Annotated in this window: 41 protein-coding genes (1 of these 41 running past the window's edge); 11 read left to right on the top strand and 30 right to left on the bottom strand. The window is 65.7% G+C overall.

Annotated features, from left to right (window positions below; genetic code table 11):
• From H3H36_RS21340 to H3H36_RS21310, 7 genes are all read left to right on the top strand, one after another.
• Positions 1-592: LytR C-terminal domain-containing protein (locus H3H36_RS21340; protein ID WP_182220093.1), on the top strand; the 592-nt coding region annotated here is incomplete at its 5' end.
• Between the two features lie 40 nt (positions 593-632).
• The gene (locus H3H36_RS21335) at positions 633-2,723 is read left to right on the top strand and encodes a hypothetical protein (RefSeq protein ID WP_182220092.1); all 2,091 of its coding nucleotides are present in this window, start codon (positions 633-635) and stop codon (positions 2,721-2,723) included.
• Between the two features lie 267 nt (positions 2,724-2,990).
• The gene (locus tag H3H36_RS21330; protein ID WP_182220091.1) at positions 2,991-3,254 is read left to right on the top strand and encodes a heavy-metal-associated domain-containing protein; all 264 of its coding nucleotides are present in this window, start codon (positions 2,991-2,993) and stop codon (positions 3,252-3,254) included.
• A gap of 62 nt (positions 3,255-3,316) precedes the next feature.
• The gene (locus tag H3H36_RS21325; protein ID WP_182220090.1) at positions 3,317-3,760 is read left to right on the top strand and encodes a CBS domain-containing protein; all 444 of its coding nucleotides are present in this window, start codon (positions 3,317-3,319) and stop codon (positions 3,758-3,760) included.
• 46 nt (positions 3,761-3,806) lie between these two features.
• Positions 3,807-5,633 carry an FAD-dependent oxidoreductase gene (locus H3H36_RS21320; RefSeq protein WP_182220089.1) on the top strand — a complete coding sequence of 609 codons (1,827 nt, stop codon included), beginning with the start codon at positions 3,807-3,809 and terminating at the stop codon, positions 5,631-5,633.
• 18 nt (positions 5,634-5,651) lie between these two features.
• Positions 5,652-7,496 (top strand): 2-oxoacid:acceptor oxidoreductase subunit alpha, encoded by a 1,845-nt coding sequence (locus H3H36_RS21315; protein ID WP_182220088.1) that lies wholly within the window; start codon positions 5,652-5,654, stop codon positions 7,494-7,496.
• A complete protein-coding gene (locus H3H36_RS21310) occupies positions 7,493-8,548 on the top strand; it encodes a 2-oxoacid:ferredoxin oxidoreductase subunit beta (protein WP_182220087.1) in 1,056 nt (351 codons plus the stop codon). Before H3H36_RS21315 ends, H3H36_RS21310 begins: the two co-directional genes overlap by 4 nt.
• A gap of 13 nt (positions 8,549-8,561) precedes the next feature.
• On the opposite strand, the gene H3H36_RS21305 is transcribed toward H3H36_RS21310, so the two are convergent.
• The 8 genes from H3H36_RS21305 to rpsF form a co-directional block, all read right to left on the bottom strand.
• Positions 8,562-9,161, bottom strand: a complete 600-nt coding sequence (locus H3H36_RS21305) for a hypothetical protein (protein ID WP_182220086.1) — start codon at positions 9,159-9,161, stop codon at positions 8,562-8,564.
• Positions 9,162-9,554: 393 nt separating this feature from the next.
• Positions 9,555-10,565 carry an inorganic phosphate transporter gene (locus H3H36_RS21300; RefSeq protein WP_311196670.1) on the bottom strand — a complete coding sequence of 337 codons (1,011 nt, stop codon included), beginning with the start codon at positions 10,563-10,565 and terminating at the stop codon, positions 9,555-9,557.
• Between the two features lie 57 nt (positions 10,566-10,622).
• Positions 10,623-11,249, bottom strand: coding sequence for a DUF47 domain-containing protein (locus H3H36_RS21295; RefSeq protein WP_182166854.1), 627 nt, complete (start codon positions 11,247-11,249; stop codon positions 10,623-10,625).
• 60 nt (positions 11,250-11,309) lie between these two features.
• A complete protein-coding gene (locus H3H36_RS21290; RefSeq protein ID WP_182166852.1) occupies positions 11,310-12,695 on the bottom strand; it encodes a replicative DNA helicase in 1,386 nt (461 codons plus the stop codon).
• A gap of 223 nt (positions 12,696-12,918) precedes the next feature.
• Positions 12,919-13,371: a 50S ribosomal protein L9 gene (gene rplI, locus H3H36_RS21285; protein WP_182166850.1), complete on the bottom strand. Its 453-nt coding sequence runs from the start codon at positions 13,369-13,371 to the stop codon at positions 12,919-12,921.
• A 33-nt stretch (positions 13,372-13,404) separates the two neighbouring features.
• Positions 13,405-13,695, bottom strand: coding sequence for a 30S ribosomal protein S18 (gene rpsR, locus H3H36_RS21280; protein ID WP_182152052.1), 291 nt, complete (start codon positions 13,693-13,695; stop codon positions 13,405-13,407).
• A 15-nt stretch (positions 13,696-13,710) separates the two neighbouring features.
• Positions 13,711-14,019, bottom strand: a complete 309-nt coding sequence (gene priB, locus H3H36_RS21275; RefSeq protein ID WP_182220101.1) for a primosomal replication protein N — start codon at positions 14,017-14,019, stop codon at positions 13,711-13,713.
• 18 nt (positions 14,020-14,037) lie between these two features.
• Positions 14,038-14,424 carry a 30S ribosomal protein S6 gene (rpsF, locus tag H3H36_RS21270; RefSeq protein WP_182152053.1) on the bottom strand — a complete coding sequence of 129 codons (387 nt, stop codon included), beginning with the start codon at positions 14,422-14,424 and terminating at the stop codon, positions 14,038-14,040.
• A 255-nt stretch (positions 14,425-14,679) separates the two neighbouring features.
• Between rpsF and lexA the strand changes: the two genes are divergently transcribed.
• Positions 14,680-15,318 carry a transcriptional repressor LexA gene (gene lexA, locus H3H36_RS21265; RefSeq protein WP_182220085.1) on the top strand — a complete coding sequence of 213 codons (639 nt, stop codon included), beginning with the start codon at positions 14,680-14,682 and terminating at the stop codon, positions 15,316-15,318.
• Between the two features lie 81 nt (positions 15,319-15,399).
• Here the strand turns inward: lexA and H3H36_RS21260 are convergent, their stop codons facing one another.
• The 18 genes from H3H36_RS21260 to H3H36_RS21175 form a co-directional block, all read right to left on the bottom strand.
• Entirely contained in the window at positions 15,400-16,644 is a 1,245-nt protein-coding gene (locus H3H36_RS21260) for a cystathionine gamma-synthase family protein (RefSeq protein ID WP_182220084.1), read from the bottom strand.
• A 58-nt stretch (positions 16,645-16,702) separates the two neighbouring features.
• Complete coding sequence (gene purF / locus H3H36_RS21255; protein WP_182220083.1) at positions 16,703-18,226, bottom strand: amidophosphoribosyltransferase; 1,524 nt, start codon at positions 18,224-18,226, stop codon at positions 16,703-16,705.
• A 37-nt stretch (positions 18,227-18,263) separates the two neighbouring features.
• Positions 18,264-18,752: a CvpA family protein gene (locus H3H36_RS21250; RefSeq protein WP_182220082.1), complete on the bottom strand. Its 489-nt coding sequence runs from the start codon at positions 18,750-18,752 to the stop codon at positions 18,264-18,266.
• Between the two features lie 19 nt (positions 18,753-18,771).
• Positions 18,772-19,788 (bottom strand): SPOR domain-containing protein, encoded by a 1,017-nt coding sequence (locus tag H3H36_RS21245; RefSeq protein WP_182220081.1) that lies wholly within the window; start codon positions 19,786-19,788, stop codon positions 18,772-18,774.
• Between the two features lie 31 nt (positions 19,789-19,819).
• Positions 19,820-21,109, bottom strand: coding sequence for a bifunctional tetrahydrofolate synthase/dihydrofolate synthase (gene folC / locus H3H36_RS21240; RefSeq protein ID WP_182220080.1), 1,290 nt, complete (start codon positions 21,107-21,109; stop codon positions 19,820-19,822).
• Between the two features lie 76 nt (positions 21,110-21,185).
• The gene (gene accD / locus H3H36_RS21235; RefSeq protein WP_182166931.1) at positions 21,186-22,058 is read right to left on the bottom strand and encodes an acetyl-CoA carboxylase, carboxyltransferase subunit beta; all 873 of its coding nucleotides are present in this window, start codon (positions 22,056-22,058) and stop codon (positions 21,186-21,188) included.
• 227 nt (positions 22,059-22,285) lie between these two features.
• Positions 22,286-23,083: a tryptophan synthase subunit alpha gene (gene trpA, locus H3H36_RS21230; protein ID WP_182220079.1), complete on the bottom strand. Its 798-nt coding sequence runs from the start codon at positions 23,081-23,083 to the stop codon at positions 22,286-22,288.
• Between the two features lie 57 nt (positions 23,084-23,140).
• Positions 23,141-24,388: a tryptophan synthase subunit beta gene (trpB, locus tag H3H36_RS21225; protein ID WP_182220078.1), complete on the bottom strand. Its 1,248-nt coding sequence runs from the start codon at positions 24,386-24,388 to the stop codon at positions 23,141-23,143.
• Entirely contained in the window at positions 24,372-25,064 is a 693-nt protein-coding gene (locus H3H36_RS21220) for a phosphoribosylanthranilate isomerase (RefSeq protein ID WP_182220077.1), read from the bottom strand. The genes trpB and H3H36_RS21220 overlap by 17 nt, the downstream gene beginning before the upstream one ends.
• A 10-nt stretch (positions 25,065-25,074) precedes the next feature.
• On the bottom strand, positions 25,075-25,875 hold the full coding sequence (gene truA / locus H3H36_RS21215; RefSeq protein ID WP_182220076.1) for a tRNA pseudouridine(38-40) synthase TruA: 801 nt from the start codon (positions 25,873-25,875) through the stop codon (positions 25,075-25,077).
• 97 nt (positions 25,876-25,972) lie between these two features.
• Positions 25,973-28,750: a motility hub landmark protein FimV gene (locus H3H36_RS21210; protein WP_182220075.1), complete on the bottom strand. Its 2,778-nt coding sequence runs from the start codon at positions 28,748-28,750 to the stop codon at positions 25,973-25,975.
• Between the two features lie 253 nt (positions 28,751-29,003).
• Entirely contained in the window at positions 29,004-30,131 is a 1,128-nt protein-coding gene (gene asd / locus H3H36_RS21205) for an aspartate-semialdehyde dehydrogenase (protein WP_182220100.1), read from the bottom strand.
• 44 nt (positions 30,132-30,175) lie between these two features.
• Positions 30,176-31,249: a 3-isopropylmalate dehydrogenase gene (gene leuB / locus H3H36_RS21200; RefSeq protein WP_182220074.1), complete on the bottom strand. Its 1,074-nt coding sequence runs from the start codon at positions 31,247-31,249 to the stop codon at positions 30,176-30,178.
• A gap of 13 nt (positions 31,250-31,262) precedes the next feature.
• Complete coding sequence (gene leuD / locus H3H36_RS21195; protein ID WP_182220073.1) at positions 31,263-31,910, bottom strand: 3-isopropylmalate dehydratase small subunit; 648 nt, start codon at positions 31,908-31,910, stop codon at positions 31,263-31,265.
• 54 nt (positions 31,911-31,964) lie between these two features.
• On the bottom strand, positions 31,965-32,087 hold the full coding sequence (locus H3H36_RS21190) for an entericidin A/B family lipoprotein (protein ID WP_182166818.1): 123 nt from the start codon (positions 32,085-32,087) through the stop codon (positions 31,965-31,967).
• Between the two features lie 112 nt (positions 32,088-32,199).
• On the bottom strand, positions 32,200-33,603 hold the full coding sequence (gene leuC, locus H3H36_RS21185) for a 3-isopropylmalate dehydratase large subunit (RefSeq protein WP_182220072.1): 1,404 nt from the start codon (positions 33,601-33,603) through the stop codon (positions 32,200-32,202).
• A gap of 238 nt (positions 33,604-33,841) precedes the next feature.
• Positions 33,842-35,728 (bottom strand): chemotaxis protein CheA, encoded by a 1,887-nt coding sequence (locus H3H36_RS21180; protein WP_182220071.1) that lies wholly within the window; start codon positions 35,726-35,728, stop codon positions 33,842-33,844.
• Entirely contained in the window at positions 35,728-36,561 is an 834-nt protein-coding gene (locus H3H36_RS21175) for a protein phosphatase CheZ (RefSeq protein ID WP_182220070.1), read from the bottom strand. The genes H3H36_RS21180 and H3H36_RS21175 overlap by 1 nt, the downstream gene beginning before the upstream one ends.
• Positions 36,562-37,023: 462 nt before the next feature.
• On the opposite strand from H3H36_RS21175, the gene H3H36_RS21170 reads away from it, so the two are divergent.
• The 3 genes from H3H36_RS21170 to H3H36_RS21160 all read left to right on the top strand — a co-directional run bounded on the left by H3H36_RS21170 (position 37,024) and on the right by H3H36_RS21160 (position 39,465).
• Positions 37,024-37,497: a universal stress protein gene (locus H3H36_RS21170; protein ID WP_182220069.1), complete on the top strand. Its 474-nt coding sequence runs from the start codon at positions 37,024-37,026 to the stop codon at positions 37,495-37,497.
• Positions 37,498-37,639: 142 nt separating this feature from the next.
• On the top strand, positions 37,640-38,284 hold the full coding sequence (locus tag H3H36_RS21165; protein ID WP_182167271.1) for a response regulator: 645 nt from the start codon (positions 37,640-37,642) through the stop codon (positions 38,282-38,284).
• 380 nt (positions 38,285-38,664) lie between these two features.
• Positions 38,665-39,465, top strand: coding sequence for a Crp/Fnr family transcriptional regulator (locus H3H36_RS21160; RefSeq protein WP_182220099.1), 801 nt, complete (start codon positions 38,665-38,667; stop codon positions 39,463-39,465).
• Between the two features lie 107 nt (positions 39,466-39,572).
• Here the strand turns inward: H3H36_RS21160 and H3H36_RS26740 are convergent, their stop codons facing one another.
• The 4 genes from H3H36_RS26740 to H3H36_RS21140 form a co-directional block, all read right to left on the bottom strand.
• A complete protein-coding gene (locus tag H3H36_RS26740) occupies positions 39,573-42,815 on the bottom strand; it encodes a patatin-like phospholipase family protein (RefSeq protein WP_311196669.1) in 3,243 nt (1,080 codons plus the stop codon).
• 160 nt (positions 42,816-42,975) lie between these two features.
• Complete coding sequence (locus H3H36_RS21150; protein ID WP_182220068.1) at positions 42,976-43,338, bottom strand: KGG domain-containing protein; 363 nt, start codon at positions 43,336-43,338, stop codon at positions 42,976-42,978.
• A gap of 212 nt (positions 43,339-43,550) precedes the next feature.
• The gene (locus tag H3H36_RS21145) at positions 43,551-44,240 is read right to left on the bottom strand and encodes a helicase-related protein (protein ID WP_182220067.1); all 690 of its coding nucleotides are present in this window, start codon (positions 44,238-44,240) and stop codon (positions 43,551-43,553) included.
• A gap of 242 nt (positions 44,241-44,482) precedes the next feature.
• Positions 44,483-45,229: the 3' portion of an aldo/keto reductase gene (locus tag H3H36_RS21140; protein ID WP_182220066.1), read on the bottom strand. It continues 231 nt past the right edge of the window; 747 of the gene's 978 nt are visible here — the last part of the coding sequence; its start codon lies off the right edge, out of view; the stop codon is at positions 44,483-44,485.

Genomic DNA, 45,229 nt, shown 5'->3' with positions numbered 1-45,229 from the left:
GGTGCTGGCCGCCGCCGCGCCGGTGGCGGCCACCGCGCCTATGATGGGCGCCGCGCCGGTGCCGGCCCCCAAGCCAGCCGTCGTGGCGGACGCCGCCGAAGCGGCCGCAGCGGCCCGGCCATTGGCGGTGGCGGCCGGCACGGCGCCGGCCCCGGCCAAGGCGGCGCCCGCGCCGCTGCCGTCCACGCCAGCCGTGGTGGCCAAGGCCGCCACGGCGGCGCCGGCCGCCGTCCCGGCCACGGTCCCGCCCCGGCTCGAAATCAGCAACGGCAACGGCGTGACGGGCCTGGCCGCCCGCTACCGTTCGGTGCTGGGCAAGATCGGCATCCTGGCCTCGCGGCTGAGCAACGCACGCCCGTTCCGCCAGCAAGAGAGCGTGATCGAATACCGGCCCGGCTTCGCCGCCCAGGCCGCCAGTTTGCAGCGGGCCCTGCCCGGCCGCACGGCCCTGCAACAGTCGGCCGCGCTGACCCGGTCCGACGTGCGCCTGTTGCTGGGCAAGGATGCGCCGGCGCAACTGGCGCAGGCTGAACAACTGCACCATGGCGCCCGCTTCGCGGCCATCGTCGCGGCTGCCGATACCACGCGCTGAGCGCGCTGGCACACATTTTTCAAAACAAACGAGGTGGCTCATGCTCATCACACTGAAACGTAGTTCCTCCGGGCTGGTGGCCGGCTTGCTGGCCCTGCTGCTGGCCGGTTGCGGCGGCTCGAACGGCGGCCCCGGCGGCGGCTGCACCAACCTGGACCCCACGCGTGACCCCAACCTGCCCGCGTGCGGCAGCAGCAGCGGCGGCGGCACCACGACGGCCGCCGCCACGCTGGCGCTGACGCTGACGGACGCCAGCGGCGCGGCCACCAACAGCATCACGCCCGAGCGCGGCGGCACGCTGCAGGCCAAGGTCAGGGACAGCAAGGGCGTGGCGCAAGCGAACGTGGCCGTCACCTTCGTCAGCACCGACAAGACGGCCGTGTTCTCGCCCGCCTCCGGCACGGCGCTGACGGACGCCAACGGCGTGGCCAGCGTGGGCCTGGCGGCCGGCAGCGTGGCCGGCGCCTACACGGCCAGCGCCAACGCCACCGTGGGCAGCGTCGTGACGGGCTCGGTCAGCTACGCCGTCGCCTTCAAGACGCTCAGCCTGAGCGCCCTGACGTTCTCGCCCACCACGCTGTCGGCCGGCGGCAACGCCAGCGTCAGCGTGACCGTGCTCAGCGACGGCGCGCCGTACACCCCGCCGCTGCCCGTCACCTTCAGTTCGCCCTGCGTGACGGCCGGCAAGGCCAGCATCGGCAGCCCCGTGCTGACCCAGGCCGGGCTGGCTGTGGCCAGCTACACGGACAAGGGTTGCGGCGTGGCCGACACGGTGACGGCCAGCGTCACGCTGGGCAGCACCACGGCCACCAAGACGGGCACGCTGAACGTGCTGCCGGCCTCGGCCGGCTCGATCAAGTTCGTCAGCGCCCAGACCACCAACATCGCGCTCAAGGGCACGGGCGGCTTTGGCCGGCCGGAGTTCTCGACCCTGACGTTCCAGGTGTTCGACACCACCGGCGCGCCCGTGTCGGGCAAGCAGATCGACTTCGTGTTCGCCGACTCGATGAGCACCAGCACCACGGGCGGGCTGTCGCTGAACCCGGCCTCGGCCACCTCGGCCGCCGACGGCACGGTGACCACGCTGGTGTCGGCCGGCACCATCCCGACCTCGGTGCGGGTGGTGGCCTCGGTGCATGGCGCCGCGCCTGCGATCACCACGCTGTCGAACATCCTGGTCATCTCGACCGGGGTGCCGGACCAGGCCCACTTCTCGCTGTCGACCTCGATCGGCAATTGCGAGGGCCGCGACTTCGACCAGCAATGCTCGGTCGTGACAGCCACCCTGGGCGACCACTTCGGCAATCCCGTGCCCGACGGCACGGCCGTCAATTTCTCGACTGAATCGGGCATCATCGACGCCTCCTGCGTCACCGGCGCGCTGCCCGCGGGCGGCGCCACGCCCGGCGACAGCACGGCCGGCGCGCAGACCACCACCGCCAAGATCGGCCCCGGCTCGGGCACCTGCAGCGTGATCCTGCGCTCGAGCGCGCCGCGCAAGGCAGACGGCCGGGTGACCGTGCTGGCCTACGCGCTGGGCGAGGAAACCCTGAACGACAGCAATGGCAACAATGTGTACGACAGCGGCGACACCTTCATCGACAAGAGCCCGGACATCTTCCGTGACGACGACGAGAATGGCAGCTGGACGGCCGGCGAACCGTGCATCGGCCCCAACACCAACGGCAGTTGCAGCACGCCCGGCGACGGCGTCTACAACGGCGTGCTGCGCTCGCCGCAAACGCCGAGTGCGCAGACGCTGCGGGTATCGGCCCAGCTGGTGCAGATCTTCTCGGGCAGTAACGCCTCGATCACGTTCACGCCGGCCGCCGCCACCTGCGACGCCAACCTGACGGCGCAGATCGGGGTCACCGTGAAGGATGCGGTCGGCAACATCATGCCGGCCAACACCCAGATGACCTTTGGCGCCGTGTTCGGCCTGACCACGGCGCCGGTGCTGCCGGCCAGCATCAAGGTGCCCAACGTGGTGATCGGCGTGGGCCAGCCGGTGATCCCGCCCACCTTCGTCATCACGGTCGGCTGCCCGTCGGCGACGGCGCCAGGCGCGATGAATGTGACGGTGACCACGCCCAACGGCGTGACCACCACCGGCACCGTGAAGATCAACTAGGCGCCACGGCATCCACCGGCGGGGCCGGTCCATGCCGTCACGCGGCGCGCGTGACGGCGCGGGCCGGCCCCGCCTTTTTTCTCCGTCCCAAGGATTGCTCCGCGCCGCGTTTTGGAGTACCTTGAGCTTCATCAAAGATTAAGGAATGTGCATGGGCTTACAGTGCACCGTGGGCCAAGGTGGCCAGTCCGGCGGGCGTTTTTTGCTTACCACACGGCAACCTCATGCACGGCGTCCTGCAGTGATCTCAACCAACTGGAGCAGAGCATGGAAACCGTGGCCCTGGACATCAAAGGCATGACTTGCGGCGGTTGCGCCGCCAGTATCGAAAAAATGTTGTACGGCGTGGCGGGCGTGCAGACGGCCGCCGTGACGCTGGACGGCGGGCGCGCCGAGATCACGTTCGACCCGGCCCAGACCAGCGCCGCGGCGCTGACGGCCGTGGTGACGGAGGCCGGCTACGGCGCCCACGTGGCCGACAGCGCCACGGCTGGCCAGCGCCCGGTGGCCGAACCGGCCCGCGCCGCATGAAGCGGGGGCGGGACGCCGCCTGATGGCGGCGCGCCGCTCCAGCGCAACCGAGGGGGGATGTGATGACTGAACGCACCGTGTTGCAATCGATCGGCCAGCGCCACCTGCTGACCGTCAAGCCTGACGCCAGCAGCTACCACGCCGCCTGCGCCATGACCAAGGCCCATTGCGGCAGCATCCTGATCGTCGACGACGGCGGCGCCATGCTGGGCATCCTCACCGAGCGCGACCTGATGACCAAGATCGTGGCCCAGCGCCGCGACCCGGAAGCGACGCCCGTGTCGGCCATCATGACCCACAACCCGCACTTCATCGCCCCGCAGACCACCGTGTCGGACGCGGTGTTGATCATGAAGCGCCATAACTTCCGCCACCTGCCCGTCGTCTCGTCCACCTCGCAATTGCTGGGGGTGTTCTCGATCCGCGACGCCATGCCGCGCGAACTGGCCGAAGCGGAAACCATGGCCGACCAGATCGACGAGGAATTCACCAACGTATTGAGTTAATCCGGCCAGACTTGGATGCGGCCCCGCGGCCGCCAGGAGGAGCACTTTGCGACCTACCGATATCGTCAGTCCCGACTACTTCCACAAGGTGGTCGATTGCCAATGGGCCTGCCCGGCCCACACGCCCGTTCCCGAATACATCCGCCTGATCGCCGCCGGCCGCTACTCGGACGCCTACCTCGTCAACTGGGAATCGAATGTATTCCCCGGCATACTGGGGCGCACCTGCGACCGGCCCTGCGAGCCGGCCTGCCGCCGCAGCCGGGTGGAAGATGAAGCAGGCAAGCAGCCGGTGGCCATCTGCCGCCTGAAGCGGGTGGCGGCCGACTACAAGGACGACATCCGCCCCCGCCTGCCGCAGCCGCCGGCGCTGCGCAACGGCCGCCGCATCGCCTGCGTGGGCGCCGGTCCGGCCTCGCTGACGGTGGCGCGCGACCTGGCCGTGCAAGGCTACCTGGTCACCGTGTACGACAGCGAAGCGAAGGCCGGTGGCTTCATCCGCAGCCAGATCCCCAAGTTCCGCCTGCCCGAGGAAGTGATCGACGAGGAGAGCGGCTACATCCTCGACCTGGGCGTGGAGCTGCGCGCCGGCCAGCGCATCGACAGCCTGCAAGCGCTGCTGACCCAGGGCTACGAGGCCGTGTTCATCGGCTGCGGCGCGCCGCGCGGGCGCGACCTGCCGCTGCCGGGCCGCGCCGAGGCGGCGCCCAACATCCACATCGGCATCGACTGGCTGTCGTCCGTCTCGTTCGGCCACGTGCAGGCGATCGGCCAGCGCGTGATCGTGCTCGGCGGCGGCAACACGGCCATGGATTGCTGCCGCTCGGCCAAGCGCCTGGGTGGCGAACAGGTGACGGTGATCGTGCGTTCGGGCTTCGACGAAATGAAGGCCAGCCCGTGGGAGAAGGAGGACGCCCAGCATGAAGGCGTCACCATCCTCAACTACCTGGCGCCGAAAGCGTTCGTGCTCGATAACGGCAAATTGTGCGGCATGACCTTCGAAGCGATGGCGGCATCGACCGACGCGGCGGGCCGGCGCACGCTGGCGCCCACGGGCGAAGCGGAGCGCTTCGTGCCGTGCGACGACGTCCTGATCGCTGTCGGCCAGGAGAACGCCTTCCCGTGGATAGAACGCGACATCGGCCTGACCTTCGATGAACGGGGCATGCCGGTGGTCGATCCCCTCACCTTCCAGTCCAGCGCGGCGCGCGTGTTCTTCGGCGGCGACGCCGCGTTCGGGCCCAAGAACATCATCACGGCCGTGGCCCACGGCCACGCGGCGGCCGTCTCGATCGACAAGTTCTGCAACGGCGAGGACTTGCGCCAGCGCCCGCCGCCCACGGTCCACCTGCTGAGCCAGAAGATGGGCATCCACGAGTGGAGCTACGATAACGCCGTCACGCCCGACCACCGCTTCAAGGTGCCGCTGCGCGACGTGAGCGCGGCGCTGAAAAATATCCGGGTCGAGGTGGAACTGGGCTACGACCAGCAGCTGGCCCTGAAGGAAGCGCGGCGCTGCCTGAACTGCGACGTGCAGACCGTGTTCTCGGACAGCCTGTGCATCGAGTGCGACGCCTGCGTCGACATCTGCCCCATGGATTGCATCAGCTTCGTCGAGAACGGCGAGGAAGGCGAATTGCGCGAGCGGCTCAAGGCGCCCGCGCTGAACCTGGCGCAGTCGCTGTTCGTGTCGGGTAATTTGAAAACGGGCCGCATCATGGTCAAGGACGAGGATGTGTGCCTGCACTGCAGCCTGTGCGCCGAGCGCTGTCCCACGGGCGCGTGGGACATGCAGAAGTTCTTCTTCTCGCCGGGCCGCGCCGGCCCGGCCTGCCGCCCGCAACCGAGCGCGCCGCTGCGCCAGGTCGGATAGCACCACCAGGAGATCGCGATGCCGCCTACCCTGCAAGCTGTGAACGATTTCGTCGTCAAATTCGCCAACGTCAACGGCTCCGGCTCCGCCTCGGCCAATGAACTGTTCGCGCGTGCCATCCTGCGCATGGGGGTGCCTGTCAGCCCCCGCAACATCTTCCCGTCCAACATACAGGGCATGCCCACCTGGTACGAAGTGCGCGTGAGCGAGGCCGGCTACCTGGGCCGGCGTGGCGGCTGCGACTTGATGGTGGCCATGAACCCGCAAACCTGGGCCGCCGACCTCAAGGAAATCACGCCCGGCGGCTACCTGTTCTACGACGACACGCGCCCCATCCCGCCCGGCCAGTTCCGCGCCGACGTGCACGCGATCGGCATGCCGCTGACCATGATCTGCAACGACGCCTACACCGACGTGCGGCTGCGCCAGCTGTTCAAGAACATCGTCTACGTGGGCGCGCTGTCGGCCATGCTGGGCATCGAACCGGCCGTGCTGGAACAGCTGTTCTCCGAGCAGTACAAGGGCAAGGAAAAACTGTACGACTCCAACGTGAAGGCGCTGCACCTGGGGCGCGACTACGCGCTGGCCCACATCGATTGCGCCGCTGTGGGCCTGAAGGTACGGCGCGCCGACAATGTGGGCGAGCGCATTTTCATGGACGGCAACAGCGCCGCCGCGCTGGGCTGCGTGTACGGCGGCGCCACCGTGTGCGCGTGGTATCCGATCACGCCCTCGTCGTCGCTGGCCGAAGCGTTCCAGAAGTACTGCCACAAGTTCCGCGAGGACGCCGACACGGGCCGCCACAACTACGCCATCATCCAGGCCGAGGACGAACTGGCCTCGATCGGCATGGTGATCGGCGCCGGCTGGAACGGCGCGCGCGCGTTCACGGCCACGTCCGGCCCCGGCATCTCGCTGATGACGGAGTTCATCGGGCTGGCCTACTTCGCCGAGATCCCCGCCACCATCATCAACGTGCAGCGCGGCGGGCCATCGACCGGCATGCCCACGCGCACCCAGCAGGCCGACATCCTGTCCTGCGCCTACGCCTCCAACGGCGACACCAAACACGTGCTGCTGTTCCCGGAAGACCCCAAGGAATGCTTCGACTTCACCGCCACCGCGCTCGATCTGGCGGACCGGCTGCAAACGCCGATCTTCGTCATGTCTGACCTCGACATCGGCATGAACACCCGCCTGTGCGCGCCGCTGGCGTGGGACGACACGCGCCGCATGGACCGGGGCAAGGTGATGCACTACGACGACCTGGAGGCCGGCCGCGATTTCGGCCGCTACCTGGACGTGGACGACGACGGCATCCCCTACCGCACCCTGCCCGGCACCCATCCCAAGCGGGGCGCCTATTTCACGCGCGGCACCACCAAGGACAGCTACGCGCGCTACAGCGAGGAAGGCGCCATCTACGTGGCCAACATGGAGCGCCTGCACAAGAAATTCGACACGGCCAAGACGCTGGTGCCGGCGCCCATCGAACGGCGCGCGGCGCACGCCACGCGCTACGGCGTGCTGTACTTCGGCTCGACCAGTCCCGCCATGAGCGAGGCACTGGACCTGCTGGCGCGCGAGGACCAGCACGTGGACGCGCTGCGCATCCGCGCCTACCCGTTCAGCGCGGCCGTGATGGACTTCATCGCCACCCATGAGCAGGTGTTCGTCGTCGAGCAGAACGCGGACGCGCAACTGCGCGGCATGCTTATCCTCGAAGGCAATCTGAACGCGGCCAAGCTGCTGCCCGTGCTGCACTACGACGGCACACCGATCACGGCGCGCTTCATCGCCGACGCCATCGGCGCCCGGCTCGACTCCCACAAGGTCACTCCCATCAAGAAGGTGGCGCAATGAGCTATCTGGCCAAACCCAAGCTGCACCATCCGGAACTGAAGACCAACCGGCTCGGCTACACGCGGCGCGATTACGAAGGCGCCATGTCCACGCTATGCGCCGGCTGCGGGCACGATTCGATTTCAGCCGCCATCGTCCAGGCTTGCTACAACCTGGCGATCGAACCGCACCGCGTCGCCAAGCTGTCGGGCATCGGTTGCTCGTCCAAATCGCCCACCTACTTCCTGGGCGGCTCGCACGGCTTTAACACCGTGCACGGGCGCATGCCGTCCGTGCTCACCGGCGCCAACCTGGCCAACCACGATTTGATCTACCTGGGCGTGTCCGGCGACGGTGACTCGGCCTCCATCGGCCTGGGCCAGTTCGTGCACAGCATGCGGCGCGCCGTCAACATGGTCTACATCGTCATGAACAACGGCGTGTACGGGCTGACCAAGGGCCAGTTCTCGGCCACGGCCGACCAGGGCTCGCGTTCCAAGCGCGGCGTGATCAACAGCGACGCGCCGGTCGATCTGGCGGCGCTGGCCTTGCAGCTGGGCGTGAGCTACGTGGCGCGCGGCTTCTCGGGCAACAAGGAGCAGCTGGTGCCCATGATCGAGGGCGCGTTCATGCACCAGGGGGCGGCCTTCATTGACGTGATCTCGCCCTGCGTGGCCTTCAACAACCACCCCGGTTCGACCAAGAGCTACGACTACGTGCGCGAGCATAACGAGGCCGTCAACCGGGTGGACTTCGTGCCCCACATGGAGGAACTGACGGGCCAGTTCACGCCGGGCACGGTGCAGGAAGTGCTGCAGCACGACGGCAGCGTGCTGCGCCTGCGCACGCTGCAAGCGGAATTCGACGTGCACGACCGCATCGCCGCCATCAACTACCTGTACCAGCGCCAGGCCGAGGGCGAAGTGGTGACGGGGCTGCTGCACATCGACCCGACGCCAGAGGATATGCACAGCCACTTGAATACGTCGCTGCGGCCCCTCAATACGCTGGATGAATCCGTGCTGTGCCCCGGCGCCGACGCGCTGGCCCGCATCAACGCGGCGCTGCGCTAAAAAGCTACCAGCGTTAGTCGCGTTTGCAGTCATCAATCATAAAATCTTCTACCCGCCGGTGCTTGGGTAGACGCCGTTCGACCTGATTCTCGGCGTGCAAGCTCACGTGATTCACCAACGTCAAGGCCGTCTTAAGTGCGTCGCTCATGCTGCCGGCGGCCGCCCGCATCGCTTCCATGGGTGAAGCGGGCGGTATGATCGCCTGCTGCTCCATGCGCCGCCGCAGCAGGTACGCCGCTGTCCAATCCCTTTCGCCGGGACGGCGTATCCATAAATCACGCCAGGCATTGCGACCATCGCCGGCAATGGCCATCGTCAACTGGCGCGGCGAAACAACGCGGCTCCGGTACATGATTTCGTCACCCATCACCTCGGCGTAATGCCACGTGTCGCCGAAGCGCATGCGCACCTGACTGCCCTCCGGCAGGAACAGGCATTTCCATTGATATCCCTGTAGCGGCACCCTTGTTTCACGCTGCGCGGCCATCCAATGCTGCAATGCGCGCACGATCGCTTCGGTCGTGGTCAGCGTGCTGCCGGACTGGCGCAGATAGTCGCTTAGCTCTCGGTAGGCGGCGGGTGGTACGGCGGTTTCACTCCTTCTGGCATCCATGCTCGTTCCTCCTGCTAGAGTTGTCTGGTTTTGTCTCGTTCTGTCTATTTAGATAAGGAAATTCGGGCAGAGTTCAAACCAGACAAAAGGAGACAAAACGAGACAAGCAAACGAGACACGTTGCCAGAAGGAGCCGCCACCTTATACCACCCTGTCCATTCCGGCAATTTCCGCGCGAATATGCACGCATATGGCTGCGCGCGCGCGTCGCGGAAGATCCCTTCGTCGCGGCCGGCGTGGTGAAGACGGCATTCATGGAAATCACGCCATCCAAGGCCGACGAGCGCCTCGGCTTCCTGCCATGCTAAGCACTGCGAACATCGAGGTACGTCCCGAAAAAAAAGGGAGCCGCGCAGGCTCCCTTTTTTGATTGACTGCCCGCAGGCCGCCGTCTTACATGATGTGGTGGCCCAGCCACCACGCGCAGGCGGCAACAAAAGCCGATGCGGGAATGGTGAAGATCCACGCCCACACGATATTGCCCGCCACGCCCCAGCGCACGGCCGACATCTTCTGGGCCGAGCCCACGCCGACGATGGCGCCGGTGATGGTGTGGGTGGTCGACACGGGCACGCCGAAGTGGCTGGCGATCAGCAGCGTGAGCGCGCCGCCGCTTTCGGCGCAGAAGCCGCCCACGGGTTTGAGCTTGGTGATCTTCTGGCCCATGGTCTTGACGATGCGCCAGCCGCCGAACAGCGTGCCGAGCGAGATGGCCGTGTAGCAGGCCAGGATCACCCACATCGGCGGCGTCTTGTCGCTGGCGGCCACCTGGCCGGCCGCGATCAGCAGCATCCAGATGATACCGATGGTCTTTTGCGCGTCGTTGCCGCCGTGGCCCAGGCTGTAGCTGGCGGCCGACAGCAGTTGCAGGCGGCGGAACCAGCGGTCCACCTTGCGCGGCGTGGAGCGCACGAACACCCACGACACGATCAGCATGATCAGCGAGCCGAGGATGAAGCCCAGCAGCGGCGACAGGATGATCCACTCGATGGTCTTCACCAGGCCGTTGCCGGCCAGTGCGCCCGTGCCCGACTTGGCGACGGCCGCCCCCACCAGGCCGCCGATCAGCGCGTGCGAGGACGACGATGGAATGCCGTAGTACCACGTAAACAGGTTCCAGGCGATGGCGCCCACCAGCGCGCCGAAGATCACGTACTGGTCCACCACGCCGGGATCGATGGTGCCCTTGCCCACCGTGGCCGCCACGCCCAGCCCCACCACGAAGATGGCGGTGAAGTTGAACAGCGCGGCCATGGCCACCGCCGTCTGCGGCTTGAGCACGCCGGTCGACACCACCGTCGCGATCGCGTTGGCGGCGTCGTGGAAGCCGTTCATGAAGTCAAACACCAGCGCCAGGGCGATCAAGACGCCCAGCACGTAGATGCTCATTTGAAGGGTATGCATGAATTGTTCTTTTCGATTTTGTCTGATTCAGGACGCCAGCACCGCGGATAGCGGCGCTCAGGCGTTTTCAACGATGATGCCTTCGATGATGTTGGCCACGTCTTCGCAGCGGTCCGTCACCGTCTCCAGGATCTCGTAGATGGCCTTCATCTTGATCAGGTGGCGCACGTCCGGTTCATCGCGGAACAGCTTGGACATGGCGGCGCGCATCACATGGTCGGCGTCCGATTCCAGGCGGTCGATCTCTTCGCACACGGCCACGATCTGGCGCGAGTTGTCCATGTTGTGCAGCATGCCGACGGCTTCCTTGACCTTCTCCGCGCAAGCGAGCACCAGCTCGGCCAGGCGCTTGGCTTCCGGCGTGACGGCGTGCAGGTCGTACAGCGACACGGTCTGGGCCGCGTCTTCCAGCAGGTCCAGGATGTCGTCCATGCGGGTGATCAGCTTGTGGATGTCGTCGCGGTCGAGCGGGGTGATGAAGGTCTTGTGCAGCAGATCGACGGTGGCGTAGGTGATCTTGTCGGCTTGCTTCTCGACGCCCTCAATGGCGTGCACACGGTTTTCCAGGTCGTCGAAATTGCTCATCAGGGCCACCATCTCGCGCGCGCCCTTGACGCACAGTTCCGCGTGCTGGTTGAACAGGTCAAAAAATTTGCCCTCGGTGGGCATCAAACGTCCAAACATGTCATTCTCCGTTGAGTATTTCGAGTTGCTTGGCCGCCCGGGCTAGCGGGCGGCGAGGGGTTAGTCGCCTTGGTAAAGCGCCAGGTTACCGACATAATTGCCAAACTTGGTGTATTGGCCTATCCAGGTCAGACGCACGGCGCCAATCGGGCCGTTACGCTGCTTGCCGATGATGATTTCGGCCGTGCCTTTATCGGGCGAGTCCGGGTTGTAGACCTCGTCGCGATACAGGAAGATGATGACGTCCGCGTCCTGCTCGATAGCGCCCGATTCGCGCAAGTCGGACATGACGGGCCGTTTGTTGGGGCGTTGTTCCAGCGAGCGGTTCAGCTGCGACAGGGCGATCACGGGGCACTGCAATTCCTTGGCCAGGCCCTTCAAGCTCCGCGAAATTTCCGAAATCTCGGAGGCGCGGTTGTCGCCCGGCGTGGAACCCTGCATCAGCTGCAGGTAGTCGACGATGATCAGGCCCAGCTTGCCGCACTGGCGCGACAGGCGCCGGGCGCGCGCGCGCATCTCGATCGGGTTCAGGGCCGGGGTTTCATCGATGAACAACTGGGCGTCGTTCATCTTCTGGATGGCGTGCGTCAGGCGCGGCCAGTCCTCGTCGTTCAGGCGGCCCGTACGCAGGCGGTGCTGGTCGAGCTGGCCCACGGAGCCCAGCATACGCATGGCCAGCTGGGCGCCGCCCATCTCCATCGAGAACACGGCCACGGGCAGGCCCGCTTCAATGGCCACGTTCTCGCCGATGTTGACCGAGAACGCCGTCTTGCCCATCGAAGGACGGCCCGCCACGATCACCAGGTCGCCCGGCTGCAGGCCGGAGGTCATGCGGTCCAGGTCGATGAAGCCGGTCGGCACGCCCGTGATTTCGCTCTGGTTGTCGCGGCTGTACAGTTCATCGATACGCTCGACCACCTGGGTCAGCAGCGGCTGCACGGCGGTCCAGCCGGCCGCGCCGCGGGCACCCTGCTCGGCGATGGCGAAGATCTTCGATTCGGCCTCGTCGAGCATCTGCTTGACTTCCTTGCCCTGGGGGCTGAAGGCTTGTCCCGAGATCTCGTCGGCCACCGTGATGAGCTGGCGCAGGATGCCACGATCGCGCACGATCTCGGCATAACGGCGGATGTTGGCTGCCGATGGCGTGTTTTGCGCCATCGCGTTCAAGTAGCTTAAGCCCCCGACGTCGTCCGCCTTGCCCAGCTGGCTGAGCGCTTCAAACACGGTGATCACGTCGGCCGGCTTGGATGCGTTAATCAGCCGCACGATCTGTTCGAAGATCAAACGGTGGTCATAACGGTAAAAGTCTTCCGCATGCATGAAGTCGGCGATGCGGTCAAACGCCGCATTGTCACGCAACAAGCCACCGATCACAGACTGTTCTGCTTCGATGGAGTGGGGTGGAATGCGGAGTGAATCGACTTGTGGATCTGGGGGGGCGTTCATGGCGCGAATTATACCTGCATAGTCACCCGCCAAAAATTATTGACGAGAAAAAATTTCGTAGGTTTGCTACAAAAATCGGGCCATGTCACTGACCGTAGCGCAAGGAAATGCTGCAGAGCAACATCTTGCCAAATAAGCCAGTGCGACGCCCATAGAAAAAGCCGGGCGAACCCGGCTTTTTCTGGTGCTGCGGCGGGCGTTGCCACCCGCTTGCAGTGGTTACTTAGGCAGCTTCGCCCACGACAGCAACGGTCACTTCCACCACCACGTCGGTGTGCAGAGCAACGGTCACTGGGTGCTCGCCAACGGCCTTCAGCGGACCGGTAGGCATGCGCACGGCAGCTTTTTCAACAGCGAAGCCAGCTTTGGTCAGGGCTTCAGCGATGTCGAAGTTGGTCACGGAACCGAACAGACGGCCGTCCACGCCAGCTTTCTGCGACACGGTCACGGTCATGCCGTTCAGCTTCTCGCCTTGGGCCTGGGCAGCGGCCAGCTTGGCGGCAGCAGCTTTTTCCAGTTCAGCGCGCTTGACTTCGAATTCCGCCACGGCCGACGCGGTAGCGCGACGGGCCATTTTTTGCGGGATCAGGAAGTTACGTGCGTAACCGTCTTTGACCTTCACCACTTCACCCAGGTTGCCCAGGTTGACGACTTTTTCCAACAGAATGATTTGCATAGTTCTCTCCAGGATCTTATCTAGACGACGCGATTAAGCGTTGTGCAGATCGGTGTAAGGCAGCAGCGCGAGGTAGCGAGCGCGCTTGATGGCGGTGTCAACTTGACGCTGGTAGTGCGCCTTGGTACCGGTCAGACGTGCTGGCATGATCTTGCCGTTTTCCTGGACGAAGTCCTTGAGCGTGTCTACGTCTTTGTAGTCCACTTGTTCCACGTGCGCGGCCGTGAAGCGGCAGAACTTCTTACGCTTGAACAGTGGGTTTTGTTGCTTGCGCTTTTCTTTCAGCTTGAGCTTGTTTTTGTCGAACTTTTTACCGAATGCCATTTTTGGCTCCTGTATCTAAATAGGTGCGCTGTCTGCGACAGCACGAAAATCAATGATGTGAAATACCAGGCTTTTGCTATTGCGGCTTTTCTTGTTCAGAAATCCCGTGAACTGATACACGCCTCCCAGCGGCGCCTGGCTGAAACGGGTCGAAATCTCGCCCGCGGCGACCGCGGACACTTCAAACTCGCTCAACCGGGCTATGCCCGCCTCCATCTGCTGCGACCGATGCTGTAACACAGCGTTGACGATCGGCATGCCGGCCGGTGTGTACCGGATGGCGTCGCGCTCGGCGATGAGGGCAGTGAACCGGAGTTCGTTCAGCTCGGATTCCTGCGCAATTTAGGCTGCAGGAGCGGCGGCAGCCGCTGGCGCTTCAGCGCGATGGGATTTCGCTGCATCTTCACGTTGTACCGACTTCATCATTGGCGAAGGCGCGGTTTCCGCTTTCTTCATCTTGACGGTCAGGTGACGCAGCACGGCATCATTGAATTTGAACGCGGTTTCCAGCTCGACCAGGGTCTCGTTGTCGCATTCGATGTTCATGCAGATGTAGTGTGCTTTGGCCAGTTTCTGGATCGAGTAAGCCATTTGACGGCGGCCCCAATCTTCAACACGGTGGACCGAACCGCCGCGGGTGGTTACGCTGGCTTTGTAGCGTTCGATCATGGCGGGCACTTGCTCGCTCTGGTCCGGGTGGACGATAAAGACAATTTCATAGTGACGCATGCAAACTCCCTTAAGGACTGTGAAATAGCCCACCCTGGCGTCAAGACAGGTGTGGGAAGAGGTAAGCCGGCGACTATAGCAGCTTTTCCGCCAAAACTCAACTCAGGCGTCGTTTTTACCCTGGACGCCTTCAGGATGGGGCCGTGCGCGAGTTTTTTTCACATTATTTCGCCCAAAGCAAGGAATTGCTCTTGCAATCAATGGCGCACTGTACAAAAATACAGACTGTCTATATCCACAGCCCCTGGCGCCCTCATGATTAAGCTCACCGCACGGCAAGAACAAATTCTCAACCTGATCAAGGATGCCATCGAAAACACCGGCTTCCCTCCCACCCGCGCGGAAATCGCGAGCGAGCTGGGCTTCAAATCGGCCAACGCGGCCGAGGAACACCTGCAGGCGCTGGCGCGCAAGGGCGCCATCGAAATCGCGGCCGGCACCTCGCGCGGCATCCGCCTGCTCGGCGAACACGCGGAATCGGTGGCGCACAAGGTGGCCGCCACCGTGATGATGTCGCTGCCGCTGATCGGCCGGGTGGCGGCCGGCTCGCCCATCCTGGCGCAGGAAAACCTGGAAACCAGCTACAGCGTGGACCCGGCCCTGTTCTCGGCCAAGCCCGACTTCCTGCTCAAGGTAAGGGGCGAATCGATGCGCGACGCCGGCATCATGGATGGCGACCTGCTGGCCGTGAAAAAGGTGGACAGCGCCAAGAATGGCCAGATCGTCGTGGCCCGCATCGGCAACGACGTCACCGTCAAGCGCTACCGCAAGACCGGCTCGACCATAGAACTGCTGCCGGAAAACCCCGACTTCAAGATCATCAAGGTCGATCCCGAAGCGGACGAGTTCGCGCTCGAAGGCCTGGCCGTAGGCTTGATGCGCACCTGGCACTGAATAAAGATGCCGGCGTGAAAAACAGGGGACGGCCCCCGCGGGGTCCGTCCCCTGTTTTTCACGCCGGCATCTTTTGTTGGCTCAGCAGCCAGCCAGCGCGGTGCGGAAGTCGTCCAGCAAGTCAGCCTCGTCCTCGATACCGACCGACACCCGGATCAGCGATTCGGCGATGCCCATCGAGGCGCGGCGCACCGGCCCCATCTCGTAGAAGATGGTGTGCGCCACCGGGATGATCAGCGTGCGCGTGTCCCCCAGGTTGCTGGCCGGGATGGCCAGCTTCAAGCGGTTCAGGAAATCGAAGCAGTCGATCCCATCCTTCAGCTCGAAACTGAGCAGCGAGCCGTACGAGCGGAACAGCTCACCCGAAATACCGTGCTGCGGATGCGACGCCAGGCCAGGATAGTAGACCGCCGCCACCCGCTCATCGGCCTCCAGCATGCGCGCCAAGGCCAGCGCGTTCGAACTGGTGCGCTCCATGCGCAGCGCCAGCGTTTCCGCGCCGACGGCGATATGGTGCGCCGCCTCCGGCGCCAGCGAGGCGCCGAAGTCGCGCAAGCCCTTGGCGCGGATCTGCGCCAGGCCCCACTGCGCGGGCGCAGCCTTCTTGTAGTTTTCGTAGATATGCGGATACTGGTTCCAGTCGTAGACGCCGGTATCGGTCAGGCTGCCGCCCAGCGCGTTGCCATGGCCGCCGATCGACTTGGTCAGCGCGTTCACCACCAGGCCCGCGCCCACGTCCTTGGGTCGGAACAGATAAGGCGTGGTCATGGTGTTGTCCACCACGTACAGGATGCCGCGCGCCTTGCACAGCGCGCCGATACGCTTCAAGTCCGCCACCTGGGTGCGCGGGTTGGCGATGGTTTCCACGAACACGAGGCGGGTGGCCGGCGTCAGCGCCGCTTCCACGTTGGCCACGTCGGTGGCATCCACGAAGGCCACGTCCACGCCCTGCCCGGCCGCCGTCTGCCACAGGCTGTTGGTATTGCCGAACAAGAAGGACGACGACACCATGTGGTCGCCCGCGCGCAGCAGCGCCTGGAACACGGCGCCGATGGCACCCATGCCGGTGGCGAAGCAGATCGTGCCCACGCCCTGCTCCATCTTGGTGACCTTGTCTTCCAGCGCGGAGATGGTGGGGTTGCCCTGGCGGCCATAACGGAAGCCCGGTTCCTTGCCCTGGAACACGGAGGCCAGCTGGCGCGCGTCGCCATAGCCGAACGCCACCGAGGTGTGGATGGGCTTGTGCAGCGAACCGTGCTCGATGCCCTTCTGGCGGTCGTTGTGCAGGATGGTGGTGGTGAAGCCGTAGTTTTTCTTGTCGCTCATGGGGAGTGTCCGAATACAGAAAACCCGGCGCGGGCTATGGCCGGCGCCGGGTTAAAACTTAGCCTTCCGTGGCGGCCAGGTTCAGGTTCAACTGGGAGCGGGCCGCATCCTCGGCCGGCGCGGCCTTGGGGTGGTGACGCGCGTATTCCAGCTTGTCCAGGTAATCCTTGGAAATGTCGCCCGTCACGTACACGCCGTCGAAGCACGACGCCTCGAAATTCTTCAGCGCCGGATTGACGTCGGAAATGGCGCGCTTGAGCGCGTCGATATCCTGGTACACCAGCGCGTCGGCCGTGATCTCGCGGCACACTTCCTCGTTCGTGCGGCCGTAGGCGATCAGCTCGTCGCGCGTGGGCATGTCGATGCCGTACACGTTGGGGAAGATCACCGGTGGCGCGGCCGAGGCGAAGATCACCTTGGTGGCGCCCGCTTCACGGGCCATCTGCACGATCTCGCGGCTGGTGGTACCGCGCACGATGGAGTCGTCCACCAGCAGCACCACCTTGTCCTTGAACTCGGAGGCGATGGCGTTCAGTTTCTGGCGTACCGACTTCTTGCGCGCCGCCTGGCCCGGCATGATGAAGGTGCGGCCGATGTAGCGGTTCTTGATGAAGCCTTCGCGGTATTCGATGTTCAGCGCCAGCGCCAGCTGGATCGCGGCCGGACGCGAGGAATCGGGAATCGGCATCACGACGTCGATCTCGCCTTCCTTGAATTCACGACGGATCTTCTCGGCCAGGTATTCGCCCATCTTGAGGCGGGTGGCGTACACGGAAGCGCCGTCGATCACGGAATCGGGGCGGGCCAGGTAGACGAACTCGAACACGCATGGGTTGAGCGAAGGATTGTCGGCGCACTGGCGCGCGTGCAGCTGCTTGTCGGCGTCGATGAACACGGCCTCGCCCGGCGCGATGTCGCGCACGAAGCGGAAGCCCATGCCTTCCAGCGCCACGGATTCGGAGGCGACCATGTATTCCACGCCCAGCTCCGTCTCATTGATGCCCAGGCACAGGGGACGGATGCCAAACGGGTCGCGGAACGCCAGCAGGCCGATGTCGGCGATCTGGGCCACGGCCGCGTAGCCGCCGCGCACCCGGCGGTGCAGCACGGCCACGGCCTTGAAGATGGCGTCCGGGTCCAGCACCAGGCCGGTGGTGGCGGTCTGGATCTCGTGCGCGAGCACGTTCAGCAACACTTCCGAATCGGAATCGGTGTTGATGTGGCGGCGGTCGTTCTTGAACATCTCCTGCTTGAGCTGTTCCCAGTTGGTCAGGTTGCCGTTGTGGGCCAGCGTGATGCCGTACGGGGCGTTCACGTAGAACGGCTGTGCCTCTTCCTCGCTCGACGAACCGGCCGTCGGATAGCGGCAGTGGCCGATACCGGAATTGCCTTGCAGCGTACGCATGTTCCGGGTGCGGAACACGTCGCGCACCAGGCCGTTCGCCTTGTGCATGGCGAACATGCTGCTGTGGTTGGTTGCGATACCTGCCGCGTCCTGGCCGCGGTGCTGCAACAGCAGCAGTGCGTCATACAGCAGTTGATTGACAGGTTGATGGGAAACGACGCCGACGATGCCACACATGGTGTGCTCCTAGACTGGTATTACTGATTTAAAGAATTCAAAAATTCACATGCTGCGCCAGCGCAGCAGGCAGGAAAGGCTTGACGGTGCGCGCGCCGGTCTCGGCGAGCGGACTGAGCAGCGCATCGCGCCAGAACGGCTGGCGCGGGATCGAGGTCATGCCGCACAGGATCACCACCGTCAACACGATCACCAGGCCCCGTCCCAGGCCGAACAGGCCGCCCAGGCCACGGTCGACCAGGCTCAGGCCGCCGGCCTGCACCAGCGCGTCGAGCGCCATGGTGAGCAGGCCCATCAAAATCCGCACGCCGATGAACAACGCGATAAACGCCAGCATCAGCCGCACCACCTGGCCCGGCACCACCTCTGGCAGCCAGCGGGCCAGCGTGGCGCTGTAGGCGTTGGCCGCGATGAAGGCAATGATCCAGCTGGCCAGCGAAAACATTTCCCTGACCAGGCCGCGCATGGTGCTGATGACGATGGAAGTGATCAGCACAAAGATCACCAGGTAATCGAATAAGGTCACGTCCGCACTATCCGTCGCGTCACACCGGAACCAGACTGCCGTTCAAGCCCATCTTGGCCAGCTTGGCGCGCACTTTTTCGGCCTCCTCCTTGCTGGAGAATGGCCCCACGCGCACGCGGGTGCGCTCGCCCGACTGGGTCGGCACTTTCTGCGTGAACGACTTGATGCCGGCGCCGCGCAGCTTTTCCTGCAATTCATCCACCTTGTCCTGGGCCGAAAGCGCGGCCACTTGCAGCACGTATTTCTGGCCAGCCGCTTCCGCTGGTTTGGCCGGTTTGCCTTCCAGGATGGCCATGGCGCGCGCCGCATCGTCGGTGGACTTGGCTTCTTCCCTGGCCGGTTTGGGTTCGGCCTTGTGTTCCGGTTTCGCTTCCGCCTTCGCTTCCAGCTTGGGTTCGACCTTGGTCTCAGGCTTGTGTTCGGGCTTGGCTTCGGCTTTCGCTTCGATCTTCGTTTCCGTCTTGGCCGGCTTCAGTTCGGCCTTGGGCAGTTCGGCCACGGGCAGGCTCTCCTTGACCTTGGCGGGCGCGGGCTTGGGCTCGGCGGCGGGCTTGGCTTCGGCCACCGGCTTGGGCGCAGCGGTTGGCTTGGCCTCCGCCACGGCGGGCGCCTGCCGGGCCGGCGCGGCCTTGGCCGGATCGGTCACGATTTCTTCAGTATTGTCCAAAGCGGCGCTGGCGGCCACCGTGGCGGCTGCGGCCGGCAATTCGCCACTCTTGTCCTTGGATGGAATCTTGATGTCGATATCGGACGACAAAGGTTTGGGCTCGGAATCGAGCACCATGGGCAAGCCCACGGCCACGGCCAACGCCAGCGCGATGGCGCCCACCAGGCGCCGGCGCGCGCGCTTCTTCTCCGGCAGGACGGGATCGGCCGCCTCGGCGTCGGCGCGCGAGCGGCCCTTGCCGCCGGCGGACGAGGCGCGCTTGGAGCGGACCCGTTCGGTGGCGGCCTGGTCTTCCGCGCGGGAATAATGGCCGCTGTCTTCGCCGGAAGACTCTTGCTTGTTTTTACTGAGTTTCGAGAACAAGCCCATGCGTTATTTCAGTCGATTGCGTTCAGTGAGATCAATGAGAGCTGGATTTTCGTGCCGCCATGACGCCGGCGACGGTGAGGAAAGATCCAAAGACCACAATTCTATCATTCTCCCCGGCCCGGCTGATGGCATTTGCGTACGCCTGTGCCGGATCGTCGAAACAATTTATCGTCCGTTCCGGGCGCTCTGGCTGCACGATCTGCACTTTTGCCGCCAGTTCGGACGCGCTGGCCGCGCGCGGCGATGGCAGGCCCGTCAGGCACCAGTGGTCCACATGCTCGGACATGGCGGCGATCACGCCATCGATATCCTTGTCGTGCATGGAGCCGAACACGGCATAGGTGTAGGGGTGAAAGCCCATGTTGCCCAGGTTCTGGTTCAGCGCGGCGGCCGCGTGCGGGTTGTGCGCCACGTCCAGGATCACGCTGGGGCGGCCCGGCAATACCTGGAAACGGCCCGGCAATTCCACCGTCACCAGGCCGGTGCGCACTTCCTGCGCGCCCACGGGCAATTCCAGGCGCAACGCTTCCAGCGCGGCCAGCGCGGCCGACGCGTTGAGCAACTGGTTGGCGCCACGCAGGCTGGGGTAAGCGAGCGCGTTGCGGCGCTGCCCGCGGCCGCCGTAGTTCCACTGCTGTTTATCGCCCGAATAATTGAAATCGCGCCCCATCAGCCACAGGTCGGCGCCGATGGCGTGGGCATGATTGATCAGCGACTGCGGCGGCACGGGATCGCTGCAGATCGCCGTCTTGCCAGCGCGGAAAATGCCGGCCTTCTCGAAACCGATCGCCTCGCGCGTATCGCCCAGGTAGTCGGCGTGGTCGATATCGACGCTGGTGACGATGGCCACGTCGGCATCGATCACATTGACGGCGTCCAGCCGGCCGCCCAGACCCACTTCCAGGATCACCACATCCATGCCGGCATGGGCCAGCAACTGGCAGATGGCCAGCGTGGTGAATTCGAAATAGGTCAGCGGGGTATCGCCACGGGCCGCCTCGACGGCGTTGAAGGACGCCACCAGTTGCGCATCGCTGGCCAGCTCGCCGTTGACGCGGGCCCGCTCATTAAAGTCCAGGAAATGCGGCTTGATATACAGCCCCACCTTGTAGCCGGCCCGCAGCAGCATCGATTCCAGCATGGCGCAGGTGGAACCCTTGCCGTTGGTGCCGGCCACCATGATGACGGGGCAAGTGAAAGCCAGCGCCATGCGGTCCTTGACGGCGCGCACGCGCTCCAGGCCCATGTTGATGACGGTTTCGGCGTGGCGCGACTCCAGCAGCGCGAGCCAGGCGGGCAAAGTGACAGGAAGCGTAGACATGAGGGGACTTCTGAATGAGAGCGGCGCGCAGCGGACGGTCGTCCTGCTGCGCGCCGGCAGGTGATACGGCTGCGTGTTAGGCCAGAACCTCGACGGCCTGGTTTTGCAACAGGGCCAGCAGGCGGGCGATTTCTTCGCGCATCTTGCGGCGGTCGACGATCATGTCCACGGCACCTTTTTGCACCAGGAATTCGGCGCGCTGGAAGCCTTCCGGCAATTTCTCGCGCACCGTGTTCTCGATCACGCGCGGGCCGGCGAAGCCGATCAGCGCCTTCGGTTCCGCGATCACCACGTCGCCCATGAAGGCGAACGAGGCCGACACGCCGCCCATGGTGGGGTCGGTCAGCACGCTGATGAAGGGCAGTTTCTTTTCCGACAGCTTGGTCAGCATGGCCGTGGTCTTGGCCATCTGCATCAGCGACAGCAAGCCTTCCTGCATGCGGGCGCCGCCGGTGGCGGTGATGCAGACGAACGGCACTTTCTGTTCCAGTGCGATCTGGGCGCCGCGCACGAAGCGCTCGCCGACCACGGAACCCATGGAGCCGCCCATGAATTCGAACTCGAAGCAAGCCACCACGACGGGCAGGCTCATGATGGCGCCGCCCATGACGACCAGTGCGTCCGTCTCGCCGGTCGCTTCCATGGCCTGTTTCAGGCGGTCCGGGTATTTCTTGCTATCTTTAAATTTCAGGCTGTCGACGGGCAGCGTGTCCTGGCCGATTTCGTAGCGGCCGCCGGCGTCGAGCAAGCCATCGAGGCGCTCGCGGGCGCGGATGCGCATGTGGTGGTCGCACTTGGGGCACACGTGCAGGTTCGATTCCAGGTCGGTGCGGTACAACACCGCCTCGCAGGACGGGCACTTGACCCACAGGCCTTCCGGCATGGTCTTGCGCGCCGCGGCGTCGGAACGCTGGATACGCGGGGGCAGAAGTTTTTCCAACCAACTCATCATTTCTCCTTGCTGCTAACAGGTGGCGGAAGTGTAGCCGTTTCTGGCCCCCCTGTCGAACATTCCGAATTGCCAACATTGCCGGAGAACTTAGAAAAATCACCGCAATTCGCCGACTTTAAGGCAGGTTTGATGGCTTCCGCTGCGAACTACGCCCAACCGCCCCCTTCAACATAGTGAAGGCTTAACTCTATGTCAAGGTGAACGGGTGGGGCCCCAGGTTGGGATCAGGCGTCGAGGGCGGTGCGGATGCCGGCGACGAACGCTTGCACGGCCGGCACCACGGCGTCCTGGGCGTTGTTTTCGATTTCCTGGATGATGCGGCTGCCGATCACGACCGCGTCGGCCACCTCGGCCACGGCGCGCGCCGTGGCGCCGTCGCGGATGCCAAAGCCCACGCCGATCGGCAGCTTGACGTGCTGGCGGATGGCCGTCAGCCGTTCGGCCACTTCGGCCGTGTCGATATTGCCGGCGCCCGTCACGCCCTTGAGCGAGACGTAGTAGCTAAAGCCGCCGCCGACCTTGGCCACCTGGGCGATGCGCTCTTCGGTCGAGGTCGGCGCCAGCAGGAAGATCAGGTCGAGGTCATTGGCGCGCATGGCGGCCGCGAATGCCTCGCACTCCTCGGGCGGGTAGTCAACGACGATGGCGCCGTCCGCACCCGCCTCCCTGGAGGCGGCGATGAAGGCGTCCGCGCCGATGCGTTCGATCGGATTGGCGTAGCCCATCAGCACCACGGGCGTGCTCTGGTTGGTCTTGCGGAACTCGCGCACGTAGCCGAACACGTCGTGGATGCCCACGCCAAACGCCAGTGCCCGCTCGCAAGCGCGCTGGATGACGGGGCCTTCGGCCATGGGATCGGAAAACGGTACACCGAGTTCCAGGATGTCGGCGCCGCCGGCCACCAGCGCGTGCATCAGGGGCACGGTCAGTTCTGGCGCCGGGTCACCGGCCGTGATGAAGGTGACGAGGGCGGTTTTTTTATCGGCTTTCAGGGCCGCGAAAGTTGGAGCGATACGGGACATGATGAATTCTTTCTATAGGCAATGAGGGAATGGGATCGGGCACAAGCCGGCAACAACTCAGCCGAAATTGAGCCCCATCCGTTCCGCCACCGTATGCATGTCCTTGTCGCCGCGGCCCGACAGGTTGGCCAGCACGATCTGGTCCTTGGGCAAGGTGGCCGCCAGCTTGGCCGCGTAAGCCAGCGCGTGCGACGATTCCAGTGCCGGAATGATGCCCTCGATATGGCAGCAATCATGGAACGCGGCCAGGGCTTCCTCGTCGGTGATCGACACGTATTGGGCCCGGCCGCTGTCCTTCAGGTAAGCGTGTTCGGGACCGACGCCCGGATAATCGAGGCCGGCCGACACGGAATGCGTCTCGATGATCTGGCCATTCTCGTCCTGCAGCAGATAGGTGCGGTTGCCGTGCAACACGCCGGGCACGCCGCCCGTCAGCGAAGCGGCGTGCTTGCCGCTGCCCAGGCCCTCGCCCGCCGCTTCCACGCCCACCAGCTTGACGTTCTTCTCGTCGATGTAGGGATAGAAAATGCCCATCGCGTTCGAACCGCCGCCGATGCAGGCCACCACGTAGTCGGGCTGGCGGCCCGTCATTTCCGGCATCTGCACCCGGCACTCCTCGCCGATCACGGACTGGAAGTCGCGCACCAGCATCGGGTAAGGATGCGGGCCAGCCACGGTGCCGATGATGTAGAAGGTGTTTTCAATGTTGGTGACCCAGTCGCGCATGGCTTCGTTGAGCGCATCCTTGAGCGTCTTGGAGCCCGACTCCACCGGCACCACCTTGGCGCCCAGCAGCTTCATGCGATACACGTTCTGCGCCTGGCGCTTGACGTCCTCGCTGCCCATGTAGACCACGCATTCGAGGCCGAAGCGGGCGCAGATGGTGGCCGTGGCCACGCCGTGCTGGCCGGCGCCCGTTTCCGCGATGATGCGCGGCTTGCCCATGCGCTTGGCCAGCAGCGCCTGGCCGATCACGTTGTTGATCTTGTGGGCGCCGGTGTGGTTCAGGTCTTCGCGCTTGAAGAAGATCTGCGCGCCGCCGGCCAGTTCGGACCAGCGCTTGGCATGGTAGATCGGCGACGGACGGCCGACGAAATGCTTGAGCTCGTAGCGGAATTCTTCCAGGAAGGCGGGATCCTTGCTGTAGCGCGCGTAAGCTTCGTTCAGCTCGGCCAGCGCGTAGGTCAGCGTCTCGGCCACGAACGAGCCGCCGTAGGGGCCGAAGTGGCCGCGCGCGTCGGGCAGCTGGTAATCGGTGGTGTGGAACAGGGGGGCGGCGAGGCCGCTTTCAGGCAAGGCTTTCATGTTGGTTCTCTTTTTCAATGATGGCATCGGCGGCCCGCACCGCCGCGACAAAGTCGGCGAGCTTGCGGGCGTCCTTGATCCCCTTGGCCGCTTCGACACCACTGCTGATATCGACCGCGTAGGGGCGTACACGTACCACGGCGTCAGTCGCGCTGGGTACGCTCAAGCCACCACTTAAAACGACCCGAGGCGCGAGCTCTTTTGGAATGAGAGACCAATCAAATACCTTTCCTGCGCCGCCGTAGGCTTCCACAAACGTATCGAGCAACAGGCTGGAAAACAGTGGGCTGGCGGCGCGGCATTGCTGCTCGTATTCTAGCAAATCGTCCGGCCGCGTGTCAGGTTTGACGCGGAACACGCGCAGGAACTGTCGCCCGCACGCCGCAGCGATGGCGGCGCTCTCGGCCACCGTCTCGTCGCCATGGAGCTGGATCAGGGCCAGCGGCGCCACGGCCGTGGTGGCCGCCACCTCGGCCGGGCTGGCGTTGACAAACAGGCCGGTGCAGGTGACGAATGGCGGCACGGTGGCGATCAGCTCGGCCGCGCGTTCGGGCGTTACGTAGCGCGGGCTCTTGGGATAGAACACGAAGCCGAGCGCGTCAGCGCCAGCGGCCACGGCGGCCCGCACATCCTCTTCCCGGGTCAGGCCGCAAATCTTGATGCGCGTGCGGTGCATGGACACTCCTTCAGAACCAGGACAGCGGGCTGGTCGTTTCCAGCGGCAACTGCCATTTGGGGTCGTAATCGATTTCGGCCAGGTACAGGCCGTCGGGCATGAAGGTGGGCGCGGCCTGGTGGCGGTCGCGCGATTCGAGCACCTGCCCCAGCCACTCGGGCGGCTTGCGCCCCGAACCGACGTACACCAGCGAGCCGACCAGGTTGCGCACCATGTGATGCAGGAAGGCGCTGGCCTTGACGGTGAAGATCACCAGCGCGCCATGGCGCTCGATGGTGATGTCATGCATCAGCTTGACGGGCGACTTGGCCTGGCACTGGGCCGCGCGGAAGGCCGTGAAGTCGTGCCAGCCCAGCAGAGGCGGCACGGCGGCCCGCATCTGGTCCACGTCCAGCGGACGCCAACAGAAGCCGGCCCGGCCCGCCAGCAGCGGCGCACGCACCTCGGCGTTGTGGAGCACGTAGTGATAGGTGCGCGCGCGGGCGCTGAAGCGGGCGTGGAATTCGTCGCCATCAAGCTCGGCCGGGACTTCCTTGACCCAGCGCACGCCGATCGACGGCGGCAGGAAGGCGTTCACGCCGCGCACCCATGCATGCGGCTCGCGCGTAAGGTCGGTGTCGAAGTGCACCACTTGTTGCAGCGCGTGGACGCCCGTGTCGGTACGGCCGGCGCAGGTGGTGGCCAGCGGTACCGTGGCGAACCGTTCCAGCGCCAGTTCCAGCTGGTCCTGCACCGTGTGGCCGCTGGGCTGCTTCTGGTAGCCGTGCCACGCACTGCCGTCGTATTGGACGCCGATTGCTATCCGTTTCAATTGCTGTCCACTCAAAAATTCAGGTCAGCGCATTATAAACGGGAAACGGCGTCGCGATGGCCGGGACGGCGGCCCCGGCCGCTTTGCTACAGGGCCATCAGCTCAGCAGCGCGCGCATGGAGGTGGCCTTGGCCACCTGCTCGTCGCTGCCACCACGGATCACTTCGTCCAGCAGTTCGCGCGCGCCTTCCTTGTCGCCGATCTCCTGGTAGGCGATGGCCAGGTCCAGCTTGGTCTCCATCTCCATGTGGACGGCCGACTGCGGCTCAGCGCGGGCCGGCTTGGTTTCCACGGCCGCATTGTTCAAGTCCAGGTCGATGCTCGACAGATCGAACTCGGGCGCGGCCACGTCGGCCGGGGCCGGCGCCGGGGCGGCGGCTGCAATCTCGGGCAGCGCGAAATCGCTGGCGCTCAATTCGGCCGCTGGCGCCGGGGCGGGCACGGCCGGAATGTCGAAGTCCATCAGGTTCAGGTCGGCCAGCGGATCGCTGTCCACCACCGGCAGCGGGGCTGGTGCTGGGGCCGGGGCGGGCGCGGCGGCGGCGGCCGGGGTGGCCGGCAAGTCCAGGCCGAAGTCCATGCTGAAGTCATCGGCCGGAGCCGGGGCGGGCGCAGGCGCGGCGGCCGGCGCGGGCGGCGCGGCGTCGAAATTCAGGTCAAAGACGGCCTCTTCCGCCTTGGCAGGCGCGGCCTCGGCTGGCGCGGCCGGCGCGGGCGCGGCGGGCGCATCGAAGTTCAGGCCACCCAGGTCGAAGTCCAGGAACTGGTCGGCCGGTGCGGCGGCGGCCATCGCGGCCGGCGTGGGCGCGTCGGACGGCACGGCCGTCTCCAGCGCGTGGTCGGTGCCGAAGTCCACCGCGGCCGGGGCCGGCGCGGCGTCCTGGCTCAGGTCCAGGTCCAGGCCGCCTGCGGCCGGCGCGGCGAAGCTGCTGGCCACCTCGGCGGGCGGCGGCGCGAACATCGATGGGTCAAAATCGTTGAGTGGCGCGGCGGCCGGCGCTGGCGCCGGCGCTGCAGCCGGCTGCTTGCCCGACGCATACAGCGGGTTGTTCGGGTCCAGCGCCTTGCCCAGCACCACGGCCTGGGCCCAGTCATCACCCTCGCCACCCGTTTGCGAATACAGCTCGGAAGCCTGGGTTTCGAACGCGCGCATATCCTTGCGGGTGGCGTAGATTTCCAGCAGCTTCAGGCGCACGGCGTGGCGCTCGGGATGCATGCGCAGCGCTTCCTTCAGGATCTCCTCGGCCTGGGCGTCGCGGCCATAGGCGATGTACACGTCGGCCTCGGCCACCGGATCGACTTCATTGGTGTCGAGCTGGCTGGCCGATGGGGCGAAGTTGGAATTGAACACGCTGTTGTTGGTGTCCACGCTCTGGCCGCCCGTTTCGGCGATCAGTTGCTGGCCCGTGGTGGGCGAGTCACCCAGCACGCTCGTTTCCGTGCGCACTTCGGCGGCCGCCTGCTCCTGGCGCCGGCGGCGCGCCACCAGCAAGCCCACGCCGCCCAGCAAGGCGGCCAGGCCGGCGCCGATGTAGGTGATGTTGTCCATCACGATATCGGCGATGCTCGGTTCGGCGATGCGGGGCGGCACCACCACCGTGCGGCGCGGCTTGGGCGGCACGCTGGCGGCCGCGCTGGCCGGGGCCGAAGCCGACGCCGATGCCTTGGCCGACGCGTCCAGATCGATCACGGGCGCGGACGCTGCCGCGCTGGCCGAGGCGGAGGCCTTCTTCTGGTCCGCCAGTGCCTTGTTCTTCACGGCCATCAGGTTTTCCAGGTCGCTGACGTTCTTCTCCAGCTCCTTGACCCGGCTGGCCGCATCGGCCACCTGTTTTTCCTTGGCGATCTTGTCTTCCACCGCCATGGCCGTCTTGCCGCCGGCCGGGGCCGAGGCGGGGCTGGCCTTGGACAGCTTGAGCTGATCCTTCGCTTCATTGACGGGCGTGGCGCGCTCCTCGACCTTGGCCGTGATCTTGCCGGCCACGCTCTGGGTCGCTTCCGGTTCCTTGGCCGGTGCGCTGGTGGCCACCTGCCCGGCCAGCTTGCTGCGGTAGGCATTGAAGTCGGCCGCATGGGCCACCACCACGCCGCGCGCCTCGCCTTCCGTGGCGGTGGCGCGCACGCTGTCGGCGTCCGGCACGGCCAGGATGCGGCCCGCCTTCAGGCGGTTCATGTTCTTGCCCGCGAACGCTTCCGGATTGGCGCGGTACAGGGCCACCAGCATCTGGTCCAGCGACACGTCGACCGGCTTCAACTGGCCGGCGATGCGGGTCAGGTTATCGCCCGCCTTGACCTGGTACTGGCTGGCGCCCTGGCGGCTCTTCTCGCCTTCCGGCGCGGGCGCGCGCGCGGACGGGGCGGCAGGCTGCGCGGCGACCGGCGCCGGAGGCTGGACCGCCGGCGTGGCCGGGCGGGCCGGCGCGGCCACCTGGGCCGGCTGGGTGGCGCGCAGTTCGGCCGGGTCGAGCAGGAAGGTATATTCGCGCACCAGGCGGCCGCCGTTCCAGTTCAGTTCCAGCAGCATGTCGACGAACGGTTCGTTGACAGGCTGGCCGGAGGTGATGCGGATCACTTGGCGGCCATCGCGCTGCTGCACTTCGAAGCGCAGCGACAGCAGGGTGGGATTGAAATCGATGTTGGCGGCACGGAAGGCGTCGGGCGGGGCCAGCTTGGCCACCAGCGCGCCCGCCTCGTCGGCGGAGACGGCCGTCAGTTCTATTTCCGCCCGCAGTGGCTGGCCCAGCGAGGACAGCACGGTCAGCTTGCCCAGCCCGGCGGCGTTTGCGGCGGGGGATAAAAGCACGGCACAGGCGACGGCGCTGGTCAGTGTTTTCAACGCGAACGAAACGATGCGGGGGCGAGTGGTTAAATGCATAGTGGGCGGCGATAGGGTTGTCAGAGGGAAAAATGTTACTTTCCCGGAAGTATCAACATATCACCACGGGCAGGACCATGCAAGCTTTGCGCGTGTGGTGCGCCCCGATATGTCACCTAGGCGCCTAATGTATGCCCAAAAAACCCGTTTGGGAAGCGCCCGCCAAAAAAAACAGCGGCACCCGGTTGGCACCGGGGCCGCTGTCCGCACTGGCCGCACCTGGCGCGGTGCGATGTACGCAGATCAACAGTCGTTATGCATCGAGCACGATGCGCAGCATGCGGCGCAGCGGTTCGGCCGCGCCCCACAGCAGCTGGTCGCCCACCGTGAAGGCGGACAGGTAGTCGTCACCCATGCTCATCTTGCGCAGGCGGCCGACGGGGATGGTCAGGCCACCGGTCACGGCAGCCGGCGACAGGTCCTTCATCGACGCTTCGCGCGTGTTCGGCACCACCTTGGCCCACTGGTTGGACGAAGCGATGATGTCGGTCAGTTCATCGAGCGGCACATCCTTGGTCAGCTTGATGGTCAGTGCCTGCGAGTGGCAGCGCATGGCGCCGATACGCACGCACAGGCCATCGACGGGAATCGCCCTGGAGCCGAAGTCCGCGCCCAGGCCCAGGATCTTGTTGGTCTCGGCGCCGCCCTTCCACTCTTCTTTCGACTGGCCGTTGCCCAGGTCCTTGTCGATCCAGGGAATCAGGTTGCCGGCCAGCGGCACGCCGAACTGCTTGGTCTGCTCCGCGGTCATGCCATGCTGGGTGGCCAGCACCTGGCGGTCGATTTCCAGGATGGCGGACGCGGGATCGTCCAGCAGCGGCTTGACGGCGCTGTTGATGGTGCCGAACTGGGTCAGCAGTTCGCGCATGTGCTGGGCGCCGCCGCCCGATGCCGCCTGGTAGGTCATGGAGGTCATCCACTCCACCAGGTTGTGCTTGAACAGGCCTCCCAGGCCGATCAGCATGCACGACACGGTGCAGTTACCGCCGATGAAGTTCTTCACGCCCTTGCCCAGCGCGTCCTTGATCACGTGCATATTGACCGGGTCCAGCACGATCACGGCATCCTTCTCCATGCGCAGGGTCGACGCGGCGTCGATCCAGTAGCCGTTCCAGCCGGCCGCGCGCAGTTTCGGGAACACGTCGCTGGTGTAGTCGCCGCCCTGGCAGGAAATGATGATTTCGCACTTGCTCAGCTCAGCGATGTCGGTCGCGCTTTTCAGCGTGGTTTCGTTTTTCGCCATGGCCGGCGCCGCGCCGCCCGGATTCGAGGTGGTGAAGAACACCGGTTCGATGTGGTCAAAATCGCCCTCTTCCCGCATGCGCTGCATCAGGACCGAACCGACCATGCCGCGCCAACCTACCAAGCCTACTAGTTTCATCATCATTCCTTCAATATCATGTAAATCGTTTATACCGTTCCGTCTTATTGCGCCAGCGCCTTGACCACCGCGTCGCCCATCTGCGAGGTGCCCACCTTGGTGGTGCCTGCCTCGTAGATGTCGGGCGTGCGCAGGCCCTGCTTGAGCACGGCCTTGACGGCGTTCTCGATGCGGTCGGCCTGTTCGGCGCGGCCCAGCGAATAGCGCAGCATCATGGCGGCCGACAGGATGGTGGCCAGCGGATTGGCCACGCCCTTGCCGGCGATGTCGGGCGCCGAACCGTGCGACGGTTCGTACAGGCCCTTGTTGTTGGCGTCCAGCGAAGCGGACGGCAGCATGCCGATCGAGCCGGTCAGCATCGAGGCCTGGTCGGATAGGATGTCGCCGAACATATTGCCGGTGACGATGACGTCGAAGCGCTTCGGTGCGCGCACCAGCTGCATGGCGGCGTTGTCGACGTACATGTGGTCCAGCGCCACGTCAGGGTATTCCTTGTGCACGTCCGTGACGATGTCGCGCCAGAACTGGAACGTTTCCAGCACGTTGGCCTTGTCCACGCTGGTCAGGCGCTTGTCGCGCTTTTGCGCGGCCTGGAACGCCACGTGGGCGATGCGGCGGATTTCGCCTTCCGCGTAGCGCATGGTGTCGAAGCCTTCGCGCTGGCCCTTGAAGGCGCCGTCCGGGCACTCGCGCACGCCGCGCGGCTGGCCGAAGTAGATGTCGCCCGTCAGTTCGCGGATGATCAGGATGTCCAGGCCCGACACCACTTCCGGCTTGAGCGTGGAGGCGCCCGCCAGTTCAGGGTACAAAATGGCCGGACGCAGGTTGGCGAACAGGCCCAAGTGCTTGCGCAGGCCCAGGATGGCTTGCTCGGGGCGCAGCGCGCGTTCCAGCGTGTCGTACTTGAAGTCGCCCACGGCGCCGAACAGGATGGCGTCGGCCGCCTTGGCCAGCGCCAGCGTGCCTTCGGGCAGCGGATGGCCATGGGCCGCGTAGCCGGCGCCGCCGACGGGCGCGCTTTCGAGCTCGAACTTTTCGTCCAGCGCGTTCAATACCTTGACGGCCTGGTCGACGATTTCCGGGCCGATACCGTCGCCCGGGAGGATAGCAATTTTCATGAGATGTCGATTCTTAGATGACGTTGGCCAGCCAGGGCTGGCTTGCCAGATGGCGCGCTTCGAAGTCGCGGATGGCGTCGGCGTGGCGCAGGGTCAGGCCAATATCGTCGAGCCCGTTCATCAGGCAATATTTGCGGAAGGCGTCGATCTCGAAGGGGTAGGAGACGCTGCCATTGCTGGTGGAAATACGCTGCTGCTCAAGGTCAACCACCAGACGGTAACCGGGGAAAGCCTTGACTTCATTGAACAGATGATCGATCTGTGCTTCAGGTAATACGATGGGCAGCAAGCCGCTCTTGTAGCAGTTGTTGAAGAAAATATCGGCGAACGAGGGCGCGATGATGGCGCGGAAGCCATACTGGTCCAGCGCCCACGGCGCGTGCTCGCGCGAGGAGCCGCAGCCGAAGTTCTTGCGCGTCAGCAGGATGGAGGCGCCCTGGTAGCGCGGCTCGTTGAGCACGAAGTCCGGGTTCAGCGGACGGCGGCTGTTGTCCATGCCCGGTTCGCCGTGGTCCAGGTAGCGCCACTCGTCGAACAGGTTGGGGCCGAAGCCGGTGCGGTGGATGGACTTCAGGAATTGCTTCGGGATGATGGCGTCGGTGTCGACGTTGGCGCGGTCAAGCGGGGCCACCAGGCCTTCGTAGATCGTAAATTTATCCATGGTACTCAATCAGTTGGTGCGGCGGCGGGCCGCCCAGGGCCCGCCCTGCCGCGGTTATTTTTTGCCAGCGCCTTCGACCGCCTGGCCCAGCTTCTCCACATCCTTGCCCATGCCCTGGATGGTGTTGCAGGCGGTCAGGGACAGGGCGATCAGGGACAGGGCGAACAGTTTTTTCATGATGGACTCTCTTTGAGGACTGGTTATCTTTTCTGTTGTGCGTGGCGCGCCGGCCAGCTTCACCACGCGGGAGCGGATCGGCCGATCCGCTCCCATGCGAGGACTGTGAGGCTCAGCGCAGCGCGCGCACGTCGACGAAGTGGCCGGCGATACCGGCCGCCGCCGCCATCGCGGGCGACACCAGGTGGGTGCGTCCGCCCTGGCCCTGGCGGCCTTCGAAGTTGCGGTTCGAGGTCGAGGCGCAGCGCTCGCCCGGCTCCAGCCGGTCGGCGTTCATGGCCAGGCACATCGAGCAACCCGGCTCGCGCCATTCGAAACCGGCATCGCGGAAGATGCGGTCCAGCCCTTCGCGCTCGGCCTGCTCCTTGACCAGGCCCGAACCGGGCACCACCAGCGCCAGCTTGACGTTGGAGGCGCGCTGCTTGCCGCGCACCACCTCGGCGGCGGCGCGCAAGTCCTCGATGCGCGAGTTGGTGCAGGAACCGATGAACACCTTGTCGATGCGGATATCCTCGATCGCCGTGTTGGGCTTGAGGTCCATGTAGACCAGCGCCTTTTCCATGGCGTCGCGCTTGACGCTGTCCTTCTCGTGGTCGGGATCGGGCACGCGGCCATCGACCGAGGTCACCATCTCGGGCGAGGTGCCCCACGTGACCTGCGGCTTGATCTCGGCCGCGTTGAGCGTGACCACCAGGTCGAAGCGGGCGCCGGGATCGGAATGGAGCGTGCGCCAGTATTCGACGGCGCGCTCCCAGTGCGGGCCCACGGGCGAGAACGGACGGCCCTTGACGTAGTTGATGGTGGTGTCGTCGACGCCGACGATGCCGGCGCGCGCGCCCGCCTCGATGGCCATGTTACACACCGTCATGCGCCCTTCCATCGACAGCGCGCGGATGGTGGAGCCGCCGAACTCGATGCAGTAGCCGGTGCCGCCGGCCGTGCCGATCTTGCCGATCACGGCCAGCACGATGTCCTTGGCCGTTACGCCGGCCGGCAGCGCGCCGTCCACCTGCACCAGCATGGCCTTGGATTTTTTCTGCAGCAGGGTCTGGGTAGCCAGCACGTGCTCCACTTCCGAGGTGCCGATGCCGTGCGCCAGCGCGCCGAAGGCGCCGTGGGTCGAGGTATGCGAGTCGCCGCACACCACCGTCATGCCCGGCAGGGTGGCGCCCTGCTCCGGGCCGATCACGTGCACGATGCCCTGGCGCTTGTCGTTCATGTTGAAATAGGTCAGGCCGTAGGACTTGGCGTTGGCGTCCAGCGTTTCCACCTGCAGGCGCGAGACCGGGTCGGCGATGCCGTGGGCGCGGTCGGTGGTGGGGACGTTGTGGTCGGCCACGGCCAGGTTGGCCGAGATGCGCCACGGCTTGCGGCCGGCGGCGCGCAGGCCGTCGAATGCTTGCGGGCTGGTGACTTCGTGCACCAGGTGCCGGTCGATGTACAGGATCGTGGTGCCGTCTTCCTCGGTCTTGACCACGTGCGATTCCCAGAGTTTGTCGTAAAGCGTCTTCATCATGATTTATGCAGTGCTGCTACCGCCTGTGTGAGTGATCCACTTTGATTATGCCATATTTGTGCATTGCAAAAGCGTCGCCGGTCCCAGCCTCGTGAGCTGATGCGGTTGCGCGTCTTGATACACCTTTTATGACTCCTTTGCTATTTTGTATCATTTTGCCGACCCGGCCTGCACGGCCGCGGCGGCGAAAAAAAAGCCTGCGGGGGTCGCAGGCTTCGTGTCGGTCGCCAGCGTAACGCTAGGCTGCCATGCGGACACTGCTGCGGCACCCGTCCATCAGGAACGATAGGCCCACCACCAGCACCAGCTCGCCCTCGGCGGAGCGGGCCGTGCCCGTAATGCCTTCCACGGCGATGGCCGTCATCGGCTTGATCACCAGGTCGGCCGTGCCATCGACCGCTTCCACGGCCAGGATGTACGGCTGTGGCGCCGCAACAACAATACCCACCTTCTCGCGGCAGTTCTCGTAGCCGAGCGCACCGGCCAGCGACCGCACCGGCAACGGCCGGCCCTGGTCCTTGAGCACGGGCGCGCCGCCCACTTCCATGAACTCTTCCGGCAGTTCGACCACGCGCTGCACCACGGCCATCGGCAACGCCAGCGCCGCGCCCGAGGTGGACACCAGCATGGTCGGCACGATCGACAGTTCGATCGGCAGGCGGATGGCGAACTTGGTGCCGAAGCCGAGCGCCGACTCGATGTGGATGGCGCCGCGGTTCTTTTCCACGGCCGTCTTCACCACGTCCATGCCGACGCCGCGGCCGGACACGCTGGAGGCCACTTCCTTGGTCGAGAAACCGGGCAGGAACACCAGCTGGAAGCAATCGTCGGCCGTCAGCTGGGCCGATTCGCTGATCAGGCCCTTCTGCAGCGCCTTCTGGCGCAGCTTGATCGGGTCCATGCCCTTGCCGTCATCCTGCAGCACGATCATCACGCTGTTCGCTTCCTGCCAGGCCTTGAGCGAGATGTAGGACTTGGTGGACTTGCCGGCCGCCACCCGCTCCTCGGGCGATTCGACGCCGTGGTCGAGCGCGTTGCGCAGCATGTGCACCAGCGGATCGTACAGGCTGTCGACGACGACGCGGTCCACTTCCGTTTCCGCGCCCTCGATGGTCAGTTCCACATCCTTGCCCAAATCCTTGGCCAGCTCGCGCACCAGGCGCGGGAATTTCTGGAACAGGCGGCCCACCGGCTGCATGCGGGTGGCCAGCGTGGCGCGCTGCAGCTCGGTCGAATAACGCGACGCGCGCTCCAGCGTTTCAGCCAGCGTGGCCATCAAGGTCGCGGCCTGGCCTTCGAACTTGAATTGCAGCAGGCGTTCCAGCAGCACGGCGGCCTGGTTGGCGGCCTGCACGGATTCGCCCGCCACTTCCAGCAGCGCGTCGAGCTTGACGGCGTCGACGCGGATGCTCTCCTCCTTGACGGGGGCCGTCTGCGGCCGGTCTTCGCGCTTCTCGCCGTCGGGACGGGGGCGCGCAACGGCTGCGGCAGGGGCCGCGGCCACGGCCGCCGCCACGCCTTCGGCCACGGACGCGGCAGGCGCCGCGGCAGGCGCGGGCGCTGGCGCGGCGCGGCGCGTGTAGGTGCCTTCCGGCACCACGGAAATGTACATGCCTTCCCAGTCCAGCCCATCATCGGAGACGGCGGCGGGCGCGGCGGCCGGCGCCGCTGCGGCCGGCGCGGCGGCCGGTGCAGACGCAGGCGCGGCGGCCGGCTTGGCGGCGGCCTTGGGCACATCGCCCTTGCCTTCGATGGCGTCCTTCAGGATCGCTTCCAGGTCGCCCGGCATGGCCGGCAGCGTATCGGGCTCGGCGCCATTCGACAGTTCGGCCAGCTGGTCGGCCACGAAACCGGAAGCCTGCAGCGCCGCCTCGATGGCCAGCGGCGTGACGGGCGCGGCGCCCGTGCGCAGCGCGTCAAACAGGTTTTCCGTCAGGTGACAGGCCGCCACCAGCGCCGGCAGGTTCATGAAGCCGGCGCCACCCTTGATGGTGTGGAACGAGCGAAACACCGCGTTCAGGGTTTCCTTGTTTTCCGGGTCGCGTTCGAGGCGCAACAGATGTTCTTCCACATTGACAGCCAGATCCATCGCCTCGACGACGAAATCCTTGAGCATATCGTCCATTAGAATCCCAGGTCAGCAAGCAGGTCGTCGACACTATCCTGATTCAGCGCCACCGACGGAGCCGATGGGCCTTGCATCAGAGACACTTCTTTTTGCGCCAGTTTCTCGCGCACGTCGGCCGGCGCGTTGTCGCGCAGCAGCTGCGCCAACTCGTTCTCCACCGTTTTGGTGATGGTCACCACCTTCTTGATCAGCTGGCCGGTGATGTCCTGGAAGTCCTGGGCCATCATGATTTCCAGCAGGCGGGCTTTTTCCGCCTCGGTCGCTTCCGACACGGCTTGCGCGAACGCCTTGGAGTCACCCGCCAGCACCTTGAACTGATCCAGGCTGAGCTTGCCGGCGAACAGGTCGCTCCAACGGTTTTCCATTTCCTTCGATTGCTTGGACAGCACATCCTGGGCGGGCATGCCCTCGTCCAGCGTGTTGAGCACCTTGTTGGCAGCCTGTTCGGTGAGCGAGGCCACGTATTCCAGCCGGTCCTGGGCATCGACGATTTGCGACGACGCTTCCGTCAGCGCCTTGTCATAGCCCAGTTCGCGCAGCGAATCGTGCAGCAGGCGCACGATGCCGCCCAGGCGTTCGAACATGGCTGGCTTGTCGCCGTCGGGAACGTCGGCGACCGCGGCTGCAGCGGCAGCCAGGGCCGGGGCCGGCGCGGCCGCTTCGGCCACCACATCGGGCGGGCGGGCCGCCGCTACCTGCTCGAACAGGCTTTCCAGGTCATCTTCGGCCGCGGCCGGCGCAGGAGCGGGTGCCGGGGCCGGTGCCGCACTCTTGCTTTGGGCAGACACTTCATCAAATAGTGCGTCGAAATCATCAGCGGCGTTGGTCATAATCCCTGCTTCTCCATAATTTGTAAAATTGCTGCCCTTCCACTTGCTTGCTCACCCTGTGCCGCCCCATCCGCAGGCGGGCTCGAGAGTGATGACGCCCGGCAATATAACGCGCTTTCGCGAGTGTAGCAGGGCGGCGCCGGATTGTTCAATCTCCAGGGCCGGAAAGCCGGTCGGCTACCCCGCTGCCCAAGGGGGCAAGCCACGTTTACTGTTGTATTTGCAGATACTAACATTGGAAAGATGGCCCAGGTATGGCGGCAACCACAAAACAAGTGCCTATGCGCAAAAAATGCCTGTTTGACCTTGCATTAACAGCAAGCACCAGTGTACTTATTGATACAGATCAAGACTTTCCATGCTAACAATAATGTGAATCAGGACTACAATTAAACTGGCGCGCTCGGTCGTTGCAGTCTGCCAGTGACGCCGCCGGCATTGCGCACTGAGAGGAGAACTGCCATGTACCGCAAAATCTTGATTACGACCGACGGTTCCACCGTGTCGAGTAAGACGGCGTGTGCCGGAGTGGACTTCGCCGAACAGATGGGCGCCGACATCCTGGCCCTGTTCGTGGCGCCGGAATACCAGTATCCGATCTACGTGGAAATCATTCCCCCCAGCTACCCCAGCGAGGAGGAATACATGGCGGCCATGCAGCGCGCCGGCCAGCAGCACGTGCAGCCCATCGTCGACGCGGCCGCGCGGCGCGGCCTGCGCTGCCAGGGCATGACGGTGTTCGCGGAAAGCCCGGCGCTCAAGATCGTCGAGGTGGCCGCCCGCGAAGGCTGCGACCTGATCTTCATGGGCTCGCACGGGCGCAGCGGCTGGGGCCAGCTGTTGCTGGGCAGCGTCACCAACAAGGTGCTGTCGCACTCGCGCATTCCGGTCCTGGTGCACCGGCTGATCAAGGAGCCGGCGCCCGGCCCGGCCTGAATTGAGCGGCAACAACATTAAGTAAAAAGCATTCCTGTCCCGAATTCGGGTAGTATGACCGCCGGCGCGCCGCGCGCCAGGACCTGCTTTTTTCCATTGCAAACTTTGATGCCATGCCAAATGGCAAGGTGCAGACTGACCTATGATACGAATTGTCATCGCCGACGACCACACCATCATGCGCGAAGGGCTCAAGCGCATCCTCGACGGTGCGCCGGACATCGACATCGTGGGCGAGGCGATCGACGGCTTCGAAGTGCTGAACCATGTGCGCCAGGGTGGCTTCGACTTGCTGCTGCTGGACTTGTCCATGCCCGGGCGCAGCGGCGTGGACCTGATCCGCCAGATCCGCAGCGAGGCGCCCAAGGTGGCCATCCTGATCCTCACCATGCACGAGGAGGAGCAATACGCGGTGCGCGCCATCCGCGCCGGCGCCCAGGGCTACCTGACCAAGGAAAGCGCCGGCACCCAGCTGGTGGGCGCGATCCGCAAGGTGGCCTCGGGCCGCCCCTACATCAGCACGGAAGTGGCCGAGCAACTGGCGCTCAACATCATGATGCCCAGCGAGACCTTGCTGCACAAACAGTTGTCGGACCGGGAATTCGAAGTGTTCTCGCTGCTCGTGGCCGGCAAGTCGATCACGGAAATCGCCAACGGCCTGCACCTGAGCGTCAAGACCGTCAGCACCCACAAGACCCGCATCATGCAGAAGATGGGCATGAATTCGCTGTCGGAAATGGTGCAATATGCCGTGGCGCACCGCCTGTTATCGCCGTTCAAAACCTGAGCCCTCCTCCCCGGCGACCGGGACCATTAGGACGACTCCTACAGCTGCGCGCCCCCTCCTACGCGCATATTCAGCACTTACCGATATTCACCGCCCCGCCCCGTTGGCATACTGAAACCACACGATTGTTTTGCTTCGCGGCCATTCCGGTGTTCCCGACGCCACGGCGCGCCATGCAACACAAGCCAGAACAAGATCAGCCGGCTTCGGGCGCGCCTCATCCCTGCGCGCGTGGCAGACGGCCCGGCGGTCGCGCCACGCGCGCGGCCACTTCCAGCGCCACTGAACCGACTTTTATCTGCAACCAGGAGATGAACATGCTGTCCACGCAAGCGTCCGTAGCCCGCCCGGCGTCCCCCGCGACCGTCCCCTCGCCCTCGATGGAGGCGGGGCGGCAACGCCAGGGACGGCTGTGGTCGAATCTCAAAGAAGTGTGCGACCTGCTCCACATTCCAGCCGCTTGCACCATCGCGACCGAGGAATTGCTGTTCCAGCATGTGCAGTTCAAGACGGGCCAACGCATCCACACCATCGGCCAGCCCTTCGACACGCTCTACATCGTCAATTCCGGCTTCCTCAAGACCGTGCTGATCGATGAATTCGGCAACGAACAGGTGCTGAGTTTCCCCATGAAAGGCGACATGCTGGGCGTGGACGGCATCCACACCCGCCACTACTCGTCCGAAGCGGTGGCCCTGTCGGACTGCGACCTGATCCTGTTGCCGTTCAAGAAGCTGACGGCGCTGGGCCGCATCCACCTGGAACTGGAGAACATGATGTACGGCGTGATGAGCCGCGAGCTGGTGCGCGAGCAAGCCATGATCGGCATGCTGGGCGCGCTGTCGGCCGAGGCGCGCGTGGCCCGCTTCCTCGTCTCGCTGGCCGAACGCTTCGCCCAGATGGGCTATTCGAGCAAGCTGTTCAACCTGCGCATGACGCGCCACGAGATCGGCAGCTACCTGGGCCTGACGCTGGAGACGGTCAGCCGCACCTTGTCGGCCTTCAACGAAATCGGCCTGATCAGCGTGGACCAGCGCACCATCGGCATCAAGGACGCGGAAGCGCTCAAGACGCTGCGCCGCCTGCCGCCGTCGCGCGCGCGGGCGCGCCAGCAAGCCACGGCCAAGGGCAAGGCGGGCGCCGAGCCGGCCGCGCCGGCCCAGCTGCTCGCTTCCGCGTAACGACCTACCCTTGCTGCACCCAGCTTGGCCCGGCCCCGCGCCGGGCCTTTTTTATCGGCGCAAACACGGTCCGGCCCCTAGGCGCGGCACCACGCTGACACGGCCGATCAGTGCAACACGGGCGGCGGCGCGGGTGGGCGGCGCCGCACGCGCAGCCCGACCGCCGGCGGCATGCGCAGGCGCCGCACCATGGCCGGCAGCGCCTGCGGCGCGCCACGGGCCGTGCCGTGCTGCGCGCGGCGCCGCTCGATGAACGGCCGGCGCGGCAGGTCCGGCTGCGCCGGAGCCACGGCCGGCTTGCCCTGGCGTGACAGCAGCAGCGCCAGCCGGCCAATCCGGTGCCGCAGCACGGCGCCGTCCGCAGCGCGCACGGCCGCCCCCTGGGCCGCCGCCGCCAGCGCCCCGCGCGCGATCTGGCAACCAAGCGTGCGGTAGCTTTCGAACTGGTCCTCGTCGAACCACTGGTCGGCCGTGGACTGGTGGGGAAACTCGGGATGGGTCTTGCTGTAGTTGAGCACGTCCGCGTTCTCCGCGCCCGTGATGGCCGGCTTGATGTACAGCAGCACCCCATCCTGGCCCCGGCCATCGGCGGCCCGGTACTGGATGTGGCCCGTCACGCAGCTGGCGCCCAACGCCCCGCCGCCGGCCTGCGGCACGATGCGGCGCGCGTCGAGCACGATGGGCACGTGCAAGTCCGTGTAGCATTTGCGGATCGCATTGCCCAAGTCTTCGAACACGAATTTCTCATCGCAGCTGGCGTCCACCGCCACCACCAGCCGGCAGCGCCGCCGCACCAGCTCGTACAGGCCCAGGTTCTCGAAGTGGCCGCCGTCGGACAGGTAGAGGAAATCGGCGTTGGTATCAGTCAGCCCGAACAGCTCGGCCAGGATGCTGAACAGGCCGATGCGCGGCGACGAACTTTGCCAATGTTTCTCCTTGATGGGATTGGGCGACCAGCGCCCCAGCCGCAAATTGAACAGCGTCATCAGGAAGGTCAGCGGCGGCGACGAGTGGTAGCCCATGTTGGGGCTGGCCGCCGCGCCCGACACGGCCACGGCCATGCCCAACTTGACGATGGCGTCGTCGTCGCCGAACACAGACGGGCGCGCCGCGTAGTCGGCGCTGGGGCGGTAGCAGCCCCGGTGCGCGCCCGGCGTGCGCCGGTCCGGCGACGGCATGGCCGGCATGTCGTATCCGCAATAAGCCGGCGACAGGCAGAACGCGGCCGCCTTGCGCGTCTGCCACGCCAGCTCCTGGCCGTTGACCATGTTCAGGGCCGCGTTGATCAAATGGTAGGGCCGCTGCAACGGCGCCGGCGCGGCCGGATCGGCCTTGCGCAACAGCGCGTGCAGCGGTGGATCGTCGGCCGGGTCAAAGCCCGTGAACGGATGGGGGCTGCGGCGCGGATTGCTGGCCCCGAAATAGGCCCGCACCAGCCGCATGCGGTACATCATGTAGAGCGAAAACTTGTTGATGTCCACCCGCCAGCCCAGCACCAGCGCCACGATGGCGCACGTGGCCAGCAGCGCCAGCACATGGCCCAGGTCGGCGCCGGTGGTGGCGGCGAAGTAGGCATCGTAATACGCCGACAGCGGCGCGCTGGCGGCCCGCTTTACCTGGGCCGGCGCCACCAGGTATTGCAGCCACGTGGTCAGCACGCCCACGATCACCAGGGTGAACGCATACGGCGCCACCTTGGCCACCAGCTCCAGCCGGGTGGGCGTGCCGGGCTTGCCGGTGGCGCCGCCGCTGCTGGACTTGAGGCCGACCAGCGTGACCAGCGTGGTCAGCGCCGCTCCCGCGCTGCTGGTGCGCCAGTATTGGGTGAAGCCCCAGTCCAGCAGCGGCGGCAGGTAGAACGCGCACAGGCACCAGGCCAGCCAGGCCAGGCTGAAGATGAAGGTCCACGCGCCCTGGCGCGCCCACCACTCGCGGCTGGGGTCGCGGTACATGCGGCCGATCAGGCCTATCATCAACGTGATGGTGACGCCAAACAGGGCCAGCAGCAGCGGCATACCGAGGCTGGTCAGTTGCACGGCGTCAACCGGCAACGGTCCGGCCCGGTGCGCCATCGACAGCGTCTTCAGCAACAGCATGGTGGCCACGGCCAGCGCGCCGATGGCGCACAGCAGATGGCCCAGCCCCTCCAGCAGCACCTTGGCCGGCGGCGCCGTCTCGCGCTCGGGCACCCGCAGCGCGGCCCGGTAATTGAGCCACTGCGCCGTGCCCCAGCCGGCCACCCAGACCAGGAAATACAGCACACCCGGCAGCAGCAGCCACGTATAGGAATACTGGGCCAGTCCGGCCGGGATGTCGTCCCAGAACGTGATCAGGCGCGCGCGGTATTGCCACACGGCCAGGCTGCCCAGCAGCGCCGACACCATCAGCGGCAGACAGATGCAGATCAGCACGTTGCCCTGGTTCTGCGGCAGCCAGCTGCCCGGCGGCGGCCGGCCCTTGCGCGCGATGCTGAGCGCCATGAAGTACACGGCCAGCAGGAACAGGCCGACGGTGCACGGCGCCGTGGCGCGGCCCGGCGCCACCATCTCGTGCGCCACCACGGCCGTGAGCAGGCGCGGCAGCAGGAACAGGGCCGCCAGCCATGCCGTCAGCAGGCCCAGGTTGAGCAGCGTGTTGCGCGCATAGGTGCAGATCAGGGTCCAGGTGTCGGCGCTGAACATGCCGGTGGCCGGCGTCAGGTAGTGGCTGTACTGGCGCAGGAACTGGACCGGGATGGCTTCGCTGCGCGCGCCGCCAACGCTGGCGCCGGCCGGGGCCAGCGCTTCCTCCACGGCGGCCACTTCGCCGCCCTGCTCCTTGATCCAGCGCGACAGCCAGCCGCCGATATAGCCGCCGCCCGACACGGTGGACAGGTAATCGAAATCGCGCAGCAGCCGCAATTCGGCCAGCGCCTGCAGCACGCCCAGGTTGAAGGTGGCGCTGCGGATGCCGCCGCCGGAAAACGCCAGCCCGGCCAGCTTGTGGCGCTGGGCGCGCCGGTAGACGTCGGACAGCCGGGCCGGACGCGCGCCACCGAGGTCGCCATCGAGCGCGTCGAGCTCGAACTGGAACACTTCGCTGAACACGGTGCCGGCGCGCGCGTTCAGGCGCGGCCACGGGTCGTCCGTTTGCTGCAGGTGTTCGTCGCGCCGGAAGCGCGCCATGGCCTGCGCGTAACCGGCGCTGGCGTCATAGCCCAGGCTGTCGAGCTTGCGGATCAGGTTCTGCCGCAACTCGTCGGGCGGCGCGGCGGGGGCTTCGGGCGGCATGGCGTACTCCCTGCGCGCAGGCGCCGGCGCCGGCGTGGTGGCGGCCCGCGCATCCGGCCATGCGATGGAGGTGACATTCACGTTCCACTATAGGCGCTGCAGCGCTGAGGAAATACGCACAATCTCACCGCGCGCCGCCGTGCTGCCCGCGCACGGGCCAGCAAAAAAGGAATCCACAAGCACGCTTGCGGATTCCTTTTTTTTCACAAGGCCGGACTGGCCGGCTGGGTGGATGGATGGATCAGGTCTTGCTGTCGCCGGAACTGCCGCCCGTGCGGCTGCCGCCACGCTCGTTGCGTTCGGTGTCGTCGCGCGAGGCGCCCTGGCTGCCGCTGCTGCCGCTGCGCGAGCCACTGCCGGTAGTGCTGCTCTGTTTGCTGCCCTGGTCATTCTTGTGGCTCATGCTGCCAGCCCGGCGCGCCTCTTCCGAGGTGAACTCATGCGCCGTACCTTTCTCATGGGCTGCCCGGCCGCCTTCACTGGCGATTTCACGTTGCTGGTCCGGGTCCATCGATGCGAAACCGCGCTTACTGGTATCGCTTTGTTTGCTACCACCCTGACTGCCTTGTTTGCTGCCGGGGTTGTCCTTGTTTGAGGTGGCCATAATCTTCTCCTGACGTTGTACATCCTTTCAGATGGGGGGGATATCCAACCTCCCCACGGAAACCGGGCCCGCGTTGTGACTGGCCCGGCGGCCGGTAAGAGGAGCATTCATGGTAGTGCATGGCCCGGCGGGCGGGCATAGGACATGCTCAAGTGTGAATGTAGGAGAAGTCCGGCGGCCGGTATCCATACGTTGCAGAGCATCTCTTAGCCTCAGCGCGCCTGCACGAATTCGGCCATGAAGGTCTTGCTGCTGTCTTCAGGAAAGTCGAACAGGACGCGCTCGCCTGCCAGCGTCAGCAGGACCGCCAGGTCCAGCGGCGGGCGCGCCTGCCCCGCGCCGCCGCATTGGTCGCACTGGCCACAGCAGACGCCCCCCTGCGCCCCGGCGCCCAGGCCGGCCAGCAGCAAGCGCCAGCGGCAAGCGCCGCCGCGCAGGTAAGCGGCCAGCGGCGCCGCCGACACGCCATCGCAGGGCGGGCAGGCCAGCAGCGTGCACTGCGCCGGCAGTCCGTCGCGCCCGGCCAGGCACGATTCCCGATAATAGTCCTGCAGGCTGGCGGGCAGGCGCAGGTGGATCACGAAGCGGATATCGGGCCGGTCCATGCCGCCGCCCAACGCCGGGGTGGCCACCAGCACGCGCCGCGCCCCCTGGCGGAACTGGCGCAGCCGCGCGCGGCGGGTGGCCGGCTCCAGCTTGCCGTGGTAGCAGCAGGCGCTGTCGCCCGCCGCGCGCAACTGGCGGCACAGGCGTTCGGCCGTCGCCATGTCGTCCACGTGGATGATGCCGGCACCGGCCGTGGCGCGGGCCAGGCGCAACGCGGCCGCGTCGCGCGCCGCCGGCCCCGCAAAGCGCAGCACGCCGTAGCGCAGGTTGGGCCGGTACAGGCCCGTATCGAGCACCGCGCCTCCCGTCCGCACTGGCGGGAGGCCTTGCGCTTGTCCGTCCGCAAGGTGCCCGCCGGCCCGTGTTCTTCTGCTCCCCATACGCCCCCCAATGTGTGATCCGCAGCTGACCGCGCCCTGCATGGGGCGAAGTTCAGCCAACAGGGTAAACGCCTCGCTTGTGACACGCTATCGGACGATCCCCCGGTGTGGGATCAGATCATCACCGGGTGCGGTTAGGAATATGCCGCACGGCGAACTCAGGCGTCCAGCCCGGCCATGCCCGCCTCGCTGTAGCGCGCGCCGCTGGCCACGCCCGGCGGCAGCGCGGCGCCGATGCGGGCGAGCTCGTCCCCGCTCAGGCGCACGTCGAGCGCACCCAGGTTGTCGTGCAGGTAGGCGATGCGCTTGGTGCCGGGAATGGGTACGATGTCGTCCCCTTGCGCCAGCAGCCACGCCAATGCCAGTTGGGCCGGAGTACAGCCCAGCTCAGCCGCCAGGTCGCGCACACGCGCCACGATACGCTCGTTGCTGCGCATGTTTTCCTCGGCGAAGCGGGGATTGAAGCTGCGAAAGTCGGCGCTGTCGCCCGTGCCCGCGAACGATCCCGTCAGGAAACCCCGGCCCAGCGGACTGTAGGCGCAGAACGCCGCCCCCACTGCGCGGCACGCGTCCAGCACGCCCTGCTCCGGGTCGCGCGTCCACAGCGAATACTCGCTTTGCACGGCCGCCACCGGATGCAGGGCCGCCGCGCGGCGCAAGGTGGCGGCCGACACTTCGCACAGGCCGATGGCGCCGATCTTGCCTTCACGCACCAGCCCGGCCAGCGCGCCCATGGATTCCTCCAGCGGCGTCTGTGCCAGGTCCAGCCGGTGCAGATAGTAAAGGTCGATGCGCTCCACGCCCAGCCGCGCCAGCGATGCCTCGCAAGCCTGGCGGAGATAGGCGGCCGAATTATCGATCCGGCGCGCGTACTGGCCCGCTTCGCGCACCAGGCCGCACTTGGT

The organism is Rugamonas fusca, assembly GCF_014042365.1.
Lineage (GTDB): Bacteria > Pseudomonadota > Gammaproteobacteria > Burkholderiales > Burkholderiaceae_D > Rugamonas > Rugamonas fusca.
This window is presented reverse-complemented; position numbering and strand designations above follow the sequence as displayed.

Bases quoted from the DNA above. Each gene is read 5' to 3' on its own strand.
- H3H36_RS21335 (WP_182220092.1), top strand. From the start codon at position 633: ATGCTCATCACACTGAAACGTAGTTCCTCCGGGCTGGTGGCCGGCTTG.
- H3H36_RS21330 (WP_182220091.1), top strand. From the start codon at position 2,991: ATGGAAACCGTGGCCCTGGACATCAAAGGCATGACTTGCGGCGGTTGC.
- H3H36_RS21325 (WP_182220090.1), top strand. From the start codon at position 3,317: ATGACTGAACGCACCGTGTTGCAATCGATCGGCCAGCGCCACCTGCTG.
- H3H36_RS21315 (WP_182220088.1), top strand. From the start codon at position 5,652: ATGCCGCCTACCCTGCAAGCTGTGAACGATTTCGTCGTCAAATTCGCC.
- H3H36_RS21310 (WP_182220087.1), top strand. From the start codon at position 7,493: ATGAGCTATCTGGCCAAACCCAAGCTGCACCATCCGGAACTGAAGACC.
- H3H36_RS21305 (WP_182220086.1), bottom strand. From the start codon at position 9,161: ATGGATGCCAGAAGGAGTGAAACCGCCGTACCACCCGCCGCCTACCGA.
- H3H36_RS21300 (WP_311196670.1), bottom strand. From the start codon at position 10,565: ATGCATACCCTTCAAATGAGCATCTACGTGCTGGGCGTCTTGATCGCC.
- H3H36_RS21295 (WP_182166854.1), bottom strand. From the start codon at position 11,249: ATGTTTGGACGTTTGATGCCCACCGAGGGCAAATTTTTTGACCTGTTC.
- H3H36_RS21290 (WP_182166852.1), bottom strand. From the start codon at position 12,695: ATGAACGCCCCCCCAGATCCACAAGTCGATTCACTCCGCATTCCACCC.
- rplI (WP_182166850.1), bottom strand. From the start codon at position 13,371: ATGCAAATCATTCTGTTGGAAAAAGTCGTCAACCTGGGCAACCTGGGT.
- rpsR (WP_182152052.1), bottom strand. From the start codon at position 13,695: ATGGCATTCGGTAAAAAGTTCGACAAAAACAAGCTCAAGCTGAAAGAA.
- rpsF (WP_182152053.1), bottom strand. From the start codon at position 14,424: ATGCGTCACTATGAAATTGTCTTTATCGTCCACCCGGACCAGAGCGAG.
- lexA (WP_182220085.1), top strand. From the start codon at position 14,680: ATGATTAAGCTCACCGCACGGCAAGAACAAATTCTCAACCTGATCAAG.
- H3H36_RS21260 (WP_182220084.1), bottom strand. From the start codon at position 16,644: ATGAGCGACAAGAAAAACTACGGCTTCACCACCACCATCCTGCACAAC.
- purF (WP_182220083.1), bottom strand. From the start codon at position 18,226: ATGTGTGGCATCGTCGGCGTCGTTTCCCATCAACCTGTCAATCAACTG.
- H3H36_RS21245 (WP_182220081.1), bottom strand. From the start codon at position 19,788: ATGGGCTTGTTCTCGAAACTCAGTAAAAACAAGCAAGAGTCTTCCGGC.
- folC (WP_182220080.1), bottom strand. From the start codon at position 21,109: ATGTCTACGCTTCCTGTCACTTTGCCCGCCTGGCTCGCGCTGCTGGAG.
- accD (WP_182166931.1), bottom strand. From the start codon at position 22,058: ATGAGTTGGTTGGAAAAACTTCTGCCCCCGCGTATCCAGCGTTCCGAC.
- trpA (WP_182220079.1), bottom strand. From the start codon at position 23,083: ATGTCCCGTATCGCTCCAACTTTCGCGGCCCTGAAAGCCGATAAAAAA.
- trpB (WP_182220078.1), bottom strand. From the start codon at position 24,388: ATGAAAGCCTTGCCTGAAAGCGGCCTCGCCGCCCCCCTGTTCCACACC.
- H3H36_RS21220 (WP_182220077.1), bottom strand. From the start codon at position 25,064: ATGCACCGCACGCGCATCAAGATTTGCGGCCTGACCCGGGAAGAGGAT.
- H3H36_RS21210 (WP_182220075.1), bottom strand. From the start codon at position 28,750: ATGCATTTAACCACTCGCCCCCGCATCGTTTCGTTCGCGTTGAAAACA.
- asd (WP_182220100.1), bottom strand. From the start codon at position 30,131: ATGAAACTAGTAGGCTTGGTAGGTTGGCGCGGCATGGTCGGTTCGGTC.
- leuB (WP_182220074.1), bottom strand. From the start codon at position 31,249: ATGAAAATTGCTATCCTCCCGGGCGACGGTATCGGCCCGGAAATCGTC.
- leuD (WP_182220073.1), bottom strand. From the start codon at position 31,910: ATGGATAAATTTACGATCTACGAAGGCCTGGTGGCCCCGCTTGACCGC.
- H3H36_RS21190 (WP_182166818.1), bottom strand. From the start codon at position 32,087: ATGAAAAAACTGTTCGCCCTGTCCCTGATCGCCCTGTCCCTGACCGCC.
- leuC (WP_182220072.1), bottom strand. From the start codon at position 33,603: ATGATGAAGACGCTTTACGACAAACTCTGGGAATCGCACGTGGTCAAG.
- H3H36_RS21180 (WP_182220071.1), bottom strand. From the start codon at position 35,728: ATGGACGATATGCTCAAGGATTTCGTCGTCGAGGCGATGGATCTGGCT.
- H3H36_RS21175 (WP_182220070.1), bottom strand. From the start codon at position 36,561: ATGACCAACGCCGCTGATGATTTCGACGCACTATTTGATGAAGTGTCT.
- H3H36_RS21170 (WP_182220069.1), top strand. From the start codon at position 37,024: ATGTACCGCAAAATCTTGATTACGACCGACGGTTCCACCGTGTCGAGT.
- H3H36_RS21165 (WP_182167271.1), top strand. From the start codon at position 37,640: ATGATACGAATTGTCATCGCCGACGACCACACCATCATGCGCGAAGGG.
- H3H36_RS21160 (WP_182220099.1), top strand. From the start codon at position 38,665: ATGGAGGCGGGGCGGCAACGCCAGGGACGGCTGTGGTCGAATCTCAAA.
- H3H36_RS21150 (WP_182220068.1), bottom strand. From the start codon at position 43,338: ATGGCCACCTCAAACAAGGACAACCCCGGCAGCAAACAAGGCAGTCAG.